Source organism: Pseudomonas sp. HLS-6 TE3448 (genome assembly GCF_053629555.1).
On record NZ_JBRJIO010000001.1, the window covers coordinates 4,573,689 to 4,629,831 of the forward strand.

Consider the following 56,143-nt stretch of genomic DNA (forward strand, 5'->3'; position numbering starts at 1 on the left):
CCAGCCGCAGCACCATGGACCAGATCGAGGCCAGCAGCAAAGAAACCTTGCCGGCTTGGCTGGACTTCAAGGTCATCCCGTTCGAGGGACTGGGCGAGCGGGTAATCCGATTGCGCGTATCGGTCATCACCAGTGGCTCGCAACCGGTACTGAAGCTGCGCTGGATCGGCGAGGAGGCTCAGCGCGAAGAGATTGCCCAGGAGTTCAAGGCAGTGCTTGAAGAGAAGGTAGGCAGTGCTGCTGTCCTATCCCTTGGAACCTTCGACGCAAAGTAAGCTAACTCAGCGCCACAAATCACGATTCCGTGGTCTGTGGCGCTGGCGTTCAGCCGCAAGAGCATGCTGATGATTCAGCAGGATCCGGGGGACGAAGTGATCACGCCAACTGAATCTGGCCAGAATGGACCTTCCGCCAAAACTCCTCCAAGTTGTGCATAGCTACCATCAGCTCTTCCTGAACTCTTGCGAACTCCTCATCACGTCCTGCACGATTCGGATCATCATGCTTCGCATATCGATCGGCCGCAGCGGCCTTGGCCTGCACCTCGCAAACGAGGCGGCCGTACTCAGCCAGAAACTCTTGATCCTTCATTGTTGCTCCTTAACCCGGCCCCATGCCGGCCATCCGTAATACGCCATCCGCCCCCAAATAGCTACCATGCCTACCCGCATTCGGCTGCGGCACAGACCAGGTTAACCGCGAGGCGCCTTTACCTCGGCTTATGTTCAGTACGCGGTGTAATTTTAGGTACAGTTTCGGATGGGCTTACGACTGATTTCACTTCTACGTCGGCCCCATCGAATTTTTCTCGAAATATAGATGCCATTGTTCTTCCTGTTCTCTTACTTTCCTCAAGCGCTGCGGCGATGTCTTCCCCTCTGATAGGTTTGTTTGGCGCCATGATCATGGTTTGTATGTTGAATACAGCCTCTTCCTCGTTCTCAGTGGGCGAGGTGTAGTTGACGATATCTTCGGGATCGATATCCATAGCGTCTTGCATTCCCATGCCATGGCTTCCAAAATCAAAATGCATCCCAGGCTCTTTTGAGAGTCGAAGCACAAAGAGATCGTGATTACTAAACGGCAAGTGATAGTCATTGAAATTTATAAACTGCCTACCGTCGATTCTCATCTGAAAATGGTAATGTGGAAAATTCGAATGCGAACCACCATGCCCGGCAAAATCGTTAGGCGAGCAATCGAACGACCACTCAATGTTTTTCCATTTTATTGTTGAGCTTAAGACTTTCCCTACAGGAGCTTCATCTTTAAGATCATTTATATTCGCGACCAATTTTTCAGCATTGGCACACCACCTCAGATATGCACAGATATTGATGTATCCAAATTTCTGCGCAACCAGAACAATATCTTTGTTTTTAAATTTACCCCTTCTGAGCAACCAGTGAACGCAAGGAGTCTCTTTACTAACAGTTTTGAAGTCCTTATTGCAAAGATAACAGTGACCTTTATGGTACCCCTCAATAAACCTTAAATACTGAGAGCGATGCTCCGCATCATTCATATCGTTCCATGCATCCAGCTCTTCCGCAGTCATCGCAGAGAAATCTGCTGTAGCTCGGCTTACTGCCTTTTCGAAGTCGATCGTCATATCTTTGACCCTCCGGCCCCATGCCGGGCCGAACACAGATACCCCACTTCAACGAATCACGCCACCCCGGCGAGGATGGCGCCTGCATGGAGAAAGCCATGAACGATGAACAACGCCACCAGGAATGGATCGCTCAGCGCAAAGCCGAAGAGGCCAAGCGCCGGGAACGCGCCGCCGAGTGCTTGAAGGACCACCAGTACACCGTCCTGGCCGACACCGATCAGCTGAAGGCCTGGCGTTGCAAAGCCCCGGGCACCAACTGCTACGCCTTCGACATCCTGATCACCCGCTTCGGCATTGCTACTGTCGGCGACATCGACGGCCTGACCTTCAACGTCGGACTCTCCTACGGCATCGAGTTCTTGGCCGGTGACGACATCGGCTACTACATCCACTCGAAACTCGAAGAGCATTGCCGCGAGCGCGAGTTTGATGAGGATGCCTTTCGCGCTGCACTTGTGACGGGTGTCTGCAGCAAGATATGCGAAAACACCCATGACGACGACCAGTACGCCGCCCTGCCTGAGTGGATGCGTAACGACGGCGGGGTTGGTGAAGCAGGCCGATGGGACGAGCTCCGCAACCTGGTCAAAGCGCAGCTCGCCGCCATCGAATATGGCGAAGACGGCCACGACTTTTGGGATTCCCTGAATGATCGCCTGTACGAAGCCGACCACGTCGAATTCACCGAGCAGGCCAGTCACCTCATGAGCGAGCACCACGAATTGCTGGGCCTGGGCTGCGACTACTGGGAGATCACCATCGACAAGCCGCGAGACAGCCTGATCAGTCGGCTGTACCTGATCAACCACGCCGCCAAGGCTATCGTCGCCCAGCAAACCGAAGCGAAAGCTGCCTGACCAGGAGCGCCCCATGAGCAACTACAACTGCGCCTATGTGCGCAACCACTACGGCGTGCCGGCCGAGGTCGGGCGCCGCGTGATCGCCAATGGCGAGCCTGGCGTAATCATCGCCGACCGCGGGCATTACATCGGTGTCATCCTCGACAGCGACCCGAAGAAGCGCATCCGCAACTACCACCCCACCTGGGAGATGCAGTACGGCGAAATGGCCGAAGAGCTCCCGCTAAAACAGTGGGAAGTGCTCACCAACGGCATGTACGACTGGGATGACGTTCGGTACATGCTTGGCGATGCGCGCCACTATGTGCGGCGCATATGGGCAGCCACTCGCAGCCAGGCTAAGTACCGGGCCTATCAAGAGCTAGCCGAGTGCTTCAACGACGATGCTACGGCCATGCTCAGCTTCAAGGTCCGCGCGGCCTAACGCCTCCTGCGGCGTCTTCTGTAGTCATGCAATGAACCCGCCGCTAAGCAGTTGCTGAATTAGAACAGCGATGCGGTAGGCGATCTTGAGAACATCGAGGATCAAGCGAAGTAGTTTCATAGGTGGACCTCCAAAAGGTGGGCGGTTAGTTCTGCCTTGATATGCACCTTCTAAAAATCCGCCTCTTCTGATCGCCTTTCCTGGCTTCCCAAGCGCTGCCCGCCAGCGCCTTCCCTATTCAACGATAACGATCACGCCACCCCGGCGAGGGCGGCGCCTGCACGCAAGGACCACAACATGACCGAGCAACAGCACGACGAAAGCAAACTCGAGCGGGTTATCCGCAAGATCAAGCGCTGCCTGGCCCTCTCTAAGAGTTCGAACGAGAACGAAGCCGCAACTGCAATGCGCCAGGCGCAGTCGCTGATGCGTGAGTACCGCCTCAGTGAAATGGACGTGCGCCTAAGCGACGTAGGCGAGGTTGAGTCAGGAATGGCGCGAGCCACTCGCCGACCGACCTGGGATCGCCATCTGAGTGCGATTGTTGCCCGCGCTTTCGGCGTTCGACCGCTCTCATATAGGCACTGGTGCGAATCCACTCACCGAAGGGTTGATCGAGCTTTGTTCGTCGGCGTGACACCAGCGCCGCAGATCGCCATGTACGCCTACGAAGCATTACTCACAAAGCTGACGCTCGCCCGACGCGAGTACGTTTCGCAGGTGCGAGCAGGCAAGCGACGCAGCTCATACTCGCCAGAGACCGCAGGTGATCACTTTGCACTCGCGTGGGTGTCCGCTGTGTACGGGAAAATTCACGAACTTGTACCACGCGGCGAAGAAGATCGCGCACTGGCCCAGCACTCCAGCGGGCAAGTCTTGGTGGCAGTGGAGGCTCAGGACAAAGCTCTGATCGATCAGTACCTGGCAGGCCAGGAGATTGGAAAACCTCGGAAGGCGCGGGAGTTCGAGCTCGATGTGAATGCACAGATCGCCGGGCTCCTCGCGGGTCAGCGCGTTGAGCTAAACCCTGGCCTTGCAACAGGCGGCAATGAGCAACTTCAGCTGGCAAGCGCGTGAGAATCGAGCATGACCAAAGCAATCGACCTGTTTGCCGGCCTCGGCGGATGGAGCACCGGCGCGCGCGCCGCAGGCGTCCAGGTTCTCTGGGCGGCCAACCATTGGCCTGAGGCCGTGAAGTGGCATTCAGCCAACCATCCACATGCCGAGCACGTCTGCCAAGATCTGCATCAGGCCCGATGGGAACAGGTGCCCGCGCACGATCTGCTGCTGGCCTCGCCATGCTGCCAAGGCCACTCGAAGGCCCGAGGCAAGAAGTCGGGAAACCCGCAGCACGACTCGTCACGCTCGACAGCCTGGGCGGTGGTATCCGCTTTGGAGTTTCACCGGCCGGAAGCGGGGCTGGTGGAGAACGTAGAAGAGTTCACCGACTGGGCGCTGTACCCGGCCTGGGTTGCGGCAGTTCAGGCGCTGGGGTACCAGGTCGCACCGCATGTCGTTGACTGTGCCGACCTGGGTGTACCGCAACACCGCGTGCGGTTGTTCTTGGTGCTAACCCGCAGCAAGGCGCCACTGATGCTAGAGCTTCACCGACACCGGCATGTGCCGGCCGCCAGCTTCCTCGACTTTGATGCCGGGCGCTGGTCACCGATCGACAAGCCGGGCCGGGCCCAAGCCACTCTTGACCGGGTGCGCAACGGTCGCCAGCGCTTCGGCGACCGGTTCATCATGCCCTACTACGGCAAAGGCTCTGGCACCACAGGCCGCGACATCAACCGGCCGATTGGCACCATCACTACCCTGGACCGCTGGGCTTTGGTCGACGGCGACCGCATGCGGATGCTCAGCGCCAGCGAGGCCTTGGCCGCGATGTCCTTTCCAGCAGACACCCTGCGTCCGGACAACCACCGGCTGACCATGCACATGGCCGGGAACGCAGTACCGCCGCTGGCTGGTCAGCGAGTGATAGAAGCGCTGCTGAAAGCCGCGTGATCTTCGCCTTCAGAATCTAGGAAGATCGGAAATTTGTCTTCCTGGCACGCACTGGTCCTCTGTCAGCGACCCGTTTCCATCAGGGACTATTGAACCAGCTAGGACTCCTTCCGATCGGAATAAAGGGTGGAAGCTGTCCCCTTCCTTAATCAACCGCAGTACTTCCGAAACAGAAAAGTCGCGCACGTTGTTCGAAAGCTCAGTTAAGGCGGCCGGAGAGCCGTGCGTTTCCTGTCCCTGAAGCGCGACAAGCTGTTTGCCTTCGTCGTACCTAGCCGCAGTCACCGCGTAAGTAGTCATAGCCATTCCCTACCCATGAATCGTTAATTGTAGCTGACCAATAGGTATCCCATGCCCGCAGAAAACCGATCCAGCAACACCGAAAAAATTGTCAGAGCACAGGCAGCTATTGAGGCGCTTGGCGAGGCGCATACAGGCGATAGCGCCCTGGATTCAAAGCGAGAAGCTGAACTTCTACTGCGTAAGATGCAGATACAGCTGGCCGAGCAGCCCCACGCCGAGCCAAGCAGCTATCCGCCCTGCGATTACTGTGGGGTCACCCCTGATTACCACCCGTGGCACGGAAGCGGCCTACTGAGCGGCGTCGAGAATCGGCATATCCACGCATGCGATGCGTGTCGCGGGCGGCTACCGCTGCATCCTGGGCAGCACCAGCGCGAGCCGGTTGCTGTGCTTTACGCCAATGGTTCCGTGCTGACCAAGGCAGACTGCGGCGATGCCTTCGAGATCTGCTGCAAGGTCGAAACCCCGCTCTACACCAACGCCGATCCTGGCGAGGTTGAGCGGCTGAAGCAGGAGCTGCTGGTTGCCCGCGCCCAAGGTCGCGCCGAGGTGGTCGAGATGATCATCGCGCTTGAAGCCGAGACCGGTTTGGATGAGTTCATCGGCAGCCACCAGATCGGCTGCACAGGCGAATGGGGCAGCCACTGGAAAGAAGATGATCTGCGAGACCACTTCGATGTCGATCCAGCGGCGGCTGGCGAGCTGGAGCGGTGCCGCCATAGCGGCTACGAAATCATCCTTCTCGAAGAAGAGCGCGACAACCTGAGCGCCCAGCTGGCCGAGCAGGAGCACTCGGCGCGAGAGCTACTGCGGATCATCGGCATGAGCGTGCAGGGTTCCGCTGCATACAATCGAGCGGTGATTGCTTTCCATGACTCCCTGAACGCCGACACAAAGCCAAGCTGACCAAAGAGTACATTTGTACTCCACCTCGAAATACCCCTCTCCCCTCTATTGAACAGCCGCGATATGGCGGCAAGGACGAAGTCATGTCTGAAGAAAAGATCGTATTCGTCAACGATAAGCCGGCCGACTGCGGCTGTACGCTGGCTTTCAGTGACGGCCATGGCCAGTACTCGAACGTTTACCGCATAACACCATGCGCCGCCCACTCGGCGGACAAGACCTTCGGCCCGGTTGAGGTGAAGCGTGACAAGGACGGCTGGTGGTGCCACCCAGGCATTCCAGACTTTGGCGGTACCGAAGACCCTGGTCCATTCAAGGCCTGGGCGGCCGAGCAGGGCCTTGAGCTGAAGACGAGCGACATGGATGGCGACCTGCTTCGCCACCCGTACTGGGACGGTGAAGCCCACTGCAATGGCTGGGATCCGCAGTCGCCAGGTCCTGAGTGGTTCCTGATGGGCATCTTCGACACGGAAGACGGCCCGCATGTGCAGTGGGCGCGCCGTGAGGTGAAGCCATGAGACTGAAACAGTATCCGCTGGAGGTGCAAAGCGTCGGCGAAGACACCTGCATCGTCATGAGCAAAGGGCATCACGACCTTGACGTCTTCATGGCAGCGGCAATCAAACGGTATCCCGGTTGGGCGCTCGGTGGCCCTGTTCACGTTTGGGTTAAGACGACCCCAGGTCATGGCACCTATGACCGCATGTACAACTTGGTTCCCGAGGGTACCCGGGGATGCTGGCCGGCAACGTACTGCCACGAATATGGCGAAGGCTACGAGCGCTACAACGCCGAGGTGCAACCATGACCCGCCTCGCCCTCTGCCTCCTGCTGATGGCCACCGGTGCCAGCGCAACCGAGAACGTCATCGATGTGCAGCACGACAGCCAGCGCGGGGTGACCTGCTACCTGCTGAATGGGGTCGGCATCAGTTGCATCCCCGACAGCCAGCTACAGGCCGGCAACCAGCCCCAGCTCTCCCCGCACGAACAAGACACCCCTACCCCTACACAGGCGCCAGCGCTCTGGAATGAAGAGAGGTATTCGCTGTGAGCAAGAGTTCTCGAAAGGATGTGCTCGACGAAATGACCAAGGATGACCTGCTGGACTGGATCAGGTCCCAACATTTCTTCCTCAAGCCGAAGAAAAGCGACGTTCTTTACCTTCGCTGGAAACGGCAGTCGGCGGATGTATTGGCCGAAATGGAAAAAGAGAATCGCGCCCTCGACCACCTCGACTTCGGTGAGCGCGACCGTCTGGCCAAGAAGTTCAACGAGTCGAATTGCCCCCATGAGCGGCTGCGACTCATCGAGAAGATCGAGCCCTACAGCAAGGCAATGTCGGAACACTTGAAGCGTTCAGAAGCGATCAACCGCAAACAGAAGCGAGTGGATGCCCTGTACGACCAGATCGACGTGGAGCGCCGAAAGGAGGGTCGAACATGACAGATCTGATTTGGAAGGGGTCCAGGCTATGAGCAAGCCAATCGCAAGAACCACGACCAGTGCCAAAGTCACCATCACCCTGGAGTTGTCCAGCCTGGGTAGCTGGGGGCCGGATTGCACAATCGATCAGGTTTACCGGCAGGCGAAAGAGGCAGCGATCAACCGTCTGAACAAAGTGTTCAAGGACCATACCGCCAGCACCCGAATCGTCGGACGGGTGATAGTTGAAGCAGTAACAACCGACCTCGAAAAGCGCTAACCCCTCCCCCTACAACAACTCAAGCCTGCCGGTAGGCGGGCATGGAGAGCTATTGCCGTGACAAAAGAAGAACTGGCCGGCCTACCCGAAAAGGTGCGCATCGCCACCGAGGCCGGAAAAGCCGCTGCTGCGGCGTGCACCAATGACGGCGGCAGCGCCAACCTCGACCGCGTCGTCATACCTGTTCCGGGGCTGCGCGCCAGCCAGTTGCCCAGCCTGCCGGGCTACTTGCAGAAGAAGAGCCATTACCACCAGCAGGGCGTCCACCTCGACACGCCGTGGCCTGGTCAGGGAAACCAGCACAGCGCCGGCGTGCGGGCAATGCACGAGTCGCTAAAGAGCCAGGGCGTCAACTGCTACATCTACTACCAGGTCGACTGACCACTAACCTGCCGCCGCCGGCGGCGTGGAGCCTATCCCATGGAAACCGAAATCCTTTCGGACACAGAACTGGCTGAACTGACCGGCTACAAGGCCAGGGGCTGGCAGCGCCGCTGGCTCAATGAGCGTCACTGGCACTTCGTTGAGAGTCGCGGTGGTCGCCCTCTCGTTGGCCGCCAGTACGCCCGTATGAAACTGGGCGTGATCCTTGAGGTAGTGCAAACAGCACCGCCACCATCATCAGCGCCTGCGTGGTCGCCAGATATTTCAAAGGTAAGGTGATATGCGCCCAAGAAGCACCGCAAACAGGGACTTGCCACCAGGCGTGTATCGGCGCAAGCGTACTAGCAAGAGCAAGAAGAACCCGGGCAAAACCTGGGTCAGCTACTACTACCGGGACAAGACAGGAAAGGAGATTGCTCTGGGCACCGACCTCAGCTTGGCAAGGTTGAAATGGGCAGAGCTAGAGGCAAAGGAAAAACCGGCAGACCTTCGCACCATGAGGGCGATCTTCGATCGGTATGAGAGAGACATCATCCCGAAGAAGGCCCCCCGCACCCAGAAAGACAATCTGGCAGAACTGCGGCAGCTGCGCCCCTACTTTGAAGAGGCTCCAATTGACGGCATCACGCCGGCACAGATCGCCCAGTACCGCGACGCGAGGAGCGCAAAGGTGCGTGCTAACCGTGAGCTGGCGACCTTCTCCCACGTCTTCAACATGGCACGGGAATGGGGGCTCACCACTAAAGAAAACCCCTGCCAAGGCGTGCGCAAAAACAAGGAAGCGCCGCGGGACTTCTATGCAAATGATGCGATCTGGAACGCGGTCTACAAGAAGGCAGTCGATGAAATGAAGGTCGCCATGGACTTGGCTTACTTGACGGGCCAGCGTCCTGCGGACGTGCTGGTGATGAGAAAGGATGACATCGAGGACGGTGCCTTAGGGGTCAAGCAGAAGAAAACCCACAAAAAACTTCGGATTCTGCTCGAAGTGGACGGGAAGGAAAGCGGCCTTGGCGCGCTGATCAGACGCATACTGGCGCGGAACGAAGCGCACAACTCACCGTACCTTATTCTGACGGACACCGGAAAGCGGGTGACTGCCGCAATGCTGCGGCACAGGTGGGACGACGCGCGGGAGGAAGCTGTGAAGGAGGCTGTAGCTTCCGGTGACAATCACCTGGCAGAACGCATCAGCCAGTTCCAATTCAGGGACATCCGCCCGAAAGCCGCCTCTGAGATTAAGGACGTAGAGGACGCCAGCCTGCTGCTCGGACACACGAAAGGAGACATCACTGAGCGCGTTTATCGACGCGTCGGTGCGCTCGCAAAACCCACTAAATAAATAAAGTTTTGGAAGCGCTTCCATAATAACGGCATCTGGAAGCAGCCATGAGTGCTGTTCACTGACTGCTTTTCACGCCTCCAGAAACGCAAAAAGCCCTGAATAATCAGGGCTTTGAATATGGCGGAAGCGTAGAGATTCGAACTCTAGGATAGTTGCCCATCGACGGTTTTCAAGACCGTTGCCTTAAACCACTCGGCCACGCTTCCTCGGCTTTGCGGGCGCCATAATACCGAAATGAAACAAGCTGTCAAACTCTCTGTGTAGCCGCTTTGCATGCCTCTGTTATGATCTTTGCATCTGAACGTTTCAAAACCACAGGAGTGTCGCCATGCGCGAACAGGATTACGCCGTCAATCACGGCCTGCAGGTCGAGCAGCAAGAAGTCAGCCGCGTCCTGCGTAACACGTACGGCCTTCTGGCTATAACCCTTGTTTTCAGCGGCATCATGGCCTACGTGGCCCAGCAGATGCGTGTCGGCTACCCGAACGTATTCGTGGTGCTGATCGGCTTTTATGGCCTGTTCTTCCTCACCAACAAGCTGCGTGATTCGGTCTGGGGCCTGGTCTCCACGTTCGCCCTCACCGGTTTCATGGGTTTCATCCTCGGCCCTATCCTCAACCGTTACCTGGGCATGCAGGGCGGCGCTGAAGTCGTCAGCTCGGCGTTCGCCATGACCGCGCTGGTGTTCGGCGGCCTGTCGGCCTATGTGCTGATCACCCGCAAGGACATGAGCTTCCTGGGTGGCTTCATCACTGCCGGTTTCTTCGTGCTGATGGGCGCAGTACTGGCCAGCCTGTTCTTCCAGATCAGCGGCCTGCAACTGGCGATCAGCGCCGGCTTCGTGCTGTTCTCGTCGGTCTGCATTCTGTTCCAGACCAGCGCGATCATCCACGGTGGTGAGCGTAACTACATCATGGCAACCATCAGCCTGTATGTATCGATCTACAACCTGTTCGTCAGCCTGCTGCAACTGTTCGGCCTGATGAGTCGCGACGACTGATAGCCCGGTAGTGTACGAAAGCCCACTTCGGTGGGCTTTTTCATGGGTGGCGTTTGGGCTTTGCCAAATGGGTGTGCCACCGTAGAATGCGCTCCTTTTTTCTCCCGGGGCAGCACACTACCCATGAGCGCAATCGAACACCGGCCCGACGCACCTGCGCAGGCCAATGAACTGGTCCTGGGTCTGGAAGACCGCCCTCGCCCGCTGATCGGCCTGCTGGCCGCCCTGCAACACTTGCTGGCGATCATCGTGCCGATCGTGACCCCCGGCCTGCTGATTTGTCAGGCACTGGGGGTTTCAGCCCGCGATACCAACCTGATCGTGTCAATGTCGCTGGTCATCTCCGGGATTGCCACCTTTGTGCAGTGCCGCCGCTTCGGGCCGTTTGGCGCCGGGTTGCTGATCGTTCAGGGCACCAGCTTCAACTTTGTCGGCCCGCTGATCGCTGGCGGTGCGTTGATGGTCAAGCAAGGCACGCCGGTAGAAGGCGTGATGGCAGCCATCTTTGGTGTGGTCATTGCCGGCTCCTTCGTGGAGATGGGTATTTCCCGGATCCTGCCGTTCGTCAAACGCCTGATCACCCCGCTGGTGACCGGTATCGTGGTGCTGATGATTGGCCTGACCCTGATCAAGGTCGGCCTGATCAGCATGGGTGGCGGCTTCGCGGCCATGGCCAACGGCACCTTCGCCAACGGTGAAAACCTGCTGCTGTCAGGTGTGGTGCTGGCGATTATCGTGGTGCTCAACCGTATTCCTGTGGTCTGGATGCGCAGCTGTGCCATCGTCATTGCCCTGGGCGTGGGCTATGCGCTGGCCGGCTATATGGGCCGCCTGGACTTTACCGGCATGCACCAGGCCGAGCTGTTCCAGGTGCCGATGCCGCTGCACTTCGGTTTGAGCTTCTCCTGGGCGCTGTTTATCCCAATGCTGGTGATCTACCTGGTGACCTCGCTGGAAGCCATCGGTGACGTAACCGCCACCAGTAAGGTGTCGCGCCAGCCGGTAGAAGGCCCGGTGTGGATGCAACGGATCAAGGGCGGCGTGCTGGTGAACGGCGCCAACTCGCTGTTGGCCGGCGTGTTCAACACCTTCCCGAGCTCGATCTTCGCCCAGAACAATGGGGTGATTCAGTTGACCGGTATCGCCAGCCGCCATATCGGTGTGTGGATCGCCGCAATGCTGGTACTGCTGGGCCTGTTCCCGGCAGTGGCCGGTGTGATCCAGGCGGTGCCTGAGCCGGTATTGGGTGGCGCAGCGATGGTGATGTTCGGGGCCGTAGCGGCGTCGGGTATCAATATCCTCGCCAGCATCAGCCTGGACCGTCGCGCACTGCTGATTATCTCGGTGTCGCTGGCGCTGGGGCTGGGTGTGGCGCAAGTACCGGAGTTCCTCGCCCACATGCCGTCGGCACTGCGCAATGTGCTGGAGTCGGGTGTCGCCACCGGCGGGATCTGTGCACTGGTGTTGAACTGGTTCCTGCCAGAAAGCAGCACGCACAAGGCCTGATTGGCGGCGCCTCGCGCCTGGCAACCGATAGAACAGGAAGCCCGCAGCCCGCTGCGGGCTTTTTGCTTTATTATTCCCACAGATTTGCTGACAGAGCCTCCCATGAAGTTCGCGATTGCGGTTTTTTCCCCGGCCCATGCGCCCTCCTCGCGCCGCGCCCTGCTGTTCGCCCAGGCCGTACTGGCAGGCGGGCACGAGATCGTCCGGTTGTTTTTCTACCAGGATGGCGTTCACAGCGCTTCAAGCACTGTGGTCACGCCCCAGGATGAGCTGGATGTTCCAGCCCAGTGGCGCACCTTCGTCAGCGAGCAACAGCTCGATGGCGTGGTGTGCATTGCCGCCGCCTTGCGCCGTGGCGTGCTGAACGCAGAAGAAGCCCAACGCTATCAGCGCCAGGCAGCCAACCTGTCGGCGCCTTGGGAGCTGTCAGGCCTTGGCCAGTTGCATGAGGCCGCACAAACCGCCGACCGTCTGGTCTGCTTTGGAGGCGATTGAGATGGCCAAGTCCCTGTTGATCATCAGCCGCCAAGCGCCGTGGGCAGGCCCGTCGGCCCGCGAAGCGCTGGACATCGCCCTGGCCGGCGGTGCCTTTGACCTGCCATTGGGCATGCTGTTTCTCGATGACGGTGTGTTCCAGCTCGCACCCGGCCAACAACCCGCACAGCTGCAGCAGAAGAACCTTGCAGCCAACCTGCAGGCGCTGCCCATGTTCGGCGTAGAAGAACTGTTTGCCGCCCGCACCAGCCTGCTTGAGCGTGGCCTTTGTGCCGAGCAGTTGAGTTTGCCGGTAGAAGTGTTGGACGACGCTGCGCTGGCAGCGCTGATTGACCGTTTTGACCAGGTGGTAACCCTCTGATGAGCACCCTGCACGTCATTTCCCACTCACCCTTTGGCGACGACCGCCTGAGCAGCTGCCTGCGCCTGCTCGGCCCCACCGACGGCCTGTTGCTCTGCGGCGATGCAGTGTATGCCCTGCAACCCGGCAGCGCGCCGCTGAGCACCCTGCTCGCCCACAACCTTGGCGAGCGCCTGTTTGCCCTTGAAGAAGACCTGCAGGCTCGCGCCATTGCGGCAGACACCCTGGCCCGCAGCGTCGATTACCCGGCTTTCGTGGCCCTGTCCCTGCAATACGACAAGGTCAACAGCTGGTTATGAGTACCCTGACTGTCGGCACCCGCGACATCGCGCTGGATAAAGAGGGCTACCTGCTGGAACTGAGTGATTGGTCCAGCGAGGTCGCCGCCGCGCTGGCTGAGCGTGAAGCACTGGAACTGACCCCCGAGCACTGGGAAGTACTGGAACTGCTGCGTCAGTTCTACCAGGAGTTCCAGCTGTCGCCAGCCACCCGCCCGCTGATCAAATACACAGCCTTGAAGCTGGGCCCGGAAAAAGGCAACAGCCTGCACCTGAATCGCCTGTTCAAGGGCACCCCTGCCAAACTCGCCGCCAAGCTGGCGGGCCTGCCGAAGCCAACCAATTGCATATGAACGATCCTCGCCCGCTGACCCTCGAAACCCCGGCTGAGCACCCTTTCGCCCAATTTGTGCGCATCCTTGGCAAAGGCAAGCGCGGCGCTCGCGGCCTGACCCGCGAAGAAGCCCGTGAGGCCATGGGCATGCTGCTCGACGAGAAGGTCGAAGAAACCCAGCTGGGTGCGTTCCTGATGCTGTTGCGGCACAAGGAAGAGAGCCCCGAGGAACTGGCAGGCTTCACCGAAGCCCTGCGCCAGCGCCTGCAAGCGCCGCCAATGCAAATCGACCTCGACTGGCCAAGCTACGCGGGCAAGAAGCGTCACCTGCCCTGGTTCCTGCTGGCGGCCAAGTGCCTGGCAGCAAACGGCGTGCGTATCCTGATGCATGGCGGCGGTGCGCATACCGCGGGGCGCCTGTACACCGAGCAACTGCTCGACCTGCTGCAGATTCCGCTGTGCCGCGACTGGAATGCCGTGTCCACGGCGCTGGATAACCAGCACCTGGCGTTTGCTCCATTGCAGGACTGGGCGCCCCCGTTGCAGCGGATGATCGACCTGCGCAACACCTTGGGCCTGCGTTCACCCATCCACTCCCTGGCCCGCGTGCTCAACCCGTTGGGCGCGCGCTGCGGCCTGCAGAGCATCTTCCACCCCGGCTATCAGGCGGTGCATCGCGAGGCCAGCCGACTGCTCGGTGACACGGCCATTGTGGTCAAGGGCGACGGGGGTGAGATAGAGGTCAACCCGGACAGCGCCAGCCATTTGTATGGCACGGCAGGCGGGCAGGATTGGGATGAGGAATGGCCAGCGCTCGCTGCACAGCGCCATGTCAAACCGGCCAGCCTGGAACCGGAGCATTTACTGGCGGTCTGGCGCGGTGAAGCCCGCGACAGCTACGGTGAAATGGCTTTGATTTCGACCATGGCCCTGGCCCTGCGCGGGCTGGGCGATGACCGTGAAAACGCGTTCGCCAAGGCACGGGCGTACTGGGACGCACGCCCGCTCGGTTAATGACCCGGCAGGCCTGACAGTGAAGGCGCCGCACAGGCGGCGCCCATCGCTGCAATCGACAACAAGGGCCAGTTTTTACTGGGCGCCTTCGAACCAGGCGAGCTTGTCACGCAGTTGCACCACCTCACCGACGATGACCAGCGTTGGCGCATGGACTTCATGCTCAGCCACCAGTGTCGGCAGGTCAGCCAACGTGCCGGTAAAGACCCGCTGGTTGGGCGTGGTGCCCTGCTGAACCAGCGCCGCCGGGGTATCGGCGGCACGACCATGACGGATCAGCTCGGCACAGATGGTCGGCAGCCCCACCAACCCCATGTAGAACACCAGGGTTTGCGCAGGCGCCACCAGATCGTTCCACGGCAAGTTGCTGGTGCCATCCTTGAGATGACCGGTCACGAAGCGCACTGACTGCGCATGGTCACGGTGGGTCAGCGGAATACCGGCATACGCCGAGCAACCGCTGGCCGCCGTAATACCGGGCACTACCTGGAATGGAATACCCTGCTCCGCCAGCTCCTCGATTTCCTCGCCACCACGCCCAAAGATGAATGGATCGCCCCCTTTGAGCCGCAGCACGCGCTTGCCTTGCTTGGCCAGGTCAACCAAAAGCTGATTGATCTGATCCTGAGGCACGGCGTGATCAGCGCGACGCTTGCCAACGTAAATACGCTCGGCATCACGACGGCACAGCTCAATGATTGCCGGTGCCACCAGGCGGTCATAGAGCACCACATCCGCTTGCTGCATCAGGCGCAAGGCGCGGAACGTCAGCAGATCAGGGTCGCCAGGACCAGCGCCAACCAGGTACACCTCACCTGACGTCTGCGCGGGTACGCCGTCTACCTTGGCTTGCAACAAGCGCTCGGCTTCAGCACCCTGCCCGGCCAGTTGGCGCTCGGCAATCGGCCCCTGAAAGACATCTTCCCAGAAGCCACGGCGCTGGTTGACGTCTGGGTAGAGGGCTTTCACCTTGTGGCGAAAACGCGCGGCCAGGCCGGCCAGCTCGCCATAAGCCGCAGGAATCCAGGTTTCCAACTTGGCCCGGATCAACCGAGCAAGTACCGGTGCATCGCCGCCGCTGGACACCGCTACAACCAGTGGCGAACGGTCGACAATGGCCGGAAAAATCACCGAGCACAACGCAGGCGCATCGACCACATTGACCGGCACACAACGCTTGCGGGCATCTGCAGACACCTGAGCATTGAGTTCCTGGTCATCAGTAGCGGCGATAATCAACTGACAACCGTCCAGATCGCTTTCCTGATACCCGCGGGACAGGAGTTCACCACCGCTGTGCCGGGCAAGCTCGGCCAATTGCCCTTCGATCTCGGGCGCAACCACACGAAGTACGGCGCCGGCATCTGCCAGCAAGCGAGATTTGCGCAAGGCAATCTCGCCGCCACCTACGACCAGCACACGGCTGCCACGCAGGTTGTGGAACAGCGGTAGAAATTCCATTTAGCCGATGACCTCCAGGCCGCCCATGTAAGGCTTGAGGACTTCAGGCACACGAATCGAGCCATCGGCTTGCTGGTAGTTCTCCAGCACTGCCACCAGCGTACGGCCGACCGCCAGGCCCGAACCGTTGAGGGTATGCACCAGTTCCGGCTTGCCGGTTTCCGGGTTGCGCCAGCGGGCCTGCATGCGACGGGCCTGGAAGTCACCACAGTTGGAGCACGAGGAAATTTCGCGGTACTTGTCCTGGCTCGGCACCCAGACTTCCAGGTCATAGGTCTTGGTGGCACTGAAACCCATGTCGCCGGTGCACAGTGCCAGCACGCGGTATGGCAGCTCGAGGGCTTGCAGTACGCGCTCGGCGTTCGCCGTCAGGCCTTCCAGGGCTTCCATGGACTTGCTCGGCTCAACGATCTGAACCATCTCGACCTTGTCGAACTGGTGCTGGCGGATCATGCCACGGGTATCACGACCCGACGCACCGGCTTCACTGCGGAAGCATGGGGTGTGGGCAACGAACTTGATCGGCAGTTGCTTGGCGTCGAGGATCTCGCCAGCGACGATGTTGGTCAGCGACACTTCAGCGGTCGGGATCAGGTAGAAGTCGGCTTCGCCTTCACGGCTGATCTTGAACAGGTCTTCCTCGAACTTCGGCAGCTGGCCAGTGCCTTGCAGCGCAGGTGCTTGAACCAGGTACGGGGTGTAGGCCTCTTCGTAACCGTGCTCGTTGATGTGCAGGTTGATCATGAACTGGGCCAGGGCACGGTGCAGGCGCGCAATCGGGCCACGCAGCAGGGCAAAACGTGCGCCCGACAGCTTGGCTGCGGTCTCGAAGTCCAGCCAGCCGTTCTTCTCGCCCAGCGCGACGTGATCCTGGACCGGGAAATCAAAGGCTTTCGGAGTGCCCCAGCGGCGCACTTCGACGTTGCCTTCTTCGTCTTCACCGACCGGCACGGAAGCGTCCGGCAGGTTCGGAATGCCCATCAGAATGCCATCCAGCTCGGACTGGATGCTGTCCAGCTCGACCTTGCCGCTGGCCAGTTCGGCCGCCATGCGCTCGACGTCAGCCATCAGCGGAGCGATGTCTTCGCCCTTGGCCTTGGCCTGGCCGATGGACTTGGAACGGGCGTTACGCTCGGCCTGCAGCTGCTCGGTGCGGGTTTGCACCACCTTGCGGCGCTCTTCCAGTGCTTCGATGCGCGCGACATCCAGGCTGAAGCCACGGGAGGCCAGGCGGTCCGCCACTTCCTGAAGTTGGCCGCGTAACAGTTTGGAATCGAGCATATCGTTCTCTCGTTGGTTCAGAATTTGGTCAAAGACAGGCCAGCCCAGGTTGCGAGCAGGCCGCCAAGTACGCTGAGCGCGGCATAGCCGAACGCCAGCGGCGCCTGCCCGCTTTCGAGCAGGCGCACGGTATCCAGTGAAAAGGATGAAAAGGTAGTCAAGCCGCCAAGAAAACCGACAATCAGGCCGGCCCTCAACTCGACCGGTACCAGCGGGCGATGCAAAAACAAACCGTACAACAGCCCGATCAACAAGCATCCAATCAGATTGACTGCCAGCGTACCGAGATAGAAGTGGCGTGGCCAGTGCGCGTTCACCCAATTGGCTGTGGCAAAGCGCAGCAAGGTACCGGCAATGCCGCCTGCACTCACCGCCGCAACAACCGCAATCATGGTTTTCTCCGTTGCCGGGGGCTTTGCCGGTCCAGCTCGGCCAGGTGCTTGAGCTTTTCGCCGATCTTCAGCTCAAGGCCGCGCGGTACCGGTTGATAGTACTGGCGCGGTTCCAGGTTGTCGGGGAAGTAATCTTCGCCAGCGGCATAGGCATCCGGCTCGTCGTGGGCATAACGGTACTCGTCCCCGTAGCCCAACTGCTTCATCAGTTTGGTCGGCGCGTTGCGCAAATGCAGCGGCACCTCAAGCGAACCGTGCTCGGCGGCTTCGCGCATGGCGGCCTTGAAGCCCATGTACACCGCGTTACTCTTCGGCGCACAGGCCAGGTAGGTAATCGCTTGCGCCACCGCCAGCTCGCCTTCCGGGCTGCCCAGGCGCTCCTGCACATCCCAGGCGGCCAGGCACAGGCTTAACGCGCGAGGGTCGGCGTTGCCGATGTCTTCACTGGCCATGCGCACCACGCGCCGGGCAATGTAGAGCGGGTCGCACCCGCCGTCGAGCATCCGCGCAAACCAGTACAGCGCACCGTCAGGGTTGGAGCCACGCACCGATTTGTGCAGTGCCGAAATCTGGTCGTAGAACGCCTCTCCGCCCTTGTCGAAACGGCGACGGGTATCGCCCAGCAGGCTTTGCAGCAGGTCGACACCGATCTCACTGCCGTCTTCGGCCAGGTCCGAGGCGTTTTCCAGCAGGTTGAGCAAACGCCGGCCATCGCCATCCGCCGCCGCCAAAAGCATCTTGAAGCCTTCATCGCCCAGGCTGAGCTGGCGCTTGCCCAGGCCACGTTCTTCGCTCAGCGCACGCTGCACCAGCTTGCGCAACGCCGCTTCGTCGAGGCTTTTCAGCACATAGACCCGCGCCCGAGAGAGCAAGGCGTTGTTCAATTCAAACGAAGGATTCTCGGTGGTCGCGCCAATGAAGATCAGCGTGCCGTCTTCGACGTAGGGCAGGAAAGCATCCTGCTGCGACTTGTTGAAACGGTGCACTTCATCGACGAACAGGATGGTCCGGCGACCATACTGACCGGCCTGCTGCTTGGCGATTTCTACCGCGTGACGGATCTCCTTGACCCCGGCCAGCACGGCCGACACCGTTTCGAAGTGGGCATCGCAAAACTGCGCCAGGAGCCGCGCCAGGGTGGTCTTGCCCACCCCTGGCGGCCCCCAGAAGATCATCGAGTGCAGCGCGCCCTGTTCCAGTGCTTCACGCAGTGGCTTGCCACGCGCCAGCAGGTGCTCCTGACCGACGTACTCGTCCAGGTTGGCCGGGCGCAGACGCGCGGCCAAGGGCTGGGCAACAGGCTCACTACGAAACAGGTCCATCAACGGCTGCCTTACCTCTTATTCCTGAATGACGTCAGCGCCTTTCGGGATGTCGAACTTGAATCTGCCCGCTGGAATCGCCTCGTTGGCCTTGACCCCAGTGAACAGGATATTGGTGCGCTGACCGACGCTGTCGATCAGTTGCATATCATTGATCAGGCCACGGCGAAACGACAGGCGCAGGGAGTCGAACAAGGTGTCCTTGGTCTTCGGCTTGAGGGTGAAATCCACCACCTCGCCTTGCTCCTTGGAAGAGATCTCGAAGCTCTGGCTGATCTTCGACACATCGCCGGACAGCAGCAGTGCTGGCGTCTGGGTCAGACGCTCGTCGAGCTTCTTGATGGTCGCCTGTTCCAGGTCCGGGTCCCACAGGGTGACTTTTTGCCCGTCCGACACCACGACCTGCTCCTGTGGCGCATCGGTGTGCCAGTAGAACAGGCCAGGGCGTTTCACCGACATTTCACCGTTGGTTTCCTGCAACTGAGTACCGCTGCCATCAAGGGTCAACTGAGAGAAACGGGCAGTGATTGTCTGCGATTTTTCCAGCAATTGGGTCAGACGCGCCACGTCTTGCTCACCGGCATAGGCCGGAATGGCGGACACCGTCAGGGCAGAAACCAACAACATGCGAATCAGGCGCATGAGAATCCTCGTAGAACAGTGAATGGGCCGGGCACCGTCATTGGCACCCGGCAAAATCGATCATCAGTCGCGCATTGGCCCAGGCGCAATGACCTCGCGCGAGCCGTTGGTGTTCATGGCCGTGACCACGCCAGCCATTTCCATCGCTTCGATCATCCGCGCAGCGCGGTTGTAGCCGATCTTCAGCTTGCGCTGAACCGCGGAGATGGACGCACGACGACTTTCCAGAACGAACTGAACCGCTTCATCGTACAACGCATCGGTCTCAGCGTCGTCACCACCCTCGCCGCCACTACCGCCCTCGAAGCCACTGCCGGCCTCTTCGACACCGTTGAGGATGTCGTCGTTGTAGTCCGGGGCGCCACGCTGCTTCCAGGCTTCAACCACGCGGTGCACTTCTTCGTCGGAAACGAACGCACCGTGTACACGGATCGGCAGGCTGGTGCCTGGCGGCATGTAGAGCATGTCACCATGGCCGAGCAACTGCTCGGCACCACCCTGGTCGATGATGGTGCGCGAGTCGATCTTGCTCGACACCTGGAAGGCCATTCGGGTTGGAATGTTGGCCTTGATCAGGCCGGTAATCACGTCCACCGAGGGCCGCTGGGTCGCGAGGATCAAGTGGATACCGGCCGCCCGCGCTTTCTGGGCGATACGGGCGATCAGCTCTTCGACCTTCTTGCCAACGATCATCATCATGTCGGCAAATTCGTCGACCACCACCACGATGGTCGGCAGGGTTTTCAGCAGCGGCGGCTGGTCGTCCATGCTCTCACGGCGGAACAGCGGGTCATAAACCGGCTCGCCGGCTTCCTCGCCATCCTTGATCTTGCGGTTGAAGCCGGCCAGGTTACGCACGCCCATGGCCGCCATCAGCTTGTAGCGACGCTCCATCTCGGCCACGCTCCAGCGCAGGGCGTTGGCTGCGTCCTTCATGTCGGTGACGACAGGGCAAAGCAGGTGCGGAATGCCCTCATAGATCGACAACTCGAGCATTTTCGGGTCGATCATGATCAGCTTGGCGTCTTCCGGGCTCGACTTGAACAGGATCGACAGGATCATCGCGTTGACGCCCACCGATTTACCGGAACCGGTAGTACCGGCCACCAACAGGTGCGGCATCTTGGCCAGGTCGGTAATCACCGGCTTGCCGCCGATGTCATGGCCCAGCGCCAGGGTAACCGGCGACTTGGCTTCATCGTACTGCGGCGACGACAGCACTTCGGAGAAGCGCACGATCTGCCGGTCTTCGTTCGGGATCTCGATACCCACGGTAGTCTTGCCGGGGATGACCTCGACCACGCGCACGCTGGTCACGGCCAGCGAACGCGCCAGGTCCTTGGCCAGGTTGGCAATACGGCTGACCTTGACCCCGGCAGCGGGCTGGATTTCGTAACGGGTAATCACCGGGCCGGGGTGGATCGAGTCCACCGACACTTCGACACCGAACTCCTTGAGTTTGATTTCCAGCAACTGCCCGACACCAGCCAGCGACTCAGGCGAATAGTTGACCTGCTTCTTCTCGGCAGGATCGAGGATAGAGATCGGCGGCAAGGTGCCCTCGACGGCGCTATCGACGAACACCTGCGCGGGTTTTTCCGCCTGCACACGCTTGATCGGCTCTGCCGCCTTGACCTGCGCCGGAGCTGGAGCTGGAGCTGGAGCTGGAGCTGGCATGATGATCGGCGCAGGCGACTGAGGACGCTCGACCACCGGCTTGCTCGGCGCCGGCTCACGCTCGACGACGCGTTCACGAGCCTTGGCCGGCTCGCGGCGTTCGGCAACCATTGGCGCCATGATCTCGTGCTCCTGCTCGTCGACCGCACGCAGCTGGGCAACCAGTTGCTTGCGCTCGTTACGCGCTGACCACCAACGACTGGCCGCCCCCTGGAACACCTCGAACAGGTCAAGGGTGATTTTGCCGGTAAGGTCCATCACCTTGAACCACGACAGGTCGGTGAACACGGTAAGGCCAAACAGAAACAGGGCAATGAACATCAGGGTACTGCCCTGCACGTTCAAGGCATTCTTGGCCAGGTCACCCAGGCTTTCGCCCAGCGCGCCGCCTGCAGACGCCGGCAGGCTTGGGGCCGAATGAAAATGGATATGCGCCAGCGCGGCACCGGACAACACCAGGAACACCAAGCCGATCAGGCGCCAGGAAAACAGCCAGCCGCTCCACTGCCAGGGCTGGTGACGCTCACGAAAGATCTGCCAGGTCTTGATCGCCAGCAACAGCGGGAAGATGTAGGCGAAATAGCCCAGCACCATGAACAACACGTCCGCAAAGAAGGCGCCGGCGCGGCCCGCCGCGTTCTGCACCTGATCGACGTTGCTGGTGTGGCTGAAGCCAGGGTCTGCCTGGTCGTAGGTAAGCAGAGCCATCCACAGATACAGGCACAGGGCGCCCATGGCAATCAGGGCACCCTCCTTGAGCCGGTAGTGCAGTTGCTGGCGCCAAAGCGGTACCGGCAAGGGGTTTGGGGTAGCGGTGGATTTCTTCAAAACGCGTCTATTCCTGCGCTGCTTGCGCGTCCAACAGGTGGCTGGCTGACGAAGGCAGCCAACAAACCATTACTTTTAACATTACTACCCGTATGCCGCCATGGCGGTGCGCCAGAATACGTCGCAGACGGGATTAATTGCATAATGTTCAATTTGAGCACGCATTCTCTTTTGTGACAAAGGCTTATACGGGCTTTTTGCGTAGTAGGGACAACAAATCAGCCGGCAAGTTGCGGTTGACCCGCATCGCCCTGGCAGGCGATCCTGACCACCCTCCCCTCTTCTGCCGTTGAAACGACGATGCTGACCTGGCTGAGCCGCGATTCTCTTGACTTCCCCCCTCTGGAAAAGGCGCTGCGCGACCCCAACGGCCTGCTCGCCGCTGGCGGTGACCTGAGCGCGGAACGGCTGATCCAGGCCTATCGGCATGGCTGCTTCCCCTGGTACCAGGATGGCCAGCCGATCCTGTGGTGGTCACCAGACCCACGCACCGTGCTGTTTCCCGACGAGTTGCATGTCTCGCGTTCGTTGCGCAAGGTCATGCGCCAAGGGCGCTACCAGGTCAGCTTCGACCAGGACTTCGCTGGCGTCATCCGTGCCTGCGCGGCACCGCGCGCCTATGCCGACGGCACCTGGATCACCGACAGCATGCAGAAGGCGTACCTGAAGCTGCACCAGCAGGGTTTTGCCCACTCCGTGGAAGTGCGCGAGCAAGGCGAACTGGTCGGCGGGCTGTATGGGCTGGCAATGGGCCGCCTGTTCTTCGGCGAGTCGATGTTCAGCCGGGCCGACAACGCCTCCAAAGTCGGTTTTGCAACGCTGGTCGAGCACCTGAAAAACGCCGGCTTTGTCCTGATCGACTGCCAGATGCCCACCGAGCACCTGCACAGCCTCGGCGCCCGGGCAATTGCCCGCGCCACGTTCGCCGGCTACCTGCGTCGCTACCTCGACCAAGCCAACTCGGCGACATGGGTTTGCTAGGCGAGTTTTTCCAGCTGGCTTACACTTAAAACAAACGTCACTCCCGAGGGGTTGATCATGACAGAGCTGGCGCGGTTGAAGTTTTATGCCACTCAACCCCATTCCTGCAGCTACCTGCCAAACGAGCAAGCCACGACGCTGTTTCTCGACCCGAGCCAGCCAATGGACGTGCATGTCTACGCAGATCTGTCGGAAATGGGCTTCCGGCGCAGCGGCGACCACCTGTACCGGCCACACTGCCAAAACTGCAATGCCTGCGTACCGGCACGCATTCCGGCTGCACGGTTTTTGCCCAACCGCCAGCAGAAGCGCATCCTCAAGCGCAACGCCGACCTGGTCGTGACTGCTGCGCGCCCGGCCTTCAACGAAGAGTACTTCGACCTGTATCGGCGCTATATCGAACAGCGTCATGCCGATGGCGACATGTACCCACCCAGCCGCGATCAGTTCGCCACCTTTCTGGTCCGCGACCTGCCATTCTCACGTTTCTATGAATTTCGCCTGGACGGTCGCCTGCTCGCCGTGGCGGTCACCGACCTGCTGCCCAACGGCCTGTCGGCGGTCTACACCTTCTACGAACCCGATGAGGAGCGTCGCAGCCTGGGGCGCTACGCCATCCTCTGGCAGATCACCGAAGCGCTGCGCCTGAACCTGGAGGCGGTCTACCTGGGCTACTGGATCAAGAACTGCAAAAAGATGAGTTACAAGACCCAGTACCGCCCCATCGAGCTGCTGATCAATCAGCGCTGGGTGACGCTAAATTGAAATCCTTGGCTTGAACCCCATTTTTCGGGCACAATGCACGCCACTTTTTTTGCCTGGCGCAGCCGCACCGGGCCATTAACTGGATACCGAGGGCTTTACTGCATGTCGAAAGAAGACAGCTTCGAAATGGAAGGCACTGTCGTCGACACCCTGCCCAACACCATGTTCCGCGTGGAGTTGGAAAACGGGCACGTCGTTACCGCGCATATCTCCGGAAAAATGCGCAAGAACTACATTCGAATTCTGACTGGTGACAAGGTCCGCGTCGAACTGACGCCTTATGACCTGAGCAAAGGGCGCATCACCTACCGCGCCCGTTAAGCGTCATCAACGAAAACGCCCGGCATGAGCCGGGCGTTTTCGTTTGTCTCAATGAAACCATGGAGAACCCACCCGCACCATCGCCGGCAAGGCCGACTCCCGCAGGAGCCGGGCTGCCGATGACGGCTATCAGGCCATTTCAGCCGTCGTCTCGAACTCGAACACCAACTCGCCATCACGCATGTCGACGTGCACCACTCCACCATGCTCAGCCAGCTCACCAAACAGGATCTCTTCAGCCAATGGCCGTTTGATCTTGTCCTGAATCAGCCGCGCCATTGGCCGCGCCCCCATCTGCGCATCATAGCCACCCGCTGCCAGCCAGCTACGCGCCGCATCGGAAACCTCCAACAGCACGCGCTTGTCTTCGAGTTGCGCCTGCAGCTCGGTGAGGAACTTGTCGACCACACTCTTGATGGTTTCGTGACTCAGACGACCAAACTGAATGATGGTGTCCAGGCGGTTACGGAACTCCGGCGTGAAGCTCTTCTTGATGACTTCCATCGCATCGGAGGAGTGATCCTGCTGCGTAAAGCCAATCGAGGCTCGCGCAGCCGTCTCGGCACCCGCGTTGGTGGTCATGATGACAATCACGTTGCGGAAGTCCGCCTTGCGCCCGTTGTTGTCGGTCAGCGTGCCATGGTCCATCACCTGCAGCAGCAGGTTGAAGACTTCCGGATGCGCCTTCTCGATTTCATCAAGCAGCAACACGCAGTGCGGCTGCTTGGTGATTGCCTCGGTCAGCAAACCACCCTGATCGAAACCGACGTAACCGGGTGGCGCACCAATCAGGCGCGACACGGTATGCCGCTCCATGTACTCGGACATGTCAAAGCGCACCAGCTCGACACCCAGCGCCTTGGCCAGTTGTCGCGCCGCCTCGGTCTTGCCGACACCTGTAGGCCCGGCAAAGAGGAACGAGCCAACCGGCTTGTCCGGCGACTTCAGGCCAGCCCGCGACAGCTTGATTGCGGTGGCCAGCGAATCGATGGCAGCGTCCTGACCGAACACAGTCAGCTTCAGGTCACGCTCCAGGTTACGCAGCAGTTCCTTGTCGGAGCTGGTGACGTGTTTTGGTGGGATCCGCGCGATCTTGGCAACAATATCCTCGACCTGAGGTACATCGATACGCTTGACTCGCGACTCTACCGGCTGCAGGCGCTGGTAGGCGCCCGCCTCGTCAATGACGTCGATGGCCTTGTCAGGCATATGCCGGTCATTGATGTAGCGCGCTGCCAGCTCGGCAGCGGCACGCAGGGCTTCATCGCTGTACTCGATGTTGTGATGCGATTCGAAACGCCCCTTGAGCCCACGCAGGATACCAACGGTGTCTTCCACCGATGGCTCACTGACATCGACCTTCTGGAAGCGCCGCGCCAAGGCACGGTCTTTCTCGAAGATGCCACGAAACTCCTGGAACGTGGTCGAGCCAATGCAGCGGATATCCCCCGAGGACAGCAAGGGCTTGAGCAGATTGGACGCATCCATCACGCCGCCCGATGCCGCACCGGCACCGATAATGGTGTGAATCTCGTCGATGAACAGAATCGCCTGCGGCCGTTTACGCAGCTCATTGAGCAACGCCTTGAAGCGCTTCTCGAAATCACCACGGTACTTGGTACCGGCCAACAGCGCACCCAGGTCCAGCGAGTAGACCACGCTGTGCGACAGCAGATCCGGCACCTGGCCATCAACGATACGCTTGGCCAGGCCTTCGGCAATGGCCGTCTTGCCCACGCCCGCTTCACCGACCAGCAGCGGATTGTTCTTGCGCCGACGGGCAAGGATTTGTGCCACACGCTCAACCTCGGCCTCACGCCCTACCAATGGGTCGATACGACCCTGGCGTGCCTGCTCGTTGAGGTTGCTGGCATAGGCGTCCAGCGGGTTGCTCGAGGAAGAGGTTTCGCCGCCCTCCTCATCCTGCATGTCCTGATCGTTTTCGGAATGCTCGCCGTGCCCTGGCACCTTGGAGATGCCATGGGCGATGTAGTTGACCACGTCGATACGGGCCACACTTTGCTGCTTCAGCAGAAACACCGCCTGGCTTTCCTGCTCGCTAAAGATCGCCACCAGCACATTGGCACCGGTCACTTCACGCTTGCCCGAGCTCTGTACATGGAATACTGCACGCTGCAACACGCGCTGGAAGCCCAGGGTTGGCTGGGTTTCGCGATCCTCATCGTGCACCGGGATCAATGGCGTGGTGGAGTCGATGAACTCCTGCAGGTCGTGTTTGAGTTTATCGAGGTTCGCACCACAGGCCCGCAGAACGGTGGCGGCTGCCTCATTATCCAATAGTGCCAGCAGAAGGTGCTCGACGGTCATGAACTCATGACGCTTCGAACGGGCCTCCTTGAAGGCCAGATTGAGGGTGACTTCGAGCTCGCGGTTTAACATAGCTTCACCTCATACCCAAGTGGTCGGCGATTAACCGTCCTTCTCGATTTCACAGAGTAGCGGATGCTGGCTTTCCCTGGCGTATTGGTTGACCTGCATGGCCTTGGTTTCGGCGATGTCACGGGTAAACAATCCGCACACTGCCCGTCCTTCTGTATGGACGGCCAGCATGACCTTGGTCGCCAACTCGCGGTTCAGGTTAAAGAACATTTCGAGCACTTCGACGACAAAATCCATCGGGGTGTAGTCATCATTGAACAAAACCACCTTGTACATCGGCGGTGCCTGCAGCGCTGGCTTGGCTTCCTGCACCGCCAGCCCGGACCCATCGTCCTCATGCGATTGCGGGTGATCCTGATTGAATGTTAGTCGAATCTGGCTATGTGCATGCATGGAAAGAATTTCATCATTTCGACACGTTAAGGTTGTGAGTTGACCGCCGGGTCGACGCCTGGACGACCGTCGCATCGCCTTGACTATCAGCAAAACGGTGTTACAACCAATAAGAACCCACCGTGGTCAACAAGGTCCGCGCAGTCAACCAGAGTTCGCAGGTTAATCAGCGGATTGAGTGGATGATACTCCAGTGATGGAGTCCTTTGCAGAGGGATATGAGGATGGCAAGCGGTAAAGTCAAGTGGTTCAACAATGCCAAGGGCTATGGCTTCATCAACGAGGAGGGCAAGACCGAAGACCTGTTCGCCCACTACTCGGCCATTGAGATGGACGGCTACAAGACGCTGAAAGCCGGACAAACCGTTGCCTTCGACATCATCCAGGGCCCCAAGGGCTTGCACGCCGTGAAAATCAGGGCAGCCGCAAAGACGGAAACCGCAGCCCCCACCTCCGCCTCGACCACCACACTCGCCTGACACACCTTGTTTTTGAATCGCCCATAAAAAACCGGCCAATCCGCAAGGACTGGCCGATTTTTTGTACCGCCCTTACATGTGCTTGATCAGTGCTTCACCGAAACCGGAACTCGACACCAGCGTAGCGCCGTCCATCAGGCGCTCGAAGTCGTAGGTCACCGTCTTGGCGGCAATAGCACCGTTGGTGCCCTTGATGATCAGGTCAGCCGCCTCGGTCCAGCCCAGGTGACGGAGCATCATTTCAGCGGAGAGGATCACCGAACCCGGGTTGACCTGGTTCTTGCCGGCGTATTTCGGCGCAGTACCGTGAGTAGCTTCGAACATGGCCACGGTGTCGGACAGGTTGGCGCCCGGCGCAATACCGATACCGCCCACCTCGGCCGCCAGCGCGTCGGACAGGTAGTCACCGTTGAGGTTAAGGGTGGCGATGACATCGTACTCGGCTGGACGCAGCAGGATCTGCTGGAGCATGGCGTCGGCAATGGCATCCTTGACCACGACCTTGCGGCCGGTTTTCGGGTTTGTGAACTGCATCCACGGGCCACCATCGAGCAGTTCGGCGCCAAACTCGTTCTTGGCGACTTCGTAGCCCCAGTCCTTGAAGGCACCTTCGGTGAACTTCATGATGTTGCCCTTGTGCACCAGGGTCAGCGACTCGCGGTCGTTATCCACGACGTACTGCAGGGCCTTGCGCACCAGGCGCTGGGTGCCTTGTTTGGAAACCGGCTTGATACCAATACCGCAATCCTGGTCGAAACGGATCTTGGTAACGCCCATTTCTTCCTTCAGGAACTTGATGACCTTGTTCGCCTCAGGCGAACCCGCCTTCCACTCGATACCGGCATAGATGTCTTCGGAGTTCTCACGGAAGATCACCATATCGACATCGCCGGGCTTCTTGACCGGGCTTGGAACGCCTTCGAACCACACCACCGGACGCAGACAAACATACAGGTCCAGTTGCTGACGCAGGGCCACGTTCAGGGAACGGATACCACCACCGACCGGAGTGGTCAGCGGGCCCTTGATGGAGACGACGTAATCCCTGACCGCATCCAGGGTTTCCTGAGGCAGCCAGGTATCCTGGTCATACACCTGGGTAGCTTTCTCGCCGGCATAGACTTCCATCCAGGAGATCTTGCGCTTGCCACCATAGGCTTTCTCTACGGCAGCATCGACAACCTTGATCATGACCGGGCTGACGTCGACGCCAATGCCGTCACCTTCAATGAACGGGATGATCGGGTTGTCTGGAACATTGAGAGAATGGTCTGCGTTGACGGTGATTTTGTCGCCGACTGCCGGAACCTTGATTTTCTGGTATCCCATGCTGCACTCCGTTTTTTTGGTGTGGTTCGTCATCATGCATTACCCAGAGCCTAACCCAGTTGACGGATAACGGAAACCTCGTACACCAATCCGTCACAAAGCGCCAAAATCTCTACATCTTTCGTCTATAAGTGACCAACCGACCACTACGTCTTGGTGATTAAGACCAAGGGTTTGGTATACTCCGCCGGTGACCAAAGGGTCACTGGGGGTAACCGGCCTGAAATGAGACCCGCGCCCCGACAAGACTGAGCTGTTACCGCAGCCCAGCCGTTTGACACTCGACTGATGCATCACCATCAACGCCCAGAACCCTCGACCTTCTGCTTATGGATGTGTCCAGGCGAAGCGCATTACCCTGCGCACCTCGAGATTCTGTGCACGCTCAGCAAAACAGAGAGTTAACCCGAATATGCCCACCCGATCCAAGATCATCTACACCTTCACCGACGAAGCCCCCGCCCTCGCCACCTACTCACTGCTGCCCATCGTCGAAGCCTTCACTGCTACCGCCGACATCGCGGTAGAAACCCGGGACATCTCTCTCGCCGGCCGCATCCTTTCTGCCTTCCCTGAACAGCTCGGCGCCGACAAGCAAGTGGCCGACCACCTGGCAGAACTGGGCAAACTGGCGACCACGCCAGAAGCCAACATCATCAAGTTGCCGAACATCAGCGCCTCGGTTCCACAACTGAAAGCCGCGATCAAGGAACTGCAAGCCAAAGGTTTCAACATTCCGGACTACCCGGAAACCCCGGCCACTGACGCCGAGAAAGAAACCCGTGCACGCTACGACCGCATCAAGGGCAGCGCCGTAAACCCGGTACTGCGCGAAGGCAACTCCGACCGCCGCGCACCGCTGTCGGTCAAGAACTATGCCCGCAAGCACCCGCACAAAATGGGCGCCTGGGCTGCAGACTCCAAGTCCCACGTTGCCCACATGAGCAACGGCGACTTCTACGGCAGCGAAAAAGCCGCGCTGATCGAAGCCGATGACAGCCTGCGCATCGAACTGCTGGACAAGAACGGCAACACCACCGTTCTGAAAGAGAAAACCTCGGTCAAGGCCGGCGAAATCATCGACTGCTCGGTCATGAGCCGCAAGGCACTGCGCAGCTTCATCGCCGCTGAAATCGAAGACGCCAAGGCCAAGGGCGTACTGCTGTCGGTTCACCTGAAGGCGACCATGATGAAGGTCTCCGACCCGATCATGTTCGGCCAGATCGTTGCCGAGTACTATCAGGACGCGCTGAACAAGCACGCTGACGTACTGGAACAGATCGGCTTCAACCTGAACAACGGTATCGGCGACCTGTACGCCCGTATCAAGGCGCTGCCTGCTGACAAGCAAGCCGAGATCGAAGCTGACATCCAGGCCGTCTACGCCGTTCGCCCGGCGCTGGCCATGGTCAACTCCGACAAGGGCATCACCAACCTGCACGTGCCAAGCGACGTGATCGTCGACGCTTCGATGCCGGCCATGATCCGTGACTCGGGCAAGATGTGGAACGCCGAAGGCCAGCTGCAAGACACCAAGGCCGTCATCCCGGATCGTTGCTACGCCACCATCTACCAGGCCGTTATCGAAGACTGCAAGAAACACGGCGCCTTCGACCCAACGACCATGGGCAGCGTACCGAACGTTGGCCTGATGGCACAGAAAGCCGAAGAGTACGGCTCTCACGACAAGACCTTCCAGCTCGCTGCCGACGGTGTTGTTCGCGTTGTAGACAGCAAAGGCAACCTGGTGCTGCAGCAGGACGTCGAAGCTGGCGATATCTTCCGCATGTGCCAAGCCAAAGACGCCCCGATCCAGGACTGGGTCAAACTGGCCGTCAACCGTGCTCGCGCCAGCAACACCCCAGCCATTTTCTGGCTCGACCCACAACGCGCCCATGACGGCGTGATGATCGAGAAAGTCCAGAAGTACCTGAAAGACCACGACACCACCGGCCTGGACATTCGTGTCCTGTCGCCAGTCGAGGCCATGAAGGTATCCCTGGAGCGTATCCGTGCAGGCAAGGACACCATCTCGGTGACCGGCAACGTACTGCGCGACTACCTGACCGACCTGTTCCCGATCATGGAGCTGGGCACCAGCGCCAAGATGCTGTCGATCGTTCCGCTGATGAACAACGGCGGCCTGTTCGAAACCGGCGCCGGCGGTTCGGCACCGAAGCACGTACAGCAACTGGTCGAAGAGAACTTCCTGCGCTGGGACTCGCTGGGTGAATTCCTGGCCCTGGCCGCTTCTCTGGAACACCTGAGCAACGCCTACGCCAACCCGAAAGCCAAGGTCCTGGCCAACACCCTGGACCAGGCAACCGGCAAGTTCCTGGACGACAACAAGTCGCCAGCGCGCAAGGTTGGTGGCATCGACAACCGCGGCAGCCACTTCTACCTGACCCTGTTCTGGGCCCAGGCACTGGCTGCACAAAACGACGACGCCGCACTGCAAGCGCGCTTTGCCCCACTGGCCAAGGCACTGACCGAGAACGAAGCGACCATCGTCGCCGAGCTCAACGCTGTCCAGGGCAAGCCAGCCGAAATCGGTGGTTACTACTACCCTGATGCCGAGCTGACCAGCAAAGTGATGCGCCCAAGCCAAACCTTCAACAGCGCGATTTCTGCACTGTAACGGTCGCTTGATGTAACACCAGAAACCCCGGCCACGCACCGGGGTTTCTGCTTTTCTGCAGAGGCGTGGCACCCGCGTCGCCGAGAACACCGGCCATGCGATCCACCTGCACAACACAGGACCTTGCACATGACCTGGCAACCCCACATCACCGTCGCCACCATTGTCGAAGACCAGGGCCGTTTCCTGCTGGTCGAAGAGTTCAAAGCCGGCAAGCACGTATTCAACCAGCCGGCAGGCCACCTGGAGGCCAACGAGTCGCTGGCCGAGGCAGCCCTGCGCGAAACGCTTGAGGAGACCGCCTGGGACGTAGAACTGACCGGCGTGGTCGGCATCTACCTCTACACCGCCCCCAGCAATGGCGTGACCTACCAGCGCGTCTGCTTCGCCGCCAAACCGCTACGGCACAATGCCGACCGCGCACTGGACAGCGACATCGTCCGCGCCGTGTGGCTGACACGCGAGGAACTGCTCGCCGACCCCGAGCGCTGGCGCAGCGAACTGGTACCTCGTTGCATTGACGACTTCCTCGCCGGCCCCCTGCACAGCCTGGCGGTGATCCGCGATTGAGCATGGTTTTCGCCTTGCCGCGCACAGCCTGTTAGAATCTTGTCCTTTTACCCGGATACGCAGCGATTCCTATGTCCACTCCAGCTCTCAAAGAACCCGAAAAGACGCGCGTGATCGTCGGCATGTCCGGCGGCGTGGACTCTTCCGTTTCCGCCCTTCTGCTGATGGAGCAGGGTTATCAGGTCGAAGGCCTGTTCATGAAGAACTGGGAAGAGGACGACGGTACCGAGTACTGCACCGCCCGCGAAGACCTGGCCGACGCACAAGCCGTGTGCGACCGCATCGGCATCAAACTGCACACCGCCAACTTCGCCGCCGAATACTGGGACAACGTGTTTGAGCACTTCCTGGCGGAATACAAGGCCGGACGCACGCCAAACCCGGACATCCTCTGCAACCGCGAAATCAAGTTCAAGGCGTTCCTCGACTACGCCCTGATGCTCGGTGCCGACCTGATCGCCACCGGCCACTACGTGCGCCGTCGCGACATTGACGGCCGCACCGAACTGCTCAAAGGCCTGGACCCGAACAAGGACCAGAGCTACTTCCTCCACGCCGTCGGCGGCGAGCAGATTGCCCGCACGCTGTTCCCGGTCGGCGAACTGGAAAAACCGGAAGTACGCGCCATCGCCGAAAAACATGGCCTGGCTACCGCAAAGAAAAAAGACTCCACCGGCATCTGCTTTATCGGTGAACGTCGCTTCAGCGATTTCCTCAAGCAGTACCTGCCCGCCCAGCCTGGCGAAATCCAGACCACTGAAGGCGACGTCATCGGCCGCCACCATGGCCTGATGTACCACACCATCGGGCAACGCCAGGGGCTGGGTATCGGCGGCCTGAAAGACGCAGGCGACGAGCCGTGGTACGTGCTGGAGAAAGACCTCGCCCGCAACGTGCTGGTAGTTGGCCAGGGCAATGAACACCCATGGCTGTTCTCCCGCGCCCTGCTCGCCTCGGAGATCTTCTGGGTCAACCCGATCGACCTGTCCAGCCCACGCCGCCTGACCGCGAAAGTGCGCTACCGCCAGAGCGACCAGGCCTGCACCCTGGAGCGCACCAACGACGGTTATCGGGCAGTATTTGAAGAACCTCAACGGGCGGTAACGCCCGGCCAGTCGGTGGTCTTCTATGATGGTGAGATCTGCTTGGGCGGCGGCGTGATCGAAGTAGCCGAGCCTTGGAGCCAGCGTTGATGAATACCACGCAAGAACAGCTGGTTGCACTGGGCGGCGTCTTTCAGGCTGCCGTACTGGTCGATCGAATTGCCCGTACCGGCCAGGTCAGCGAAGCCAACCTGAGCTGCATGCTCGGCAGCCTGTTGGTGCGCGACCCCAAGGACACCCTGGAAGTGTTCGGCGGCGATGACCTCAACCTGCGAGACGGCTACCGCGCCCTGGTCAGCGCCCTGGAGCGCGACCCCGCCAGCCTGCAGCGTGAACCACTGCGCTACGCGCTGTCGATGTTGGGCCTTGAGCGCCAACTGGCCAAACGTGGCGATATGCTTGAAGTCATCGGCAACCGCCTGCCACAAATCCAGTCCCAGGCCGATCATTTCGGCCTCGCGCACGAGAACGTCATAGCCTCCAGTGGCGCCCTGTATCAGGACACCCTGAGCACCCTGCGCCAACGCATTCAGGTACACGGTGACATGCGTCACCTGCAACAACCCAACAACGCCTCGAAGATCCGCGCCCTGCTGCTCGCCGGTATCCGCGCGGCGCGCCTCTGGCGCCAGCTCGGCGGCCATCGCTGGCAACTGGTGTTCAGCCGGCGCAAACTGCTCAAAGAGCTCTACCCGATGATGCGCGGCTAAACACCGCACAGGAGCCAGCCTTGCTGGCGATTCAAGCAACGCGAAACAGCGGATGGCTCGACCACACCATCGCTGGCAACGCCGGCTCCTGCAGACACCAAGCGCTTTACCTTTTGTCAGACCCCCGACCCGGGTGCATTTTTCATGTATGATATGCGCCCTTTTCGTTGCCCGACTGTCCGAGAACACCCCATGCAGCTCTCCTCGCTCACTGCGGTTTCCCCTGTTGACGGCCGCTACGCCGGCAAAACCCAGGCCCTGCGCCCTATTTTCAGCGAATACGGCCTGATCCGTTTCCGCGCCCTGGTTGAAGTTCGCTGGCTCCAGCGCCTGGCCGCTCACCCGCAAATCAGCGAAGTTCCGGCCTTCTCCGCCGAAGCCAACGCCCTGCTCAACGGCCTGGCCGATGAGTTCGCCCTCGAGCACGCCGAACGCGTGAAAGAGATCGAGCGCACCACCAACCACGACGTAAAAGCCATCGAATACCTGCTCAAGGAGCAGGCAGCCAAGCTGCCAGAGCTGGCCAAGGTCAGTGAGTTCATTCACTTCGCCTGCACCAGCGAGGACATCAACAACCTGTCCCACGGCCTGATGCTGCGCGCCGGCCGTGATGACGTGCTGCTGCCACTGATGCGCCAGATCGCCAACGCCATCCGTGAACTGGCCCACCGCTTCGCCGACGTACCAATGCTGTCGCGCACCCACGGTCAACCGGCTTCGCCGACCACCCTGGGCAAGGAACTGGCCAACGTCGTCTACCGCCTCGAGCGCCAGATCGCACAGGTTGCCGCTGTCCCGCTGCTGGGCAAGATCAACGGCGCCGTGGGCAACTACAACGCCCACCTGTCGGCTTACCCGCAAATCGACTGGGAAGCCAATGCCCGCGCCTTCATCGAAGACGAACTGGGCCTGGTGTTCAACCCGTACACCACCCAGATCGAACCGCACGACTACATTGCCGAGCTGTTCGACGCGATTGCCCGCTTCAACACCATCCTGATCGACTTCGATCGCGATATCTGGGGCTACATCTCGCTGGGCTACTTCAAGCAGCGCACCATCGCGGGTGAAATCGGTTCTTCGACCATGCCGCACAAGGTCAACCCGATCGACTTCGAAAACTCCGAAGGCAACCTCGGTATCGCCAACGCACTGTTCCAGCACCTGGCCAGCAAGTTGCCGATCTCGCGCTGGCAGCGCGACCTGACCGACTCCACCGTGCTGCGCAACCTGGGCGTTGGTTTCGCCCACAGCGTGATCGCCTACGAGGCCAGCCTGAAGGGCATCAGCAAGCTGGAAATCAACACCCAGCGCATCGCCGACGACCTGGACGCCTGCTGGGAAGTATTGGCCGAGCCAATTCAGACCGTGATGCGTCGCTACAACATCGAAAACCCTTACGAGAAGCTCAAGGAGCTGACTCGCGGCAAGGGCATCAGCCCGGAAGCACTCCTGACCTTCATCGACGGTCTGGACATGCCTGCCGAAGCGCGCGAAGAACTGAAGAAGCTGACTCCAGCGTCCTACATCGGTAACGCTGCAGCTCAAGCCAAACGCGTCTGATTATTGCCTTGCGCGTTAACGCCCGGCCAAGCCGGGCGTTTTTATTACCGAAAGAAAATTACTTTTTTTCAATAGGTTACACATGAATCCTGATACACCACTGCAGCTTCTGGGCGGCCTCACAGCCCGCGAATTCATGCGCGACTACTGGCAGAAAAAACCCCTGCTCGTCCGCCAGGCCTTCCCGGACTTTGAAAGCCCGATCGACGCCGACGAACTGGCCGGCCTCGCCCTGGAAGAGGAAGTCGAATCGCGCCTGATCCTCGAACATGGCGAACGCCCATGGGAAATGCGTCGCGGCCCATTCGAGGAAGACGCCTTCAGCCAGCTGCCAGCGCGTGACTGGACCCTGCTGGTACAAGCGGTCGACCAGTTCGTCCCTGAAGTGGGCGAGCTGCTGGAGCACTTCCGCTTCCTGCCAAGCTGGCGTATCGACGACGTGATGATCAGCTTCGCCGCCCCCGGTGGCAGCGTTGGTCCACACTTCGACAACTACGACGTGTTCCTGCTGCAAGGCCAAGGCAAGCGCAACTGGAAAATCGGCCAGGTCTGCGACAGCGACAGCCCGCTGATCGAGCACAGCGACCTGCGTATCCTCGCGGACTTCGAGCAGAGCGACGAGTGGACCCTGGAACCCGGCGACATGCTCTACCTGCCGCCGCGCCTGGCTCACTACGGCATCGCCGAAGACGACTGCATGACCTACTCGGTCGGCTTCCGCGCACCAAGCGCTGCAGAAGTGCTCACCCACTTCACCGACTTCCTCAGCCAGTTCCTGCCTGATGAAGACCGCTACAGCGACGCCGACGCCAAGCCGGTCAGCGATCCGCACCAGATCCAGCACGACGCCCTCGACCGCCTGAAGAACCTGCTGACCGAGCACATGGGCGACGAGCGCCTGCTGCTGACCTGGTTCGGCCAGTTCATGACCGAGCCACGCTATCCAGAGCTGGTCAGTGGCGAGCCGCTGAGCGAGGAAGAGCTGATCGACAGCCTCGAACAAGGCGCCATCCTGATCCGCAATCCAAGCGCCCGTCTGGCCTGGTCCGAAGTCGACGACAACCTGCTGCTGTTCGCCAGCGGCCAGAGCCGCCTGCTGCCGGGCGACCTGCGCGAAATGCTCAAGCTGATCTGTGCCGCCGACGCATTGCATGTTGAAAACCTTGGCGAGTGGCTAAGCCATGAAGATGGCCTTACCCTGCTCTGCGAACTGATCAAGCAAGGAAGCCTGGGGTTTGCCAATGAATAAGATCACGGTACGGGTTGCCGACTGGCAGAAAGACAACGCTGACATCCGTCGCATTCGTGAAGCCGTGTTCATCGCCGAACAGGCCGTACCGCCTGAGCTGGAATGGGACACTGACGATACCAGCGCGGTGCATTTCCTGGCCTACGAAGGTGATTTTGCAATCGGTACGGCACGCCTGCTGCCCAGCGGCCATATTGGCCGGGTGTCGGTCCTCAAGGACTGGCGCGGGCTGAAGGTCGGCGATGCTCTGATGCAAGCGGTGATCGTCGAAGCCCAGAACCGCGACCTGAAGCAGCAGATGCTCAGTGCCCAGGTTCACGCCACGCCGTTCTACGAGCGCCTGGGCTTCAAAGTGGTCAGCGAGGAGTTCCTCGAAGCCGGCATCCCGCACGTCGACATGGTGCGCGAGTCCAAAGAGCTGGCTTGACGGCCAATCCCCGGCAGGGCCAACGCCTCAAGAGCGGCGGCCTTGCCGGAGATGCTTTTCCACCACACAACTCCCACATCTGCCGCAAATTTGCCATCATGTCTTCTCCACCCGCGGAGATCATGGACATGCCGCTACGCCCCCTTCTCGCCTCACTACTGCTGTCCTTCAGCCTCAGCACCCTGGCCGCCACTGAAGTGTTGCCACTGAGCCACCGGACCAGCGCCGAAATCCTCCCCGCCGCACAGTCCTTTCTCGGCAAGGACGGCAGCGTCAGCGCCTTTGAAAACAAACTCATCGTCAAAGCCGCCCCCGACAAGATCGACGAGCTTCGCACCCTCCTTGAACAGCTCGATACCGCGCCACGGCGCCTGCTGATCAGCGTTGACAACAACGACAGCAACTTTCAGGACAATCGCGGCAACGCACGCGTCATTCGCTACGGCACAGCCAACCGCGAAGGCGGCCTGCAACAAGTTCAGGCCAGCGAAGGCGTACCGGCACTGATTCAGGTGGGCCAGAGCGTCCCGCTGACCACCACCCAGACCGACACCTATGGCCGCCTGCAAAGCCAGACGGAGTACCGCAATGTCACGCAAGGTTTCTACGTGACCGCAAGCGTCACCGGCCAGACCGTGCACCTGAACATCAGCACCAACAACGACCGGATGAGCCAGGAACGCCCCGATGTAGTGAACGTTCAAAGTACCGACACAAAAGTCACAGGAAAACTAGGGGAATGGATCACACTGGCTGGCAACAACCAGCAAAGCCAGTCGGAACGCAACACTCAGGCCTTCACTTACTCGACTCAACGCGGTGAAAACATGACGTTGCGGGTAAAAGTCGATGCATTGGACTGATCCCAGGGAAATCAAGGCCTCGACCAACGGCCTCGGAACTGACTGACGAGTCTTATTAGACCAAAGATGTAGTAACCACAAAAAAGCACTACAAAACATTTGACGGCCTCAAATCGCAGAGGCATGATGGCCCCGCTCCCGCTAATCAGAGGCCCTGGCAAGGGCCTTCGAGTCGCGCTCTAAACCTACCCAACTGAGCCGATTCGTGTCTGTACAGCCCACAAGGCGTTTGACGAGATTGCGACTGGAACGAAGTTGTCCCGAGGGACGGAAGCGCATCAAACGGTACACGGCCCATCAGGGATCGCAGCACGGCAACCACGAGCCAACCTGCAGTCACCAGAAGCGCCAACTACCTGCTCACTTCCCCCTTGAGCCTCACTCGTTCAACCGTCGCACATTTCGCCAAACACGACTGATCGCCAATGCTTCTGATCTGCGAGCAATCGGTGCTGCCCCTGTAAATGAACAGCGCAGCCGACAGAGCGAACATTTTTACCAAGACCTATGCGACGAGGTTTATTTTCATGGCACTGACACGCGAACAGCAAATTGCAGCCCTCGAAAAAGACTGGGCCGAAAACCCGCGCTGGAAAGGCGTGACCCGTACCTACACCGCTGCTGATGTTGTCCGTCTGCGTGGCTCGGTCCAGCCAGAGCACACCCTGGCCCGCATGGGTGCCGAGAAGCTGTGGAAACTGGTTACCCAAGGTGCCCACCCATCCTTCCGCCCCGAAAAAGATTTCGTCAACTGCATGGGCGCCCTGACCGGCGGCCAGGCAGTACAACAGGTCAAGGCCGGCATCCAGGCTATCTACCTGTCCGGCTGGCAAGTGGCTGCCGATAACAACTCGGCCGAGTCCATGTACCCAGACCAGTCGCTGTACCCAGTGGACTCGGTTCCAACTGTGGTCAAGCGCATCAACAACTCGTTCCGTCGTGCCGACCAGATCCAGTGGAAAGCCGGCAAGAACCCAGGCGATGACGGCTACATCGACTACTTCGCTCCGATCGTAGCGGACGCCGAAGCCGGTTTCGGTGGCGTACTGAACGCCTACGAACTGATGAAGAACATGATCGAAGCAGGCGCTGCTGGCGTTCACTTCGAAGACCAACTGGCCTCCGTGAAGAAATGCGGCCACATGGGCGGTAAAGTACTGGTTCCAACCCAGGAAGCCGTTCAGAAGCTGACCGCTGCTCGTCTGGCTGCCGACGTTGCCGGCGTACCGACCATCATTCTGGCCCGTACCGACGCTAACGCCGCCGACCTGCTGACCAGCGACTGCGACCCGTACGATCAGCCATTCGTGATCGGCGAACGCACTCAGGAAGGCTTCTACAAAGTACGCGCCGGCCTGGATCAAGCCATCGCTCGCGGCCTGGCCTACGCGCCGTACGCCGACCTGATCTGGTGTGAAACCGCCAAGCCAGACCTGGACGAAGCCCGTCGCTTCGCCGAAGCGATCAAGAAGGAATACCCGGACCAGATCCTGTCCTACAACTGCTCGCCTTCCTTCAACTGGAAGAAAAACCTGGACGACGCGACCATCGCCAAGTTCCAGCGCGAACTGTCGGCCATGGGTTACAAGCACCAGTTCATCACCCTGGCGGGTATCCACAACATGTGGCACAGCATGTTCAACCTGGCGCACGACTACGCCCGCAACGACATGACTGCCTACGTGAAGCTGCAGGAGCAAGAGTTCGCCGACGCGTCCAAAGGCTACACCTTCGTTGCTCACCAACAGGAAGTCGGCACCGGCTACTTCGACGACATGACCACCGTGATTCAGGGCGGCTCGTCTTCGGTAACCGCACTGACCGGCTCCACCGAAGAAGAGCAGTTCCACTGATCAATGATCAGTAGCTGATATTCGGGTAGCACTGAAAACCCGGGGCCTGTGATGGGGCTCCGGGTTTTTTGCGCCTACCATGAGGAGAGCCAGGGAGGCCCATCAGCGCCCCTACAGGTGCGCCTGGGATGGCTTCGGCGGAGTGGCCGTGAGTGCGCGGTGACTGCATCGCGGGCAAGCCCTGCTCCTACAGGGTGGACTGCCTCATGAGCCACCAACCAACGCACCGAAGCATTGATCCAAGGCGGCACAACCCAGGAAAAAAGCTGCTAAAAGGTAAACGCAGGAAATTATGGTCGCTGCACTCTAAGCAGGAACTTTTCAGACAACAGAAGACGCTAATACACAGCTACACCAAATGATATCAATTATCATTACCAATCTTGTCGTTCATTACACCAAGCAAGAAACATAATTAACAAAAGGTGAGGCAATGCCCAGCCTATGCGGCCTGCAGCGTGTTACGAAAGATTTTTGTTCTTAATCTAACGAATTAATTTGCTGCAGAAATTTTACTTGCACCCGCTTTACCCATAAAATCAGCCCGATAGATCCCGCTGCGACATATCGTCACTGCTCTACTTCTTTCAAGCTCAGAGACCCAAGCGCTCTGTTAAGGATTTTCAGCATGCCCGATTCGACAGGACTCATCGCCCACAACTGGGGCTTTGCCATTTTCCTTTTGGGTGTCGTCGGCCTGTGCGCCTTCATGCTCGGTCTGTCCAGCCTGCTCGGCAGCAAGGCCTGGGGCCGCAGCAAGAACGAACCCTTTGAATCCGGCATGCTGCCTACCGGCAGCGCACGCCTGCGCCTCTCGGCAAAATTCTATCTGGTCGCGATGCTGTTCGTGATCTTCGATATCGAAGCCCTCTTTCTCTTTGCATGGTCTGTGTCTGTTCGCGAAAGCGGCTGGACCGGATTCGTCGAAGCACTCGTTTTCATAGCAATTCTGTTGGCAGGTCTTGTCTACCTTTGGCGAGTAGGGGCGCTCGATTGGGCTCCCGTAGGTCGTCGCAAGCGGCAAGCGAAGCTGAAACAATGAGGCTTTGGCAATGCAATACAATCTCACCAGAATCGATCCGGATGCGCCTAACGAGCAGTACCCCATCGGAGAACGGGAAACCGTCTCCGATTCGCTGCTAGAGGACCAGGTCCACAAGAACATCTTCATGGGCAAACTTGAAGATGTGCTCAGTGGCGCGGTGAACTGGGGGCGTAAAAACTCCCTGTGGCCTTATAACTTCGGCCTCTCCTGCTGCTACGTGGAAATGACCACGGCCTTCACGGCGCCCCACGACATCGCCCGCTTCGGCGCCGAAGTCATCCGGGCATCACCGCGTCAGGCCGACTTCATGGTCGTCGCTGGCACCTGCTTCATCAAAATGGCGCCGATCATTCAGCGCCTGTACGAGCAGATGCTCGAACCCAAGTGGGTCATCTCCATGGGTTCGTGCGCGAACTCTGGCGGCATGTACGACATTTACTCGGTCGTTCAGGGGGTCGACAAGTTCCTCCCCGTGGATGTCTACGTGCCTGGCTGCCCGCCTCGCCCTGAAGCATTCCTGCAAGGCCTGATGTTGCTGCAGGAGTCGATTGGCCAGGAGCGTCGCCCTCTTTCCTGGGTTGTCGGTGATCAAGGCGTATACCGCGCCGAGATGCCGTCACAGAAAGAGCAGCGTCGTGAACAGCGCATCCAGGTCACCAACCTGCGCAGCCCCGACGAAGTCTGATCCAGCGACCTGCTGCCTGCTCTGCGGAACAGGCGGCCTGGCTTCATTCTCTACGTTGACCGAAAGCGACCGAGACCATGACAGCGGACACCGCTATTTACATCCCGCCTTACAAGGCTGACGACCAGGATGTGGTCGTCGAACTGAACAATCGTTTTGGCCCAGAGGCGTTCACCGCCCAGGAAACCCGCACCGGCATGCCAGTGCTGTGGGTGACCCGCGCCAAGCTGATCGAAGTACTGACGTTCCTGCGCAACCTGCCCAAACCGTATGTCATGCTCTATGACCTGCACGGTGTGGACGAGCGTCTGCGCACCCAGCGCCGTGGCTTGCCGGGCGCCGATTTCAGTGTGTTCTACCACCTGCTCTCGATCGAACGTAATAGTGACGTAATGATCAAGGTCGCCCTGTCTGAGAGCGACCTGAGCCTGCCAACCGTCACCGGTATCTGGCCGAACGCCAACTGGTACGAGCGTGAAGTCTGGGACATGTTCGGCATCAACTTTGCCGGCCACCCGCACCTGACCCGCATCATGATGCCGCCGACCTGGGAAGGTCACCCGCTGCGCAAGGACTTCCCTGCCCGCGCCACCGAGTTCGATCCGTACAGCCTGAACCTGGCCAAGCAACAGCTCGAGGAAGAAGCCGCCCGCTTCAACCCTGAAGCCTGGGGCATGAAGCGTTCCGGTGCCAACGAGGACTACATGTTCCTCAACCTGGGGCCGAACCACCCTTCGGCTCACGGTGCCTTCCGTATCGTCCTGCAGCTGGACGGCGAAGAGATCGTCGACTGCGTTCCGGACATCGGTTACCACCACCGTGGTGCCGAGAAGATGGCCGAGCGTCAGTCCTGGCACAGTTTCATTCCTTACACCGACCGTATCGACTACCTCGGCGGTGTGATGAACAACCTGCCGTATGTACTGGCCGTCGAGAAGCTGGCCGGTATCAAGGTGCCACAGAAGGTCGACGTCATCCGCATCATGATGGCCGAGTTCTTCCGGATCACCAGCCACCTGCTGTTCCTGGGTACCTACATCCAGGACGTCGGCGCCATGACCCCGGTGTTCTTCACCTTCACCGACCGCCAGCGCGCCTACACCGTGATCGAAGCGATCACCGGCTTCCGTCTGCACCCGGCCTGGTACCGCATCGGTGGCGTCGCCCACGACCTGCCACGTGGCTGGGACCGCCTGGTCAAGGACTTCGTCGAATGGCTGCCCAAGCGCCTGGACGAGTACGAGAAAGCCGCCCTGCAGAACAGTATCCTGCGCGGCCGTACCATCGGCGTTGCCCAGTACAACACCAAGGAAGCCCTGGAGTGGGGTGTCACCGGTGCTGGCCTGCGTTCCACCGGCCTGGACTTCGACCTGCGTAAAGCCCGCCCTTACTCGGGCTACGAGAACTTCGAGTTCGAAGTGCCGCTGGCTCACAATGGCGATGCCTACGACCGTTGCATGGTCCGCGTTGAAGAGATGCGCCAGAGTATCCGCATCATCGACCAGTGCATGCGCAACATGCCGGAAGGCCCGTACAAGGCGGATCACCCGCTGACCACGCCGCCACCGAAAGAGCGCACCCTGCAGCACATCGAAACCCTGATCACGCACTTCCTGCAAGTTTCGTGGGGCCCGGTCATGCCGGCCAACGAATCCTTCCAGATGATCGAAGCGACCAAGGGTATCAACAGTTACTACCTGACGAGCGATGGCGGCACCATGAGCTACCGCACCCGGATTCGTACCCCGAGCTACCCGCACCTGCAGCAGATCCCTTCGGTGATCCGCGGCAGCATGGTCGCGGACCTCATTGCGTACCTGGGCAGTATCGACTTCGTTATGGCTGACGTGGACCGCTAAGCATGAATAGCACGCTTATCCAAACCGACCGTTTCGCCCTGAGCGAAACCGAGCGCTCGGCCATCGAGCACGAGATGCATCACTACGAGGACCCGCGCGCGGCGTCCATCGAAGCCCTGAAGATCGTTCAGAAAGAACGTGGCTGGGTGCCTGACGGTGCGGTCTACGCCATCGGCGAGATCCTGGGCATTCCGGCCAGCGATGTCGAAGGCGTCGCAACCTTCTACAGCCAGATCTTCCGTCAGCCTGTCGGCCGGCACATCATCCGCGTCTGCGACAGCATGGTCTGCTACATCGGCGGCCACGAGTCGGTGGTCAGCCAGATCCAGAGCGAGCTGGGCATTGGCCTCGGCCAGACCACCCCGGACGGTCGCTTCACCCTGCTGCCGGTGTGCTGCCTGGGTAACTGCGACAAGGCCCCGGCGCTGATGATCGACGACGACACCTTCGGTGACGTACAGCCGGCTGGCGTCTCCAAACTGCTGGAGGGCTACGTATGACCCTTACCTCCTTCGGGCCTGCCAACCGCATTGCCCGCACCGCCGAGACCCACCCGCTGACCTGGCGTCTGCGCGATGACGGCCAGCCGGTGTGGCTCGACGAGTACCAGGCCAAGGACGGCTACGCTGCCGCCCGCAAGGCGCTGGGGCAAATGTCCCAGGACGACATCGTCCAGACCGTCAAGGACTCCGGCCTCAAGGGCCGTGGTGGTGCGGGCTTCCCGACCGGCGTCAAATGGGGCCTGATGCCCAAAGACGAATCCATGAACATCCGCTACCTGCTGTGCAACGCGGATGAAATGGAACCCAACACCTGGAAAGACCGCATGCTGATGGAGCAACTGCCCCATCTGCTGATCGAAGGCATGCTGATCAGCGCCCGCGCGCTGAAAGCCTACCGTGGCTATATCTTCCTGCGTGGCGAATACGTCACCGCAGCCGCGCACCTGAACCGTGCGGTCGAAGAAGCCAAGGCCGCCGGCCTGCTGGGCAAGAACATCCTCGGCAGCGGCTTCGACTTCGAGCTGTTCGTCCACACCGGTGCCGGTCGCTACATCTGCGGTGAAGAAACCGCGCTTATCAACTCCCTCGAAGGTCGCCGCGCCAACCCGCGCTCCAAGCCGCCCTTCCCTGCCACCGTTGGCGTGTGGGGCAAGCCTACCTGCGTGAACAACGTCGAGACGCTGTGCAACGTGCCGGCGATCGTCGGCAACGGCATCGACTGGTACAAATCGCTGGCCCGCGAAGGCAGCGAAGACCACGGCACCAAGCTGATGGGCTTCTCCGGCAAGGTGAAGAACCCTGGCCTGTGGGAACTGCCCTTCGGCGTCAGCGCTCGCGAACTGTTCGAAGACTATGCCGGTGGCATGCGCGACGGCTTCAAGCTCAAGTGCTGGCAGCCTGGTGGTGCCGGTACCGGTTTCCTGCTGCCAGAGCACCTGGACGCACAAATGTACGCCGGTGGCATCGCCAAGGTTGGCACCCGTATGGGTACTGGCCTGGCCATGGCCGTGGACGACAGCGTCAACATGGTCTCGCTGCTGCGCAACATGGAAGAGTTCTTTGCCCGTGAATCCTGTGGTTTCTGCACCCCGTGCCGCGATGGCCTGCCATGGAGCGTCAAGCTCCTGCGCGCCCTCGAGAAAGGCCAGGGCCAGCAGGGCGACATCGAGACCCTGCTGGGTCTGGTCGGTTTCCTCGGCCCAGGCAAGACCTTCTGTGCGCACGCACCGGGTGCCGTGGAGCCATTGGGCAGCGCGATCAAATATTTCCGCCCGGAATTCGAGGCTGGCATTGCTGCGAACGCAGGCGTGCGCCCGGACCTGGCGAAGCCGATTGTCGTCGGCGCATAACGAATAGAACGCGGGTGGTCCGTGCCACCCGCTGCTTGCACAGCTCGCCCGGGTCCGCCTGTCGCGGGCTGCAAGCACACAGTTTTCCATTAGCCACGCCCGCAGACGCGGGCCAACGAAGAACTTTGAACCATGGCCACTATCCACGTAGACGGCAAAGAGCTCGAAGTCAACGGCGCAGACAACCTGTTACAGGCGTGTCTGTCGCTCGGCCTCGACATTCCTTATTTCTGCTGGCACCCGGCGCTCGGTAGCGTCGGTGCTTGCCGCCAGTGCGCGGTCAAGCAGTACACCGACGAAAACGACAAGCGTGGTCGTATCGTCATGTCCTGCATGACTCCCGCCACCGATGGCAGCTGGATCTCCATTGACGACGAAGAAGCCAAGGTGTTCCGCGCCAGCGTCGTCGAATGGCTGATGACCAACCACCCACACGACTGCCCGGTCTGTGAGGAAGGCGGTCACTGCCACCTGCAAGACATGACGGTAATGACCGGCCACAACGAGCGCCGCTACCGTTTCACCAAGCGTACCCACCAGAACCAGGAACTCGGCCCGTTCATCGCTCACGAGATGAACCGCTGCATCGCCTGCTACCGTTGCGTGCGTTACTACAAGGACTACGCAGGCGGTACTGACCTGGGCGTTTTCGGTGCCCACGACAACGTCTACTTCGGCCGCGTCGAAGACGGTGCCCTGGAGAGCGAATTCTCCGGCAACCTGACCGAGGTCTGCCCGACCGGCGTGTTCACCGACAAGACGCACTCCGAGCGCTACAACCGCAAATGGGACATGCAGTTCGCCCCGAGCATCTGCCATGGCTGCTCCAGCGGTTGCAACATCAGCCCGGGTGAGCGTTATGGCGAACTGCGCCGTATCGAGAACCGTTTCAACGGTTCCGTTAACCAGTACTTCCTGTGCGACCGTGGCCGCTTCGGCTATGGCTACGTCAACCGTGAAGACCGCCCACGCCAGCCGCTGCTCGCCAATGGCCAGAAACTGAGCCTGGACGCCGCCCTCGATCAAGCGGCCGATATGCTGCGTGGTCGCAACATCGTCGGTATCGGCTCGCCACGCGCCAGCCTGGAAAGCAACTACGGCCTGCGCGAACTGGTCGGTGCCGAACACTTCTACTCGGGTATGGAAGCCGCTGAACTTGAGCAGGTGCGCCTGGTTCTGCAGGTGCTGAACGACAGCCCGCTGCCGGTGCCAACCCTGCGCGAGATGGAAGACCACGATGCCGTGTTCGTCCTCGGTGAAGACCTGACCCAAACAGCTGCCCGCGTTGCCCTGGCCCTGCGCCAGTCGGTCAAGGGCAAGGCCGAGGCCATGGCCGACGCCATGCGTGTTCAGCCTTGGCTCGACGCTGCGGTGAAAAACATCGGCCAACACGCCATGTACCCGCTGTTCATCGCCAGCCTGGCCGAAACCAAGCTCGATGACGTCGCCGAAGAATGCGTACACGCGTCCCCGGATGACCTGGCTCGCCTCGGTTTCGCCGTCGCCCACGCCATCGACCCAAGCGCCCCTGCCGTTGAAGGCCTGGACGCCGAAGCCCTGGCCCTGGCCAAGCGCATCGCCGATGCCCTGGTCGCTGCCAACCGCCCATTGGTCGTTGCCGGTACTTCGCTGGGCTCCAAGGCCCTGATCGAAGCCGCCGCCAACATCGCCAAGGCGCTGAAGCTGCGCGAGAAGAATGGTTCCCTGAGCCTGGTCGTCCCTGAAGCCAACAGCCTCGGGCTTGCCATGCTCGGCGGTGACTCGGCCGATGCCGCGCTGGATGCCGTGATTTCCGGCAAAGCCGACGCCATCGTCGTACTGGAAAACGACCTGTACAGCCGCCTGCCAGCGGCCAAGGTCGATGCTGCGCTGGCGGCCGCCAAGGTTGTCATCGTTGCGGACCACCAGAAGACTCCGACCACTGACCGCGCCCACCTGGTGCTGCCTGCGGCTACCTTCGCTGAAGGCGACGGTACCCTGGTCAGCCTCGAAGGCCGCGCCCAGCGTTTCTTCCAGGTGTTCGATCCGACCTACATGGACGCTTCGATCCTGGTTCACGAAGGCTGGCGCTGGATGCACGCCCTGCGCTCGACCCTGCTGAACAAGCCGGTGGACTGGACCCAACTGGACCATGTCACCAGCGCCTGCGCAACAGCGGCCCCGCAACTGGCGGGCATCGTCAACGCGGCACCGTCGGCGGCATTCCGTATCAAAGGCCTGAAACTGGCCCGCGAGCCGCTGCGCTACTCCGGTCGTACCGCCATGCGCGCCAACATCAGCGTACACGAGCCGCGTACTCCACAAGACCAGGACACCGCATTCGCCTTCTCCATGGAAGGTTATTCGGGTTCGGTTGAACCGCGTCAGCAAGTGCCATTTGCCTGGTCGCCGGGCTGGAACTCGCCACAAGCCTGGAACAAGTTCCAGGACGAAGTCGGTGGTCACCTGCGCGCTGGCGATCCGGGCACCCGCCTGATCGAAAGCCAGGGCGACAAGCTGAACTGGTTCGCCAACATTCCTGGCGCCTTCGCACCGGCTCGTGGTACCTGGCAAGCGGTGCCGTTCTATCACCTGTTCGGCAGTGAAGAGAACTCTTCGCGCGCAGCACCGGTGCAAGAGCGTATCCCGCAAGCCTACGTCGCCCTGGCCAAGTCCGAAGCCGACCGCCTGGGTGTCAACGACGGCGCCATGCTCAGCCTGAACGTCGCCGGCCAGACCCTGCGTCTGCCGCTGCGTATCAATGAGGAACTGGGCGCTGGCCTGGTTGCCCTGCCGAAAGGCCTGGCCGGTATCCCGCCAGCCATCTTCGGTCACACCGTCGAAGGCCTGCAGGAGGCAGCACAATGACCTGGTTCACCCCTGAAGTGATCGATGTGATCATCACCGTCGTCAAGGCCATCGTGGTCTTGCTGGCCGTGGTGGTCTGCGGCGCGCTGCTCAGCTTCGTCGAGCGGCGCCTGCTGGGCTGGTGGCAGGACCGTTACGGTCCGAACCGCGTCGGCCCATTCGGCATGTTCCAGATCGCTGCCGACATGCTGAAGATGTTCTTCAAGGAGGACTGGAACCCACCCTTCGTCGACAAGGTGATCTTCACCCTGGCGCCGGTCGTGGCCATGAGTGCTCTGCTGATTGCCTTCGCGATCATCCCGATCACCCCGACCTGGGGTGTCGCGGACCTGAACATCGGCCTGCTGTTCTTCTTCGCCATGGCCGGCCTGTCGGTCTACGCCGTACTGTTCGCCGGTTGGTCGTCGAACAACAAGTACGCACTGCTCGGCAGCCTGCGGGCTTCGGCCCAGACCGTTTCGTACGAAGTGTTCATGGGCCTGGCGCTGATGGGCATCGTGGCGCAGGTTGGCTCGTTCAACATGCGCGACATCGTCGACTACCAGGCGCAGAACCTGTGGTTCATCATTCCGCAGTTCTTTGGCTTCTGCACCTTCTTCATCGCCGGCGTTGCCGTGACTCACCGTCACCCCTTCGACCAGCCGGAAGCGGAACAGGAACTGGCCGACGGTTACCACATTGAATATGCCGGTATGAAATGGGGCATGTTCTTCGTCGGTGAGTACATCGGCATCATCCTGATCTCGGCACTGCTGGTAACGCTGTTCTTCGGTGGCTGGCACGGCCCGTTCGGCATCCTGCCGCAACTGCCGTTCCTCTGGTTTGCCCTGAAGACCGCGTTCTTCATCATGCTGTTCATCCTGCTGCGCGCCTCGATCCCGCGCCCGCGCTATGACCAGGTGATGGACTTCAGCTGGAAGTTCTGCCTGCCGCTGACCCTGATCAACCTGCTGGTGACCGCCGCGCTCGTGTTGTTGAACACGCCGGCCGGCGCGGTTCAGTGAGGATATAGAGCATGAAGTACATTTTTGACATCATCAAAGGCACCTACACCCAGCTGCGCAGCCTGGTGATGGTGTTCTCCCACGGGTTCCGCAAACGCGACACCCTGCAGTACCCGGAAGAGCCGGTCTACCTGCCACCGCGCTACCGTGGTCGCATCGTCCTGACCCGCGACCCCGATGGTGAAGAGCGCTGTGTAGCGTGCAACCTGTGTGCCGTGGCCTGCCCGGTCGGTTGCATCTCGCTGCAGAAAGCCGAAACCGACGACGGTCGCTGGTACCCCGAGTTCTTCCGCATCAACTTCTCGCGCTGCATTTTCTGTGGCCTCTGCGAGGAAGCCTGCCCGACCACCGCGATCCAGCTGACGCCGGATTTCGAAATGGCCGAGTTCAAACGTCAGGACCTGGTGTACGAGAAAGAAGATCTGCTGATCTCCGGCCCCGGCAAGAACCCTGATTACAACTTCTACCGTGTTGCAGGTATGGCGGTTGCCGGCAAGCCGAAAGGCGCTGCGCAGAACGAAGCCGAGCCGATCAACGTGAAGAGCTTGCTCCCTTAAGGAAGAAAGATGGAATTCGCTTTCTATTTCGCATCCGGTGTCGCTGTGGTGTCCACCCTTCGGGTGATCACCAACACCAACCCGGTACACGCCCTGCTCTACCTGATCATTTCGCTGATCTCCGTGGCGATGACCTTCTTCGCCCTCGGCGCGCCGTTTGCCGGCGTACTGGAAGTGATCGCCTACGCTGGCGCCATCATGGTGCTGTTCGTCTTCGTGGTGATGATGCTCAACCTGGGGCCGGCTTCGGTTCGCCAGGAGCGCGACTGGCTCAAGCCCGGTATCTGGGCGGGGCCGGTGTTCCTCGGCGCCCTGCTGCTGCTGGAACTGCTCTATGTGCTGTTCGGCAATCAAAGCGGTGTTGGCATCGGCCACACCACTGTCGATGCCAAGGCCGTCGGCATCAGCCTGTTCGGCCCTTACCTGCTGGTGGTGGAACTGGCCTCGATGCTGCTGCTCGCTGCAGCGGTAACGGCATTCCACCTCGGCCGCAACGAGGCGAAGGAGTAACGACATGCCTGCAATTCCTCTCGAACATGGCCTGGCCGTCGCCGGCATCCTGTTCTGCCTCGGTCTGGTCGGGCTGATGGTGCGCCGCAACATTCTTTTCGTGCTGATGAGCCTGGAAATCATGATGAACGCCTCGGCACTGGCGTTCATTGTCGCGGGCAGCCGTTGGGCGCAGCCGGATGGACAGATCATGTTCATCCTGGTGATCAGCCTGGCAGCGGCCGAGGCCAGTATTGGCCTGGCGATCCTGTTGCAGCTGTATCGCCGCTTCCACACTCTCGATATCGATGCAGCCAGTGAGATGCGCGGATGAACCTTCTCTTTCTGACTTTCGTATTTCCCCTGATCGGCTTCCTGCTGCTGTCGTTCTCGCGCGGACGGTTCTCGGAGAACCTCTCGGCGCTGATCGGCGTTGGCTCGGTAGGCCTCTCGGCCATCGTCGCGGCCTACGTGATCTGGCAGTTCAACGTAGCACCGCCTGCAGGCGGTGCGTACAGCCAGCTGCTGTGGCAGTGGATGTCGGTAGACGGCTTCGCACCCAACTTCACCCTGTACCTGGATGGCCTGTCGGTCACCATGCTGGGTGTAGTGGTCGGCGTCGGCTTCCTGATCCACCTGTTCGCCTCCTGGTACATGCGCGGTGAAGCGGGCTACTCGCGCTTCTTCGCCTACACCAACCTGTTCATTGCCAGCATGTTGTTCCTGATCCTGGGCGACAACCTGCTGTTCATCTACTTCGGTTGGGAAGGCGTGGGCCTGTGCTCCTACCTGTTGATCGGTTTCTACTACAGCAACCGCAACAACGGTAACGCCGCACTCAAAGCCTTCATCGTGACCCGTATCGGCGACGTGTTCATGGCCATCGGCCTGTTCATCCTGTTCCAGCAACTGGGTACCCTGAACGTCCAGGAACTGCTGGTACGCGCACCGGAGCACTTCAAGGCCGGTGACTTCTGGATCGTCATGGCCACCCTGATGCTGCTGGGCGGCGCGGTCGGTAAATCCGCCCAACTGCCACTGCAGACCTGGCTGGCTGACGCGATGGCGGGCCCAACCCCGGTTTCGGCACTGATCCACGCCGCGACCATGGTGACCGCCGGTGTCTACCTGATCGCCCGTACCCACGGCCTGTTCGCCCTTGCGCCGGACGTGCTGCACCTGGTCGGCGTGGTCGGCGGTGTCACCCTGGTACTGGCTGGCTTCGCCGCGCTGGTTCAAACCGACATCAAGCGTATCCTCGCCTACTCGACCATGAGCCAGATCGGCTACATGTTCCTGGCCCTGGGCGTTGGCGCCTGGGAAGGCGCGATCTTCCACCTGATGACCCACGCCTTCTTCAAGGCCCTGCTGTTCCTTGCCTCCGGTGCGGTCATCGTTGCCTGCCACCACGAGCAGAACATCTTCAAGATGGGTGGCCTGTGGAAGAAGCTGCCGCTGGCCTACGCCAGCTTCATCGTCGGTGGTGCCGCCCTGGCTGCCCTGCCGCTGCTGACCGCCGGTTTCTACTCCAAGGACGAAATCCTCTGGGAAGCCTTCGCCAGTGGTAACAACGGTCTGCTGTACGCCGGCCTGGTCGGTGCCTTCATGACCTCGCTGTACACCTTCCGCCTGATCTTCATCGCCTTCCACGGCGAAGCCAAGACCGAAGCCCATGCTGGCCACGGTATTTCCCACTGGCTGCCGCTGGGCGTGCTGATCGTACTGTCCACCTTCGTCGGTGCCTGGATTCATCCACCACTGGCCGGTGTACTGCCGCAGAGCGCCGGCCATGCCGGTGGCGAAGCCAAGCACAGCCTGGAAATCGCCTCGGGCGCCATTGCCATCGCCGGTATCCTGCTGGCAGCCGTGCTGTTCCTGGGCAAACGTCGCCTGGTAACGGCCATCGCCAACAGCGGCATCGGTCGCGTGTTGTCGGCCTGGTGGTTCGCTGCCTGGGGCTTCGACTGGATCTACGACAAGCTGTTCGTCAAACCTTACCTGCTGATCAGCCATGTGCTGCGCAAGGACCCGGTTGACCGCAGCATTGGTCTGGTGCCGCGTCTGGCACGTGGTGGCCACGCTGCCATGAGCCGTACCGAAACCGGTCAGCTGCGCTGGTACACCGCCTCGATCGCCGCAGGTGCCGTGATTGTTCTCGGCGCTGTGTTGTTGGCTGCGGTCTGATATGAACCTTGCGACTTTGCGAAAGGAATTGAGCCCGTCATGATTTTGCCTTGGCTGATCCTGATCCCCTTCATCGGCGGCCTGCTGTGCTGGCTGGGTGAGCGCTTCGGCGCCACCCTGCCACGCTGGATTGCGCTGCTGACCATGTCCCTGTTGCTCGGTATCGGCCTCTGGCTGTGGGCACACGGTGACTACACCCTCGCCCCGGCACCGGGTACCGAGCCTGCCTGGACTGTCGAATACAAAGTGCTCTGGATCGAGCGCTTCGGCATCAGCCTGCACCTGGGCCTGGACGGCCTGTCGCTGCTGATGATCTTGCTCACCGGCCTGCTCGGTGTGCTTTCGGTCCTCTGCTCGTGGAAAGAGATCCAGCGCCACGTCGGCTTCTTCCACCTCAACCTGATGTGGATCCTGGGCGGCGTGGTCGGGGTGTTCCTGGCCCTGGACCTGTTCCTGTTCTTCTTCTTCTGGGAAATGATGCTGGTGCCGATGTATTTCCTCATCGCGCTCTGGGGTCACAGCTCGGCAGACGGCAAGAAGACCCGGATCTACGCAGCAACCAAGTTCTTCATCTACACCCAGGCCAGCGGCCTGATCATGTTGGTGGCGATCTTGGGCCTGGTACTGGTGAACTACAACACCACCGGCGTACTGACCTTCGACTACAGCACACTGCTCAAGGCCGAACTGCCAGCCGGTACCGAGTACCTGCTGATGCTGGGCTTCTTCATTGCCTTCGCGGTGAAACTGCCGGTTGTACCGTTCCACTCCTGGCTGCCTGACGCTCACGCCCAGGCACCTACCGCAGGTTCCGTGGACCTGGCGGGTATTTTGCTGAAAACCGCTGCCTACGGTCTGCTGCGTTTCGCCCTGCCGCTGTTCCCGAATGCCTCGGCGGAATTCGCGCCAATCGCCATGACCCTCGGTCTGATCGGGATTTTCTACGGCGCATTCCTGGCCTTCGCCCAAACCGACATCAAGCGCCTGATCGCGTTCTCCAGCGTCTCGCACATGGGCTTCGTGCTGATCGGTATCTACTCCGGCAGCCAGCAAGCGCTGCAAGGTGCTGTGATCCAGATGCTCGCACACGGTCTGTCGGCTGCGGCACTCTTTATCCTGAGTGGCCAACTGTACGAACGCCTGCACACCCGTGACATGCGTCAGATGGGCGGCCTGTGGCACCGTATCGCTTACCTGCCAGCCATCAGCCTGTTCTTCGCCGCCGCGTCGCTGGGCCTGCCAGGTACCGGTAACTTCGTTGGTGAATTCCTGATCCTGATCGGCAGCTTCGTCAGCTCGCCATGGGTGACTGTGATCGCTACCAGCGGCCTGGTCTTCGGTTCGGTCTACTCGCTGATCATGATCCACCGTGCCTACTTCGGTCCGGCGAAATCCGATGAAGTCCTGGCTGGTATGGACACTCGCGAAATGATCATGGTGCTGGGCCTGGCTGGCCTGCTGATCCTGCTGGGCGTTTACCCGCAGCCGTTCCTCGACACCTCTGCCGCTACCATGAGTGGTGTGCAGCAGTGGCTCGGCACCGCTTTCACTCAACTCGCTTCGGCCCGGTAAGAGCGCTATGGACCTGACGATTCAACACTTTATCGCGCTTGCGCCGCTGCTGATTACCAGTATCACCATTGTTGTGGTGATGCTGGCCATCGCCTGGCGCCGCAATCACTCGCAAACCTTCCTGCTGTCGACCGTGGGCCTGAACCTGGCCCTGCTGTCGATTATTCCAACCCTGAAAGTCACACCCCTGGCGGTCACCCCGCTGCTGACCGTCGACAACTTCGCCTGCCTGTACATGGCGCTGATCCTGGTCGCCACCCTGGCTTGCGTTACCCTCGCCCACGCCTACCTGGGTGAAGGTAAAAGCGGTAAAGGCTACCCGGGCAACCGTGAAGAACTGTACCTGCTGATCCTGATGGCAGCCCTCGGTGGCCTGGTACTGGTCTGTGCACAGCACCTGGCCGGCCTGTTCATCGGCCTGGAGCTGCTCTCGGTACCGGTCTATGGCCTGGTGGCTTACGCGTTCTTCAACAAGCGTTCGCTGGAAGGCGGCATCAAGTACATGGTGCTGTCGGCCGCAGGCTCGGCCTTCCTGCTGTTCGGTATGGCCCTGCTGTACGCTGACGCTGGCAGCCTGACCTTCACCGGTATTGGCAAGGCACTGGCAGCCACTGGCATGCCAAGCCTGCTGGCTCAACTGGGCCTGGGCATGATGCTGGTTGGCCTGGCATTCAAACTGTCGCTGGTACCGTTCCACCTGTGGACCCCGGACGTTTACGAAGGTGCGCCAGCACCGGTCGCAGCGTTCCTGGCCACCGCCAGCAAGGTTGCAGTGTTCGCCGTCGTCGTACGCCTGTTCCTGATCTCGCCGGCGGCCAGCAGCGGCGTACTGACCACCGTGCTGTCGGTGATCGCCGTCGCCTCGATCCTGATCGGTAACCTCTTGGCGCTGACCCAGAGCAACCTCAAGCGTCTGCTCGGTTACTCGTCCATCGCCCACTTCGGTTACCTGCTGATTGCCCTGGTGGCCAGCAAGGGCCTGGCGATGGAAGCCATCGGCGTGTACCTGGTCACCTACGTGATCACCAGCCTCGGTGCCTTCGGTGTGATCACCCTGATGTCGTCGCCGTACAACGGCCGTGACGCTGACGCCCTGTACGAGTATCGCGGCCTGTTCTGGCGCCGTCCGTACCTGACCGCCGTACTGACCGTGATGATGCTGTCGCTTGCAGGTATCCCGCTGACCGCAGGCTTCATCGGCAAGTTCTACATCATTGCGACCGGTGTCGAATCGCAGCTGTGGTGGCTGGTCGGCGCCCTGGTACTGGGCAGCGCCATCGGCGTGTTCTACTACCTGCGTGTCATGGTTACCCTGTACCTGATCGAACCAAACCTGCGTCGTCACGATGCCCCGCTGAACTGGGAACAGCGCACTGGCGGCGTCATGCTGCTGGCCATCGCGATCCTGGCCTTCGTGCTGGGCGTGTACCCGCAGCCGCTGCTGGACATGGTCCAACACGCCGGGTTTCAGCTGATCGGTTGATCGCCCAGGTAACAATCGCTTCAGTAACAACAGACACCCCGCCTCGGCGGGGTGTTTTGTTTTCCGGGCAACGACTGTGCTTCGTCTTGTAGTTGCGGCGTCAGATAGCCGCCTCATAACCTGGAATTCTTGATAATGCGATCCACCCTCCCCCGCTCTCCACTGGCGCTGCTGTTCGTCTGCGCTACCACCGTACAGGCCGACGACGCTGTCGAACTGGGTCAGGTGCTGATTCAGGAGCAGGAACAGAGCGAACTGGCGTCGGCCAAAGAGCGCCTGCAGCGGGTGCCGGGCGGAACCAATCTGGTGGATATGCAGCAGGTCGAGCAAGGCCGGGTTGCCAGCAACCAGGATGTGCTGGCCTACCAACCCGGTGTATTTGCGCAATCCGCCGGTAATGATGGGGTCAAGTTGTCGATTCGAGGCTCGGGTATCAACCGGGCACCGGGCAGCCACGGTTCGGGGGTGTACACCCTGTTCGACGGCCTGCCACTGACTGGCCCCGGTGGTACCCCTTACGAACTGTTCGAACCGCTGTGGCTGAGCCGCGCCGAAGTGCTGCGCGGTGCCAATGGCTTCGACAAGGGCGCGCTGGCATTGGGCGGGGCCATCGACTACATCACCCACACCGGGTATGACGCAGCGCCCCTGCAAGTCCGTTATGAAGCCGGCAGCCGTGGCTACATGAAACGCCAGATCAGTTCCGGCCAGGTGCTGGGCGACCTGGATTACTACGTGGCGGCTACCGACTCGGCATACGACGGTTATCAGGATCACAGC

59 protein-coding genes and 1 tRNA gene (2 of these 60 only partly in view) are annotated in these 56,143 nt (G+C 60.4%); 48 read left to right on the forward strand and 12 right to left on the reverse strand.

Annotated elements, in window-relative coordinates:
- Positions 1-275: the 3' portion of a DUF2303 family protein gene (locus AB7M23_RS20960; protein WP_454241930.1), read on the forward strand. Its footprint begins 541 nt before the window's first position; the window shows 275 of its 816 coding nt (coding positions 542-816); the start codon falls outside the window, past its left edge; the stop codon is at positions 273-275.
- 100 nt (positions 276-375) lie between these two features.
- Here the strand turns inward: AB7M23_RS20960 and AB7M23_RS20965 are convergent, their stop codons facing one another.
- Positions 376-591, reverse strand: coding sequence for a hypothetical protein (locus tag AB7M23_RS20965; RefSeq protein ID WP_454241931.1), 216 nt, complete (start codon positions 589-591; stop codon positions 376-378).
- A gap of 118 nt (positions 592-709) precedes the next feature.
- Positions 710-1,612: a hypothetical protein gene (locus AB7M23_RS20970; RefSeq protein WP_454241932.1), complete on the reverse strand. Its 903-nt coding sequence runs from the start codon at positions 1,610-1,612 to the stop codon at positions 710-712.
- A 98-nt stretch (positions 1,613-1,710) separates the two neighbouring features.
- Here AB7M23_RS20970 and AB7M23_RS20975 point away from each other — a divergent pair, with 98 nt between their 5' ends.
- The 13 genes from AB7M23_RS20975 (at position 1,711) to AB7M23_RS21035 (ending at position 9,548) form a co-directional block, all read left to right on the forward strand.
- The gene (locus tag AB7M23_RS20975) at positions 1,711-2,472 is read left to right on the forward strand and encodes a hypothetical protein (protein ID WP_454241933.1); all 762 of its coding nucleotides are present in this window, start codon (positions 1,711-1,713) and stop codon (positions 2,470-2,472) included.
- Between the two features lie 13 nt (positions 2,473-2,485).
- Positions 2,486-2,899: a hypothetical protein gene (locus tag AB7M23_RS20980; RefSeq protein WP_454241934.1), complete on the forward strand. Its 414-nt coding sequence runs from the start codon at positions 2,486-2,488 to the stop codon at positions 2,897-2,899.
- A 297-nt stretch (positions 2,900-3,196) separates the two neighbouring features.
- A complete protein-coding gene (locus tag AB7M23_RS20985; RefSeq protein ID WP_454241935.1) occupies positions 3,197-3,976 on the forward strand; it encodes a DUF2786 domain-containing protein in 780 nt (259 codons plus the stop codon).
- A gap of 9 nt (positions 3,977-3,985) precedes the next feature.
- On the forward strand, positions 3,986-4,909 hold the full coding sequence (locus AB7M23_RS20990; protein ID WP_454241936.1) for a DNA cytosine methyltransferase: 924 nt from the start codon (positions 3,986-3,988) through the stop codon (positions 4,907-4,909).
- A 486-nt stretch (positions 4,910-5,395) separates the two neighbouring features.
- The gene (locus AB7M23_RS20995) at positions 5,396-6,118 is read left to right on the forward strand and encodes a hypothetical protein (RefSeq protein ID WP_454241937.1); all 723 of its coding nucleotides are present in this window, start codon (positions 5,396-5,398) and stop codon (positions 6,116-6,118) included.
- Positions 6,119-6,201: 83 nt separating this feature from the next.
- Positions 6,202-6,636: a hypothetical protein gene (locus tag AB7M23_RS21000; RefSeq protein WP_454241938.1), complete on the forward strand. Its 435-nt coding sequence runs from the start codon at positions 6,202-6,204 to the stop codon at positions 6,634-6,636.
- Positions 6,633-6,926: a hypothetical protein gene (locus tag AB7M23_RS21005; RefSeq protein WP_454241939.1), complete on the forward strand. Its 294-nt coding sequence runs from the start codon at positions 6,633-6,635 to the stop codon at positions 6,924-6,926. The genes AB7M23_RS21000 and AB7M23_RS21005 overlap by 4 nt, the downstream gene beginning before the upstream one ends.
- Positions 6,923-7,171: a hypothetical protein gene (locus AB7M23_RS21010; RefSeq protein ID WP_454241940.1), complete on the forward strand. Its 249-nt coding sequence runs from the start codon at positions 6,923-6,925 to the stop codon at positions 7,169-7,171. Before AB7M23_RS21005 ends, AB7M23_RS21010 begins: the two co-directional genes overlap by 4 nt.
- A complete protein-coding gene (locus tag AB7M23_RS21015; protein ID WP_454241941.1) occupies positions 7,168-7,563 on the forward strand; it encodes a hypothetical protein in 396 nt (131 codons plus the stop codon). The genes AB7M23_RS21010 and AB7M23_RS21015 overlap by 4 nt, the downstream gene beginning before the upstream one ends.
- 28 nt (positions 7,564-7,591) lie before the next feature.
- Positions 7,592-7,822 carry a hypothetical protein gene (locus AB7M23_RS21020; RefSeq protein WP_454241942.1) on the forward strand — a complete coding sequence of 77 codons (231 nt, stop codon included), beginning with the start codon at positions 7,592-7,594 and terminating at the stop codon, positions 7,820-7,822.
- A 57-nt stretch (positions 7,823-7,879) separates the two neighbouring features.
- Positions 7,880-8,203, forward strand: a complete 324-nt coding sequence (locus AB7M23_RS21025) for a hypothetical protein (protein ID WP_454241943.1) — start codon at positions 7,880-7,882, stop codon at positions 8,201-8,203.
- 39 nt (positions 8,204-8,242) lie between these two features.
- On the forward strand, positions 8,243-8,485 hold the full coding sequence (locus tag AB7M23_RS21030) for a DUF4224 domain-containing protein (RefSeq protein ID WP_454241944.1): 243 nt from the start codon (positions 8,243-8,245) through the stop codon (positions 8,483-8,485).
- A gap of 1 nt (position 8,486) precedes the next feature.
- Entirely contained in the window at positions 8,487-9,548 is a 1,062-nt protein-coding gene (locus AB7M23_RS21035) for a tyrosine-type recombinase/integrase (protein WP_454241945.1), read from the forward strand.
- A 121-nt stretch (positions 9,549-9,669) separates the two neighbouring features.
- Here the strand turns inward: AB7M23_RS21035 and AB7M23_RS21040 are convergent.
- A tRNA-Ser gene (locus AB7M23_RS21040) sits at positions 9,670-9,757 on the reverse strand.
- 122 nt (positions 9,758-9,879) lie between these two features.
- On the opposite strand from AB7M23_RS21040, the gene AB7M23_RS21045 reads away from it, so the two are divergent.
- From AB7M23_RS21045 to AB7M23_RS21075, 7 genes are all read left to right on the forward strand, one after another.
- The gene (locus AB7M23_RS21045) at positions 9,880-10,551 is read left to right on the forward strand and encodes a Bax inhibitor-1/YccA family protein (RefSeq protein ID WP_454241946.1); all 672 of its coding nucleotides are present in this window, start codon (positions 9,880-9,882) and stop codon (positions 10,549-10,551) included.
- A gap of 123 nt (positions 10,552-10,674) precedes the next feature.
- Complete coding sequence (locus AB7M23_RS21050) at positions 10,675-12,057, forward strand: nucleobase:cation symporter-2 family protein (protein WP_454241947.1); 1,383 nt, start codon at positions 10,675-10,677, stop codon at positions 12,055-12,057.
- 102 nt (positions 12,058-12,159) lie between these two features.
- The gene (gene tusD / locus AB7M23_RS21055) at positions 12,160-12,552 is read left to right on the forward strand and encodes a sulfurtransferase complex subunit TusD (protein ID WP_065760995.1); all 393 of its coding nucleotides are present in this window, start codon (positions 12,160-12,162) and stop codon (positions 12,550-12,552) included.
- A gap of 1 nt (position 12,553) precedes the next feature.
- On the forward strand, positions 12,554-12,913 hold the full coding sequence (gene tusC / locus AB7M23_RS21060; protein ID WP_065760996.1) for a sulfurtransferase complex subunit TusC: 360 nt from the start codon (positions 12,554-12,556) through the stop codon (positions 12,911-12,913).
- Positions 12,913-13,212, forward strand: coding sequence for a sulfurtransferase complex subunit TusB (gene tusB / locus AB7M23_RS21065; RefSeq protein WP_454241948.1), 300 nt, complete (start codon positions 12,913-12,915; stop codon positions 13,210-13,212). Before tusC ends, tusB begins: the two co-directional genes overlap by 1 nt.
- Positions 13,209-13,544 carry a TusE/DsrC/DsvC family sulfur relay protein gene (locus AB7M23_RS21070; RefSeq protein WP_102053051.1) on the forward strand — a complete coding sequence of 112 codons (336 nt, stop codon included), beginning with the start codon at positions 13,209-13,211 and terminating at the stop codon, positions 13,542-13,544. Before tusB ends, AB7M23_RS21070 begins: the two co-directional genes overlap by 4 nt.
- A complete protein-coding gene (locus AB7M23_RS21075) occupies positions 13,541-14,539 on the forward strand; it encodes a glycosyl transferase family protein (RefSeq protein WP_454241949.1) in 999 nt (332 codons plus the stop codon). The genes AB7M23_RS21070 and AB7M23_RS21075 overlap by 4 nt, the downstream gene beginning before the upstream one ends.
- A 75-nt stretch (positions 14,540-14,614) precedes the next feature.
- Here the strand turns inward: AB7M23_RS21075 and cysG are convergent, their stop codons facing one another.
- The 6 genes from cysG to AB7M23_RS21105 all read right to left on the reverse strand — a co-directional run bounded on the left by cysG (position 14,615) and on the right by AB7M23_RS21105 (position 22,142).
- Complete coding sequence (cysG, locus tag AB7M23_RS21080) at positions 14,615-16,000, reverse strand: siroheme synthase CysG (RefSeq protein WP_330523564.1); 1,386 nt, start codon at positions 15,998-16,000, stop codon at positions 14,615-14,617.
- Entirely contained in the window at positions 16,001-17,281 is a 1,281-nt protein-coding gene (serS, locus tag AB7M23_RS21085; RefSeq protein ID WP_065761001.1) for a serine--tRNA ligase, read from the reverse strand.
- Between the two features lie 17 nt (positions 17,282-17,298).
- Complete coding sequence (crcB, locus tag AB7M23_RS21090) at positions 17,299-17,673, reverse strand: fluoride efflux transporter CrcB (protein WP_099775287.1); 375 nt, start codon at positions 17,671-17,673, stop codon at positions 17,299-17,301.
- Positions 17,670-18,995: a replication-associated recombination protein A gene (locus AB7M23_RS21095; protein WP_065761815.1), complete on the reverse strand. Its 1,326-nt coding sequence runs from the start codon at positions 18,993-18,995 to the stop codon at positions 17,670-17,672. The genes crcB and AB7M23_RS21095 overlap by 4 nt, the downstream gene beginning before the upstream one ends.
- Before the next feature lie 18 nt (positions 18,996-19,013).
- A complete protein-coding gene (gene lolA / locus AB7M23_RS21100; protein WP_065761816.1) occupies positions 19,014-19,637 on the reverse strand; it encodes an outer membrane lipoprotein chaperone LolA in 624 nt (207 codons plus the stop codon).
- Positions 19,638-19,700: 63 nt separating this feature from the next.
- Positions 19,701-22,142, reverse strand: a complete 2,442-nt coding sequence (locus AB7M23_RS21105; RefSeq protein ID WP_454241950.1) for a DNA translocase FtsK — start codon at positions 22,140-22,142, stop codon at positions 19,701-19,703.
- A gap of 300 nt (positions 22,143-22,442) precedes the next feature.
- Between AB7M23_RS21105 and aat the strand changes: the two genes are divergently transcribed.
- The 3 genes from aat (at position 22,443) to infA (ending at position 24,209) form a co-directional block, all read left to right on the forward strand.
- Positions 22,443-23,123: a leucyl/phenylalanyl-tRNA--protein transferase gene (aat, locus tag AB7M23_RS21110; protein WP_454241951.1), complete on the forward strand. Its 681-nt coding sequence runs from the start codon at positions 22,443-22,445 to the stop codon at positions 23,121-23,123.
- Positions 23,124-23,180: 57 nt separating this feature from the next.
- Positions 23,181-23,888 (forward strand): arginyltransferase, encoded by a 708-nt coding sequence (locus AB7M23_RS21115; RefSeq protein ID WP_330523562.1) that lies wholly within the window; start codon positions 23,181-23,183, stop codon positions 23,886-23,888.
- A gap of 102 nt (positions 23,889-23,990) precedes the next feature.
- Positions 23,991-24,209, forward strand: coding sequence for a translation initiation factor IF-1 (gene infA, locus AB7M23_RS21120; RefSeq protein ID WP_002553999.1), 219 nt, complete (start codon positions 23,991-23,993; stop codon positions 24,207-24,209).
- A gap of 129 nt (positions 24,210-24,338) precedes the next feature.
- Here infA and clpA read toward each other — a convergent pair whose 3' ends face one another.
- Entirely contained in the window at positions 24,339-26,609 is a 2,271-nt protein-coding gene (gene clpA / locus AB7M23_RS21125; RefSeq protein WP_065758553.1) for an ATP-dependent Clp protease ATP-binding subunit ClpA, read from the reverse strand.
- A 30-nt stretch (positions 26,610-26,639) separates the two neighbouring features.
- Entirely contained in the window at positions 26,640-27,002 is a 363-nt protein-coding gene (gene clpS, locus AB7M23_RS21130; RefSeq protein WP_065758552.1) for an ATP-dependent Clp protease adapter ClpS, read from the reverse strand.
- A 224-nt stretch (positions 27,003-27,226) separates the two neighbouring features.
- Between clpS and cspD the strand changes: the two genes are divergently transcribed.
- A complete protein-coding gene (cspD, locus tag AB7M23_RS21135) occupies positions 27,227-27,481 on the forward strand; it encodes a cold shock domain-containing protein CspD (RefSeq protein ID WP_178081716.1) in 255 nt (84 codons plus the stop codon).
- Between the two features lie 72 nt (positions 27,482-27,553).
- Here the strand turns inward: cspD and icd are convergent, their stop codons facing one another.
- Positions 27,554-28,810, reverse strand: a complete 1,257-nt coding sequence (gene icd, locus AB7M23_RS21140; RefSeq protein WP_065758550.1) for an NADP-dependent isocitrate dehydrogenase — start codon at positions 28,808-28,810, stop codon at positions 27,554-27,556.
- Positions 28,811-29,222: 412 nt separating this feature from the next.
- Between icd and AB7M23_RS21145 the strand changes: the two genes are divergently transcribed.
- The 23 genes from AB7M23_RS21145 to AB7M23_RS21255 all read left to right on the forward strand — a co-directional run.
- Positions 29,223-31,448 (forward strand): NADP-dependent isocitrate dehydrogenase, encoded by a 2,226-nt coding sequence (locus tag AB7M23_RS21145; RefSeq protein WP_065758549.1) that lies wholly within the window; start codon positions 29,223-29,225, stop codon positions 31,446-31,448.
- 129 nt (positions 31,449-31,577) lie between these two features.
- Positions 31,578-32,018 (forward strand): NUDIX hydrolase, encoded by a 441-nt coding sequence (locus tag AB7M23_RS21150; protein WP_065758548.1) that lies wholly within the window; start codon positions 31,578-31,580, stop codon positions 32,016-32,018.
- A gap of 71 nt (positions 32,019-32,089) precedes the next feature.
- A complete protein-coding gene (mnmA, locus tag AB7M23_RS21155; protein WP_065758547.1) occupies positions 32,090-33,211 on the forward strand; it encodes a tRNA 2-thiouridine(34) synthase MnmA in 1,122 nt (373 codons plus the stop codon).
- Positions 33,211-33,831: a high frequency lysogenization protein HflD gene (gene hflD / locus AB7M23_RS21160; protein WP_065758546.1), complete on the forward strand. Its 621-nt coding sequence runs from the start codon at positions 33,211-33,213 to the stop codon at positions 33,829-33,831. Before mnmA ends, hflD begins: the two co-directional genes overlap by 1 nt.
- 192 nt (positions 33,832-34,023) lie before the next feature.
- Complete coding sequence (gene purB / locus AB7M23_RS21165; RefSeq protein WP_065758545.1) at positions 34,024-35,394, forward strand: adenylosuccinate lyase; 1,371 nt, start codon at positions 34,024-34,026, stop codon at positions 35,392-35,394.
- Positions 35,395-35,476: 82 nt separating this feature from the next.
- Positions 35,477-36,643: a ribosomal protein uL16 3-hydroxylase gene (locus AB7M23_RS21170; RefSeq protein ID WP_065758544.1), complete on the forward strand. Its 1,167-nt coding sequence runs from the start codon at positions 35,477-35,479 to the stop codon at positions 36,641-36,643.
- Positions 36,636-37,070, forward strand: a complete 435-nt coding sequence (locus AB7M23_RS21175) for a GNAT family N-acetyltransferase (RefSeq protein ID WP_065758543.1) — start codon at positions 36,636-36,638, stop codon at positions 37,068-37,070. The genes AB7M23_RS21170 and AB7M23_RS21175 overlap by 8 nt, the downstream gene beginning before the upstream one ends.
- A gap of 128 nt (positions 37,071-37,198) precedes the next feature.
- Positions 37,199-37,933 carry a secretin N-terminal domain-containing protein gene (locus AB7M23_RS21180; RefSeq protein WP_102053083.1) on the forward strand — a complete coding sequence of 245 codons (735 nt, stop codon included), beginning with the start codon at positions 37,199-37,201 and terminating at the stop codon, positions 37,931-37,933.
- Between the two features lie 527 nt (positions 37,934-38,460).
- Entirely contained in the window at positions 38,461-39,786 is a 1,326-nt protein-coding gene (gene aceA / locus AB7M23_RS21185; protein WP_409278518.1) for an isocitrate lyase, read from the forward strand.
- Positions 39,787-40,414: 628 nt separating this feature from the next.
- Positions 40,415-40,828 carry an NADH-quinone oxidoreductase subunit A gene (locus tag AB7M23_RS21190; RefSeq protein ID WP_065758541.1) on the forward strand — a complete coding sequence of 138 codons (414 nt, stop codon included), beginning with the start codon at positions 40,415-40,417 and terminating at the stop codon, positions 40,826-40,828.
- A 10-nt stretch (positions 40,829-40,838) separates the two neighbouring features.
- Positions 40,839-41,516, forward strand: a complete 678-nt coding sequence (locus AB7M23_RS21195) for an NADH-quinone oxidoreductase subunit B (protein WP_065758540.1) — start codon at positions 40,839-40,841, stop codon at positions 41,514-41,516.
- A 77-nt stretch (positions 41,517-41,593) separates the two neighbouring features.
- On the forward strand, positions 41,594-43,375 hold the full coding sequence (nuoC, locus tag AB7M23_RS21200; RefSeq protein ID WP_099775292.1) for an NADH-quinone oxidoreductase subunit C/D: 1,782 nt from the start codon (positions 41,594-41,596) through the stop codon (positions 43,373-43,375).
- A gap of 2 nt (positions 43,376-43,377) precedes the next feature.
- On the forward strand, positions 43,378-43,875 hold the full coding sequence (gene nuoE / locus AB7M23_RS21205; protein WP_065758538.1) for an NADH-quinone oxidoreductase subunit NuoE: 498 nt from the start codon (positions 43,378-43,380) through the stop codon (positions 43,873-43,875).
- Positions 43,872-45,227 (forward strand): NADH-quinone oxidoreductase subunit NuoF, encoded by a 1,356-nt coding sequence (gene nuoF, locus AB7M23_RS21210; RefSeq protein ID WP_454241952.1) that lies wholly within the window; start codon positions 43,872-43,874, stop codon positions 45,225-45,227. The genes nuoE and nuoF overlap by 4 nt, the downstream gene beginning before the upstream one ends.
- A 132-nt stretch (positions 45,228-45,359) precedes the next feature.
- The gene (gene nuoG, locus AB7M23_RS21215) at positions 45,360-48,074 is read left to right on the forward strand and encodes an NADH-quinone oxidoreductase subunit NuoG (RefSeq protein WP_454241953.1); all 2,715 of its coding nucleotides are present in this window, start codon (positions 45,360-45,362) and stop codon (positions 48,072-48,074) included.
- The gene (gene nuoH / locus AB7M23_RS21220; RefSeq protein ID WP_065758535.1) at positions 48,071-49,078 is read left to right on the forward strand and encodes an NADH-quinone oxidoreductase subunit NuoH; all 1,008 of its coding nucleotides are present in this window, start codon (positions 48,071-48,073) and stop codon (positions 49,076-49,078) included. Before nuoG ends, nuoH begins: the two co-directional genes overlap by 4 nt.
- A gap of 11 nt (positions 49,079-49,089) precedes the next feature.
- Positions 49,090-49,635, forward strand: coding sequence for an NADH-quinone oxidoreductase subunit NuoI (gene nuoI, locus AB7M23_RS21225; protein WP_065758534.1), 546 nt, complete (start codon positions 49,090-49,092; stop codon positions 49,633-49,635).
- Positions 49,636-49,644: 9 nt separating this feature from the next.
- The gene (nuoJ, locus tag AB7M23_RS21230; protein ID WP_065758533.1) at positions 49,645-50,145 is read left to right on the forward strand and encodes an NADH-quinone oxidoreductase subunit J; all 501 of its coding nucleotides are present in this window, start codon (positions 49,645-49,647) and stop codon (positions 50,143-50,145) included.
- 4 nt (positions 50,146-50,149) lie between these two features.
- Positions 50,150-50,458, forward strand: coding sequence for an NADH-quinone oxidoreductase subunit NuoK (gene nuoK / locus AB7M23_RS21235; protein ID WP_028944232.1), 309 nt, complete (start codon positions 50,150-50,152; stop codon positions 50,456-50,458).
- The gene (nuoL, locus tag AB7M23_RS21240) at positions 50,455-52,308 is read left to right on the forward strand and encodes an NADH-quinone oxidoreductase subunit L (protein ID WP_065758532.1); all 1,854 of its coding nucleotides are present in this window, start codon (positions 50,455-50,457) and stop codon (positions 52,306-52,308) included. Before nuoK ends, nuoL begins: the two co-directional genes overlap by 4 nt.
- Positions 52,309-52,347: 39 nt before the next feature.
- Positions 52,348-53,880, forward strand: coding sequence for an NADH-quinone oxidoreductase subunit M (nuoM, locus tag AB7M23_RS21245; protein WP_065758531.1), 1,533 nt, complete (start codon positions 52,348-52,350; stop codon positions 53,878-53,880).
- A gap of 7 nt (positions 53,881-53,887) precedes the next feature.
- Positions 53,888-55,363, forward strand: a complete 1,476-nt coding sequence (gene nuoN / locus AB7M23_RS21250) for an NADH-quinone oxidoreductase subunit NuoN (protein ID WP_065758530.1) — start codon at positions 53,888-53,890, stop codon at positions 55,361-55,363.
- A 135-nt stretch (positions 55,364-55,498) separates the two neighbouring features.
- Positions 55,499-56,143 carry the 5' end (the start) of a TonB-dependent receptor family protein gene (locus AB7M23_RS21255; RefSeq protein ID WP_454241954.1) on the forward strand. Its footprint extends 1,455 nt past the window's final position, so the window shows 645 of its 2,100 coding nt (coding positions 1-645); its start codon is at positions 55,499-55,501; its stop codon lies beyond the right edge, outside the window.

Bases quoted from the DNA above. Each gene is read 5' to 3' on its own strand.
- AB7M23_RS20995 (WP_454241937.1), top strand. From the start codon at position 5,396: ATGCAGATACAGCTGGCCGAGCAGCCCCACGCCGAGCCAAGCAGCTAT.
- infA (WP_002553999.1), top strand. From the start codon at position 23,991: ATGTCGAAAGAAGACAGCTTCGAAATGGAAGGCACTGTCGTCGACACC.
- tusB (WP_454241948.1), top strand. From the start codon at position 12,913: ATGAGCACCCTGCACGTCATTTCCCACTCACCCTTTGGCGACGACCGC.
- AB7M23_RS21190 (WP_065758541.1), top strand. From the start codon at position 40,415: ATGCCCGATTCGACAGGACTCATCGCCCACAACTGGGGCTTTGCCATT.
- AB7M23_RS21035 (WP_454241945.1), top strand. From the start codon at position 8,487: ATGCGCCCAAGAAGCACCGCAAACAGGGACTTGCCACCAGGCGTGTAT.
- AB7M23_RS21115 (WP_330523562.1), top strand. From the start codon at position 23,181: ATGACAGAGCTGGCGCGGTTGAAGTTTTATGCCACTCAACCCCATTCC.
- AB7M23_RS20990 (WP_454241936.1), top strand. From the start codon at position 3,986: ATGACCAAAGCAATCGACCTGTTTGCCGGCCTCGGCGGATGGAGCACC.
- clpA (WP_065758553.1), bottom strand. From the start codon at position 26,609: ATGTTAAACCGCGAGCTCGAAGTCACCCTCAATCTGGCCTTCAAGGAG.
- AB7M23_RS21045 (WP_454241946.1), top strand. From the start codon at position 9,880: ATGCGCGAACAGGATTACGCCGTCAATCACGGCCTGCAGGTCGAGCAG.
- nuoM (WP_065758531.1), top strand. From the start codon at position 52,348: ATGATTTTGCCTTGGCTGATCCTGATCCCCTTCATCGGCGGCCTGCTG.
- cspD (WP_178081716.1), top strand. From the start codon at position 27,227: ATGGCAAGCGGTAAAGTCAAGTGGTTCAACAATGCCAAGGGCTATGGC.
- AB7M23_RS21145 (WP_065758549.1), top strand. From the start codon at position 29,223: ATGCCCACCCGATCCAAGATCATCTACACCTTCACCGACGAAGCCCCC.
- nuoN (WP_065758530.1), top strand. From the start codon at position 53,888: ATGGACCTGACGATTCAACACTTTATCGCGCTTGCGCCGCTGCTGATT.
- serS (WP_065761001.1), bottom strand. From the start codon at position 17,281: ATGCTCGATTCCAAACTGTTACGCGGCCAACTTCAGGAAGTGGCGGAC.
- nuoG (WP_454241953.1), top strand. From the start codon at position 45,360: ATGGCCACTATCCACGTAGACGGCAAAGAGCTCGAAGTCAACGGCGCA.
- lolA (WP_065761816.1), bottom strand. From the start codon at position 19,637: ATGCGCCTGATTCGCATGTTGTTGGTTTCTGCCCTGACGGTGTCCGCC.
- nuoJ (WP_065758533.1), top strand. From the start codon at position 49,645: ATGGAATTCGCTTTCTATTTCGCATCCGGTGTCGCTGTGGTGTCCACC.
- nuoK (WP_028944232.1), top strand. From the start codon at position 50,150: ATGCCTGCAATTCCTCTCGAACATGGCCTGGCCGTCGCCGGCATCCTG.
- purB (WP_065758545.1), top strand. From the start codon at position 34,024: ATGCAGCTCTCCTCGCTCACTGCGGTTTCCCCTGTTGACGGCCGCTAC.
- AB7M23_RS21170 (WP_065758544.1), top strand. From the start codon at position 35,477: ATGAATCCTGATACACCACTGCAGCTTCTGGGCGGCCTCACAGCCCGC.
- cysG (WP_330523564.1), bottom strand. From the start codon at position 16,000: ATGGAATTTCTACCGCTGTTCCACAACCTGCGTGGCAGCCGTGTGCTG.
- crcB (WP_099775287.1), bottom strand. From the start codon at position 17,673: ATGATTGCGGTTGTTGCGGCGGTGAGTGCAGGCGGCATTGCCGGTACC.
- clpS (WP_065758552.1), bottom strand. From the start codon at position 27,002: ATGCATGCACATAGCCAGATTCGACTAACATTCAATCAGGATCACCCG.
- AB7M23_RS20965 (WP_454241931.1), bottom strand. From the start codon at position 591: ATGAAGGATCAAGAGTTTCTGGCTGAGTACGGCCGCCTCGTTTGCGAG.
- tusD (WP_065760995.1), top strand. From the start codon at position 12,160: ATGAAGTTCGCGATTGCGGTTTTTTCCCCGGCCCATGCGCCCTCCTCG.
- AB7M23_RS21195 (WP_065758540.1), top strand. From the start codon at position 40,839: ATGCAATACAATCTCACCAGAATCGATCCGGATGCGCCTAACGAGCAG.
- AB7M23_RS21150 (WP_065758548.1), top strand. From the start codon at position 31,578: ATGACCTGGCAACCCCACATCACCGTCGCCACCATTGTCGAAGACCAG.
- AB7M23_RS20975 (WP_454241933.1), top strand. From the start codon at position 1,711: ATGAACGATGAACAACGCCACCAGGAATGGATCGCTCAGCGCAAAGCC.
- AB7M23_RS21005 (WP_454241939.1), top strand. From the start codon at position 6,633: ATGAGACTGAAACAGTATCCGCTGGAGGTGCAAAGCGTCGGCGAAGAC.
- nuoE (WP_065758538.1), top strand. From the start codon at position 43,378: ATGAATAGCACGCTTATCCAAACCGACCGTTTCGCCCTGAGCGAAACC.
- AB7M23_RS21175 (WP_065758543.1), top strand. From the start codon at position 36,636: ATGAATAAGATCACGGTACGGGTTGCCGACTGGCAGAAAGACAACGCT.
- nuoI (WP_065758534.1), top strand. From the start codon at position 49,090: ATGAAGTACATTTTTGACATCATCAAAGGCACCTACACCCAGCTGCGC.
- icd (WP_065758550.1), bottom strand. From the start codon at position 28,810: ATGGGATACCAGAAAATCAAGGTTCCGGCAGTCGGCGACAAAATCACC.
- nuoH (WP_065758535.1), top strand. From the start codon at position 48,071: ATGACCTGGTTCACCCCTGAAGTGATCGATGTGATCATCACCGTCGTC.
- AB7M23_RS21030 (WP_454241944.1), top strand. From the start codon at position 8,243: ATGGAAACCGAAATCCTTTCGGACACAGAACTGGCTGAACTGACCGGC.
- AB7M23_RS21075 (WP_454241949.1), top strand. From the start codon at position 13,541: ATGAACGATCCTCGCCCGCTGACCCTCGAAACCCCGGCTGAGCACCCT.
- AB7M23_RS21180 (WP_102053083.1), top strand. From the start codon at position 37,199: ATGCCGCTACGCCCCCTTCTCGCCTCACTACTGCTGTCCTTCAGCCTC.
- AB7M23_RS21010 (WP_454241940.1), top strand. From the start codon at position 6,923: ATGACCCGCCTCGCCCTCTGCCTCCTGCTGATGGCCACCGGTGCCAGC.
- hflD (WP_065758546.1), top strand. From the start codon at position 33,211: ATGAATACCACGCAAGAACAGCTGGTTGCACTGGGCGGCGTCTTTCAG.
- AB7M23_RS20970 (WP_454241932.1), bottom strand. From the start codon at position 1,612: ATGACGATCGACTTCGAAAAGGCAGTAAGCCGAGCTACAGCAGATTTC.
- aat (WP_454241951.1), top strand. From the start codon at position 22,443: ATGCTGACCTGGCTGAGCCGCGATTCTCTTGACTTCCCCCCTCTGGAA.
- AB7M23_RS21020 (WP_454241942.1), top strand. From the start codon at position 7,592: ATGAGCAAGCCAATCGCAAGAACCACGACCAGTGCCAAAGTCACCATC.
- tusC (WP_065760996.1), top strand. From the start codon at position 12,554: ATGGCCAAGTCCCTGTTGATCATCAGCCGCCAAGCGCCGTGGGCAGGC.
- nuoC (WP_099775292.1), top strand. From the start codon at position 41,594: ATGACAGCGGACACCGCTATTTACATCCCGCCTTACAAGGCTGACGAC.
- AB7M23_RS21070 (WP_102053051.1), top strand. From the start codon at position 13,209: ATGAGTACCCTGACTGTCGGCACCCGCGACATCGCGCTGGATAAAGAG.
- AB7M23_RS20985 (WP_454241935.1), top strand. From the start codon at position 3,197: ATGACCGAGCAACAGCACGACGAAAGCAAACTCGAGCGGGTTATCCGC.
- AB7M23_RS20980 (WP_454241934.1), top strand. From the start codon at position 2,486: ATGAGCAACTACAACTGCGCCTATGTGCGCAACCACTACGGCGTGCCG.
- mnmA (WP_065758547.1), top strand. From the start codon at position 32,090: ATGTCCACTCCAGCTCTCAAAGAACCCGAAAAGACGCGCGTGATCGTC.
- nuoF (WP_454241952.1), top strand. From the start codon at position 43,872: ATGACCCTTACCTCCTTCGGGCCTGCCAACCGCATTGCCCGCACCGCC.
- AB7M23_RS21050 (WP_454241947.1), top strand. From the start codon at position 10,675: ATGAGCGCAATCGAACACCGGCCCGACGCACCTGCGCAGGCCAATGAA.
- AB7M23_RS21095 (WP_065761815.1), bottom strand. From the start codon at position 18,995: ATGGACCTGTTTCGTAGTGAGCCTGTTGCCCAGCCCTTGGCCGCGCGT.
- nuoL (WP_065758532.1), top strand. From the start codon at position 50,455: ATGAACCTTCTCTTTCTGACTTTCGTATTTCCCCTGATCGGCTTCCTG.
- AB7M23_RS21000 (WP_454241938.1), top strand. From the start codon at position 6,202: ATGTCTGAAGAAAAGATCGTATTCGTCAACGATAAGCCGGCCGACTGC.
- aceA (WP_409278518.1), top strand. From the start codon at position 38,461: ATGGCACTGACACGCGAACAGCAAATTGCAGCCCTCGAAAAAGACTGG.